A 53,986-nucleotide genomic window follows, 5' to 3' on the forward strand; every position below is an offset into this window, starting at 1 on the left:
CAGTTTTTATGAAAGTGGCAATGCAGACATTGTGGCCTTATGCGATGTGGATCCGGAAAGGGCTTCCAGAAGCATAGAAGCCTATCCCAAGGCAAATTTTTACAATGATTTCAGGGTCATGCTGGAAAAAGAAGGCGATTCCATTGATGCGGTATCTGTTTCGACTCCAGATCATAACCATGCCGTTCAGGCACTTGCCGCGATGAAAATGGGCAAGCACGTGTACGTTCAAAAACCACTTACCCATACGATCCAAGAGGCGCGGATGCTGACCGAAGCTGCAGAGGAGTACAAACTGGTTACTCAAATGGGAAATCAGGGTGCTTCCGGAGATGGTGTCAGGCAAATGAGAGAATGGTACGCTGCAGGATTAATTGGAGAGGCGACGAAGGTACATGTTTGGACCAACCGGCCGGTTTGGCCTCAGGGAGTTCCCTGGCCTGGCGAATCCGGAAAAAAAGCCCCTAAGAACCTGGAATGGGATCTGTGGCTGGGAACTGCTGAGAAGAAAGGGTATGTAGAAAACCTGCATCCTTTTAACTGGAGAGGATGGTGGGAATTTGGAACAGGAGCCTTAGGTGATATGGCCTGTCACCTCATGGAACCAGCATTCCGGACGCTGGATCTGGGCTACCCGACGGAAGCAGAATGTAGCGTAGGGTCGGTATACACCGGCGAATTTACGCGAGGGTATTTCCCAAAAAGTTGCCCTCCTTCTTCTCATATCACCTTGAGGTTTAAAATGCCTACTGGAAAAGACCTCGAATTCCATTGGATGGATGGAGGTATTCAACCGAGCCGACCGGAGGAACTTGGCGCTAACGAACAATTGGGAGATAATGGAAACGGAGTAATCATAGAAGGTACCCGTGGAAAGATGGTTTGCTCCACCTATGGAATTGATCCAAAATTATTGCCGACCTCTATTAATGAAAGCATAAACGTTGCGCCTACGCTGCCCCGGGTAGAAGGGGGTATTGGTGGCCATTACGCCCAGTGGGTTAATGCTTGTATTGCCGGACATGGCAGTAAGGAATACAGGGAACTAAGTTCTCCCTTTTCCATCGCCGGACCTTTAACAGAATCCGTTCTGATGGGAAATCTGGCCATTCGAAGCTACGACTACCGGGAACCACAAGCCGAAGGTGATGGATACAACTATCCAGGAAGAGGAATTAAGTTGCTTTGGGACGGAAAAAACATGAAAGTAACCAATTTCGAGCCTGCCAATCAATTTGTCAGCAAATATTATCGGGAAGGCTTCGAGCTACCGCAAGTATAAATTCGGATCCTATCTCTACCTATACCAAACCCTGGAGCAAGCCTTCAGGGTTTTTTTCATGTCCTTTTCGATATCGCTAGGTACCTATTGACAAAATCAACGCCATCATTGGTAAGTATATAAGTCGAAATCAGGTTATTATGCATTAACCTGCACTTTTGGGAATGGTAAAATAAAAGATGGATCCAACCCCCACCTGGGATTCTACTCCTACCCTTCCTCCCCATCTTTCGATGGTTTTTTTTACAGTAGCCAGTCCGATCCCCGTTCCTTCGTATTCCTCTTTACGCTGAACCCTGATAAAAATATCAAATATTCGATCAAAATTTTCGGGACCGATACCAATTCCATTATCCTTTATGGAAATTTTCCAAAATGCTCCTTCTTCCGCTGCTGTTAATTGAATTTCCGGTCTTCTGCCTTTGGAATGGTATTTCAATGCATTGCCCACGAGATTTTGAAAAACCTGAATCAACGGAAGATAATATCCCTGTACTACTGGTAACGTCGATACCTGGACCGATGCATCCAGGTTCTTAATTCGGTTTCCAAAAACTAACCTAACCTCCTCCACCACCTTGTTAAGATCCACGTTCTCCCGTGTTCCTTCATTTTTTCCAACCCGGCTGAATTCTAAAAGTCCCAAAATGATTTGCCGCATTCGGTGGGAGCCATCAACAGCGTAATAAATGTATTTTCGTGCCCTGTCATCCAGTTTCGGAGCATATCTTTTTTCAAGTAAGGTAAGAAAGCTACTGATCATGCGTAAGGGTTCCTGCAAATCATGAGAAGCGATATAGGCAAACTGTTCGAGTTCCTGGTTGGACCTGCTTAACTCCTTTGCACGATTTTCCAATTTATGATTCAGCACCTCAAGATCCTTCGTTTTATCCGATACCAACCGCTTAAGTTTGATGGGTTCCGCCGTTTTTTGGTAAACAAATCCCCCCAAAAGGCCAGAAAAAATCAGTCCAAAAATAAAAAACAGTCCCGCTTCCTGTAAATGTTTCGGTCTATTCAGGCTGACGTAAAGATTCCAATCACCTTCCTCAATATAGGTTTTTTGAAAAAGACCATTTGTCGGGATTTCGTTACCAGAAAAAGAAAAATACGTTTCAGATCCGTCATCATTGATTTTAGCCAGTTGAATACTGTATAACTCCCTGGAACTATCCTGAACCAGTTGCAAATTTTCAATCCAATTTTCCAATTGGATTACCACCGCTGAAAAACCCCAAAACTTACCCTGCCTATAAACCGGTAGTCTACCAACCAACCCCATACCTCCCTGCTTCAGCGCAAAAGGTCCTTCAAAAAACAGGCTGTTTCTGGCTTTTGCTTTTTCGGCAGCCCTTCGATGATGCAGCTCATCCATCAAGTTCAACCCAATAGCGGCCTCGTTACCTGCCAGCGGAAAGGTTTTTACAATCACTCCCCCCTCTACCAACTGCAACGCATCTATTGAGTGGTTCTCTGCCAAAATTTGCCCTGCCAACGATTCGAAATCGGATGCCACCAAATCTTTTTCCACTAAAAATGCTAGTAATCTCGTAGAACTAACACTGTATTTTAGAGAGTTTTGGATTTTTTCCTTTATGGTTATAGCCTGTTCTCTGACCAAAAATAGTTCACTACGCTTTCCGACAACATAGACGCGGTAACTAATAATAAAGGTCACTAGCAACGTGCCGATAAAGGCAATGATACCACTCAACATCGGTCGGCTAAAACTTCTCCACCTCATCTCTCCTTCTCGTTTTCCAGCCTATTTCCGTCCAATGAACTTACGGTCCGGGGTATGGTAAAATAAAAGGTGCTCCCGCTCCCAATAGTGGAATTCACCCCTATCGTACCCCCCAAATTTTCAATGATTTTCTTCACAATCGCCAGCCCCATTCCCGTGCCTGCAAATTCTTTGTCGGTATGAAGCCGATTGAAAATAATAAAGATTTTTTCGTGATAGACGGGATCAATTCCGATCCCGTTGTCCTCGACGGAGAATTTCCAGAAATCTCCTTCCGCCTCGGCATGAATGGCTATTCGGGGAGGAGTATCGGCCCGGGTGTATTTTAGAGCGTTTCCAATCAGGTTTTGAAACACTTGCATGAGTGGTGCCCGATAGGAAACCACTGAGGGAAGCTCTCCGTAAAATACCTGCGCCTTGGCTTCCCTAATCATTCTTTTTTGCAAAACACAAACCTCATCCACCAATTGCTTGGTAGAAATCAGCTTCAAACTGTCCTCATGTTTTCCAATTCTTGAAAACTCCAACAGGTCCAAAATAATCTGACGCATTCGTTTCGCTCCATCAATGGCAAAACGAATGTATTGATGGGCCTTTTCGTCCAGTTCGGGCCCGTATTTACGTTCCAAAAGCCCCATAAAACTACTGACCATCCGCAACGGTTCCTGTAGGTCATGGGAGGCCACATAGGCAAATTGTTCCAGTTCCAGGTTGGACCGTTCCAGGTCTTTCGCATGGACGGCCATCTGTTGGTTGAGGGCTTCCAATGACTCTTCGTATTCCTTTCTGTAAGTAATGTCCGTCATGGCACCGACCACGCGGGTAACCTGACCTTCCTGATTTCGGATAAATACGGCCCTGTCCATTACAAAAGCATAAAATCCGTCTTTTTGCAAAAATCGGTACTCCTCAAACCAGCTCGTAAGCGTTTCACTTTTAAAAAATTGCCGAATTTTGCCGGCCACCTTTTCCCGATCATCCGGGTGAATGAATTCCACCAAAAGATCCAAGGTAGGTGTAAGGGAATCCAGATCATAGCCAAATAAGGTACTGAAGCCTTTACCCCAAAATAACCGATTATTTTCGACATCGAAATCCCAAATGGCGTCGTTGGTCGCTTCGGCAATTTTTTCAAATCGCTCGTTCGATTGGCGGACATTTTCAGAAGCTATTTTCTCTTTCGTAATATCTTTGACAAATACACTCAAGCCACCATCTGAGGGATAGGCATTTACCTCCAGCCAGCTATTCAAAGGTTCAAAATACTCTTCAATATGAAGCGGAGACTGCGTGGCCAGGGCATCAAGGTATTGCCTTTTAAATTTATATTTCTTTATGTCCGGAAATACTTCGAACAACACCAGTCCCAAAAGACTGGATCGGTTTAAGCCCATAAGCTGCTCTGCCCGATGGTTCCAATAGCGGATTTTCCAATCTTTATCCAACGCAAAAAAAGCTTCCCCAATACTCTCTAAAATGGCATTTTTTTCTTCAAAGGATTGCTGTAGTGCCAGTTGGCTGTTTCTTCGCTGGATGGCCGAGGAAAGATTGGAGGCAATGGTTTGCAAAAAGGACCATTCATTTTCAGACCAGCTCCGTTCTTTGGCGCAATCGTCAAATCCCAACAATCCATTTAACTCATTATCTATTGTGACTGGCATGCCCAATGTAGAGACAATCCCCTGGGACTCCAGTATGTCTTTTAGTTTACCAGCTGGCAAATCCCTCCGGGTACTTGCGAAAGGTTCTCCGTTTTGGAGCCGTTGATATATTTCAGGGTAATCCTCCAGCGTCATGTTTTGGAGATCCGGATTATGAAGTTGCGAAGGTATTCCTTTCCTGGACCATTCAGCTGTTTGACTGATTACCGGCTTCCCATGAATGGGGTGCAGGTGACGTTGAAAAAAATACACCCGATCAACACTGATGGCCTTTCCCGTTAGTTCCAAGACCTCATTCAATACCTGGCTCCAATCTTCCACCAATAAGAACTTGCCAATCACCCTGGAAATCACTTCCAATAAGCGGTTATTTTTGGTAAGTTGAATTTCATTGGTTTTTTGCTTGTGAATATCCTGAAAGGATCCAAACAATCGCCTACATTTGCCGTCTTCATACTCCGCTTTTCCTATACTTCTTACCCATTTTTCGTTCCCCGTGTAGGTAATTAGAGGAAGTTGGACATCCCATGGATTACCGGTTTGAATGGTTTCATTGATGGTCTCTGTTAAAAATTCCCGGACATCCGGACGATAAAAATGGATCGCTTCTTCGACGGTGGGAAATTGATCCTCCGGCAGTTCGTAAATTTCCCTGGAAGTCGATGAGAGAAACAATTTATTATTATTCAAATCGATCTCCCAACTTCCTACCCGGGAAAGTTGGGTAGCATTGTCCAGCAATTCCTGCAATTCCACCATCTCGGTAATATCGTGGCCATAGGAAAAAACCAATCCTTCTTCGCCAAAAACTTCGGAAGAATTCCAGGAGATCCATCGAACAGCTCCTGAATAGGTACGGTAGCGGTTTACAAAATTCCGGGATTTTCGTTCGCTCGAAAAAATTTCCGGTATCTCACTTTTCGTTTTTACCAGGTCTTCGGGATGAACAAAATCAGTAAAAGGCCTGGAAACCAATTCTTCGGAGGAATAGCCCAACAGCTCGCAAAAAGCAGGATTAACCTTGACGAAATACCCATCGGGATCTGTGATGGCCAGAATTTCCGGTGCGCTTTCGAATAACAACTTCATTTCTTCTTCCTGCTGTTTCCGCCGGATCTCCGCTCCCAAAAATGCTCCCAGGGGATGAAACACCTGGCTATCGGTCAAAACGTCCTCACTTTGTTTCTCTCCAAAGAGCAACACCACACCTACCACTTCATCTTTTTGAAAGAGCGGAATGCCAGCAGCTTCCTTCAAATTTCCCGAAGTGAGCAGCTTTTGACGGCTAAAGGATGAAACGTTTGATAAATTTTCGAAAACCTGAAGGATACCATCTTGCCATATCTTACCAGGAAGTCCGCTTCCATAAGAGAAAGAACCGGTATTCCCAGCTAGTTGAGCCAGTTTATCATTTTGCCAATAGCTCTGAACCAAATTAATCTGTTTGCCCCTGATCCCCACCATCCAGATTTCTCCACCCGCATACCCACCGTAGCGGGATAAATAGGCCAAAACGCCGAAAAGAGTTTCATTTAGGCTGACTTCACTTTTGAAGAAACTGGAAACTTCATATTCCATTTCCCGTAGAAGCGACGCTTTTTTTACTTCCGAAACATCCCGCAATACACCAATCATTCGAACGGGTCTTCCTGATTCATCCCGAATCAGATGCCCGATCTCCTCTGTATACAAGTAGCCACCGCGTTTATGACGAAAGCGAAACTCTTTATGCCAACGGTTTTGATCCGGATCAGCTAAAAAATAATCCCAATCTTCCTTGTTGCTTTCGGCATCTATGGGATGCATAAATGTCGGCCAGTCGGAGATTTTTCCAATTTGCTCTCCCTTTTCAAAACCAAAAATTCGGTAAAAACCCTCTCCCCATTGAAATTCATCGGCCACTATATCCCATTCGTAAATATCATCTTTGGTGACTCTGTTTACATACTCGTACCGCTCATTATTCTTCTTGAGCTCTCTTTCGAATTCGATCCGCTCGCTGATATCAATGCCCATGCATTGGATTTCCTGAGGATTCCCCTGCCCGTCCACCATACCTATAAAATCCCATAGGGTAGTGACCGTACCTCCCCCCTGCTTAGGCTTATCGATCTCAATTTTAAAAATTTTTTCCGGAAGGGCCAGGCATTTTTCCACGATATCAATCACCCTTTGCTGGTCATATTCACAGATGGAAGGCATGCAACTTTTTCCGATAATGTTCCCATCCGGATAAATCCATCCAAAATCCGCTATAAATTTTTTATTTACATAGGTATAGTTCCCTTCCAGGTCGGTCCTGATGACAAAATTGGTCTGGGATTCATAAAATCCCCGGTACCTTGCCTCGCTTTTCTGCAGTCGCTCCTGTGCCTCAATCAATTCCGTAATTTCCACACTATTCACCACGATTCCTCCCACTACCGGATCATCGGAAAGATCCGTTGCCACACTTTGCAACCAGCACCAGGAGCCATCCTTCCGTTTATACCGGTAAGGACTGCATTTTATCCGCTTTTTTTGGTCCAAATCCCTAAATTCAGCAATGACCCTCTCCCGATCATCCGGGTGAAATTTATCGCTGGCTTTGGTTCCTAGAATTTCCTTTTCTTCGTAACCTACATGTTGCTCGTAATTGGGACTTACGTACAGGTACTCCGAATCATAGGCTAAAATAGCGGTTAAATCGGATCCCTCTTGTACCAGGGCTTTAAATCGTTTCTCACTCTTCTCAAGTGCCTCTTCAGCCGATTTCCGCTCAGTAATGTCCACCATAAGACCCCTGAGATACGTTCCCTTTCCATTAATTTTTTCTACCTGAACCAGATCATTTAACCATACCCACTTTCCATCTTTAGCTTGCATCCGGTATTCAAGGGTGTAATCCTCACCTGCCTGAATCTTTTCGAAGGCTATAGCGAAAATCTCCTCCCTATCGTCCTCATGGATATGTTCCTCCCAGAAATCTTTCGATTCCATCCATTCCTCCACCGTATAGCCCAGAATATCTATTACCTGAGGACTAATAAACTCCATGGAATTAGCTTGAAAATCTGCTTCCCAAAATATGCCGTTAATATTCCGAACCAGGGTATTCACCCTGTCATTGGAAGCCTTTATCGATTCTTCTGCGATTAATTGATCGATGGCCGCCCCCAAATGGGCAACCAGTGTATCCAATAGCCGGACTTCCTCCTTTAAAAAAGAATCCTTTTCAGTTGTCTGAAAACCAATTGGATACCCCACCTTCAGGGAAAGCTTTTTCCCCTTGATAGTTGTGTATGATGCATTCAGCGACATCGAAAAAGAGGTAAACCCGGAACTAGAAAAATGCCTCTCTCCATAATGAATGGTCGCCATGGCATGTTCGGGATACTGCCAACCAGTCGGAAGTATCTCCACCGCCTGTTCCAGTAGTGACTGCCACTCCGATAGGGAATTACTTAACCGGGTTATTCGATATAAGCACTCCTGTTCTTTAATCCGCTCCCGAAGCGAATCGAATGTTTTTTCAAGATTTATTTCTGCTTCCTTTCGTTTGGTAATATCCAGGATCACTGCATCCCAGACAATACTGCCGTCTTTCAATTTGCTTGGGTTTCCCGTACCTTTATGCCAGCGGATACTCCCATCTGGGTGATGGTAGCGCCACTCGTGGGTCCAAAAACTCAGCTTTTTTGCAGATTCCGCGATCGTTTCCAAATGGGATTTCAAATCCTCCCGGTGATAGCGATCCCAAATTACCTGGTTATTTTTCATTGCCCGTTCCCGAGTAACACCCCACAGGCGCGAAGCCCCGTTGCTGACCAATTCCAGCGCATCCTCGCCATCAGGATACCTGCGGTACCGGTATACAACCCCAGGTATATTGTCAGAAATGGATTGAAATTGAATTTCCCTGTTTTTCCTATCGGTGATATCGGTATGGGTACCGGACATCATCAGTGGCTTACCTTCAGCAGACCATTTGGTCACCTTCCCCCTGTCATTGATCCAGATCAAATGGCCTTCCTTGTGAATCAAACGGCATTCTGTGTTGTAAAAATCCCGCTTTTTTTCAAAGCACTCTTCTAAAATTTTATCCGACACATTGCGATCTTCCGGATGAACAAGGGAATACCATGTTTCCATGGAAAATGGCGTTAATTCTTCTTTGGTATATCCCGCCATTTCTGCATACCGTTCATTAATCGCCACCTTATCGGTCACCATATCCCACTCCCAGGTGCCCACCCGTGTGGCCTCTAATATATTCGAAAGGCGGCGGGTTTCATTTTGAAGCCGGTCACTGGATTTCTCTAGTTCCTGATGACTTTTCCGCAGTTCCAGTATGCGCTTAACCTGAGTCCCGAGTGCTTTCAACGCAGCTAGTTTTTCCGGCGATACTTTTCGTGGCTTATGGTCAATGACGCAAAGCGCTCCTATGGGATGGCCTTCGGGGGTAAAAATCGGAACCCCGGCGTAAAAAACAATTTTTGGATCGCCGGTGACCAACGGATTATCACTAAATCGAGGGTCCATCCTGGCATCCGCTACTACCATCACCTCATCCGGCGTTTGCACTGAGAACCTGCAAAAAGAATCTACAATCGCTGTTTCCGTACGTTCAATTCCTATTCGAGACTTGAAATATTGCTTTTTTTCCGTTAAAACGGTAAGAAGGGATATGGGGGCATCGAATAAAACACTGGCTAATTGAGAGATGGCATCAAAATCCTCCTCAGGCTTATGGTTTAATAGTCCATAAGCTGCTAAAACCCCCTCTACATGTTGCTGTTCCTTTGACCCCATAAAAACTAAAAAAACGGTTACCCATTTATCAGATCACCAGGCGATAAATGTACACTATAAAAGACGATTTTACTTTAACTTCACCAATTTGTTCTCAGCAGACGAGCGGTAAATCCCCAAAATTAATTCCAGCGATCGCCGGGCATCCTCACCGGTTACCATGGGAGGACGGTCTTTCCGTATGGCCTCCACCATGTCTTTTATTTGCCCCTGATGCAATTTATAGTCAATCGCCATGGGGTCGGAAGCCCCGCTACCTCCCATATCGGTTTGGGAAGCATTATCGGATGATTCCCCCTTGATCGCGTACACCACTATTTTTCCACCTTCCAGAATGATGGTTCCCTTCTCTCCATAAATTTCAAGGCGCTCCGGGTTGCCCGGATACAAGGAAGTGCCCCCCGTAATGGTTCCAAGGGCACCGCTTTTGAAATTCACAATCGCTGTTCCGGTATCTTCCCCCTCAATCGCATGCACCATGGTCCGCACCTGACCAAATACAGCATCGGCATCTCCCATAATGTCCAACAACAAATCAATGGTATGCACCCCTTGATTAATCAACGCAGCTCCTCCATCGCCCTCTTTGGTTCCCTTCCAGGAACTACTACTGTAATACGAAGGCTCTCGATACCAATTTATGGCCGCCGTGCCCATCAATAACTTACCTAATTTCCCCGATTGAACGGCCTCTTTTAATTTCAGGTAACCCGGCTTAAGCCGGTTCTGAAAGATAACCCCCAATGTAACCCCTGCGTCCTTGCAGGCTTTTATCAGGGCATCGGCCCGCTCCAGATTTACTTCTATGGGCTTTTCAAGCAAAACATGCTTACCTGCCCGGGCGGCCTCCAGGGCAGGCTCCAAGTGATTGCCGCTGTGGGTGCAAATACAAACCACATCCACCTCTTTTCGGGAAAGAAAAGCCTTGCGATCCGCATCGGCTGGTACGTTAAATTTCGCAGCTGCCTTTTGGGCACGTTCCGGACTGGAACTGCATACCGCTATCAAGTTACTATCTTCACAGGCATTGATGGCTTCCGCATGCATTCCGGCAATCGCTCCCGTTCCGATAATTCCAAATCCTAAAGGTCTGTTTTGAGTCATCTTGTTCTTATTTTTTATAATAATTCTTCGTCATTTCTTCCATCACCCAATTGGTTCGTGCAGCGGTCTCTCCCGTACTTGGGCTGGCATTTTCCTTGCCCAATAGTTCTTCTACAATCGATTGAATCAGAAAATACTGAATATTTTCAGGCATGTCAAACGTAAATTCCTGCGCTTCTTTACCGTCTTTACGTAGGGTAACCGACGTTCCCCAAAAACAGGGAAAACGGATTTCTCCAGCCGTACCAATAACCTTGATTTCGTCCTTTTTGGATGATTTTCCCGTGGTAAAACACCAGTTTCCACTGCCCAACACCCCACTTTCAAACTTAAAATTAGCCAATACGATGTCTTCTGCCGGGTATTCGCCCGCCTGATTGCTAGCAATTCCACTGACTTCGGCTATAGGGCCAAACAAAAAATCAAGGTAATCCAGTTGATGAGAACCCAAATCGTAAAAGTAACCGCCTCCGGCTACTTCGGGATCAATGCGCCAGTTGGCTGCCGTGTCCTCCTTCATGTCTGGATGCCGGGGTTGGTTGATGGTAATGTTTACATAGCGGACTTCTCCGATTTCTCCAGCCTCCACCAATTCTTTTACCTTCAGAAAATTAGGCAAGGTTCGCCGGTAATAGGCAACAAATAGCGGCACTTCAGCCGCCTGACACACCCGGATCATTTCGTTGCATTCCTGGTAATTCCGGGCCATGGGCTTTTCAACATAAACCGGCTTCCCCGCTGCTGCCGCCTGTTTAGTCAATTCCAGATGGGCATAAGGTGGGGTGGCGATGTAGATCGCATTGACATCCGGATCGTTGATCAGTTTTTGGGCATCATCATACCATTTGGAGACCCCATGTCTTCGAGCATAATCCGCTGCCTTTTCCCCATCCCGACGCATGACCGCCACTAAGCGGGAACCTTTTACCTTTTGCATGGCGGGTGCACTTTTCTTCTCACAGACATCCCCCACACCAAGTACGCCCCATTTGACTTCTTTACCTTCAATCTTCTTCATGGGGCTAAACTTAGGAAAAAGTTTTTAAATGTGGGCACCGATAATCCCAGTAGATTTTTTTTTACGGCTAAATCTAACCCAACATCGATTTTTAAGGAACCATTACCTCCCAAAAACGGGTTTTCCTATCCTTTCCCGCTGCACCCGATACTTCCAGCGAAACATTGTAATGCACTCCGGATTCAGGATATTGGTAAATAGGATGTTGCTCCCTGGAATAATCACCGTTTCCAAAATCCCAATACCATGCATCAATTTCACCTACCGAGGCATCTTTAAAAGCAACCGTTCTTACTCTATTTTTCACCAACTCAAAGGTCCAGTCCGCTTTGATGTCCGGCAATTGATCCTTTTCCAGGGGCATCAACCGAAAGGCGCACAAATAGGACGCATCCGATACCATTCGGGTGTCGTGGGATAAATTGTAATGTCCCTCTCTGCCTTCCCCATCAAAATCCAAAACGGACCAGGACAAACCGATTACCTTGTCTTCATAAAATTTCGATTCCACTGCCAGCTCCGGTCCCTCATAGGGGGCAAGGTCATATGGCGTAATCCAAAATTCCAGGGTTAACTTTCCGGATTCCCCCTGTTTGAAATCAAAACCATAGGCCTGGTGGGCATGGGGAAAAGCTCCAATCCAGGGCTGGGAACCCCAAATCAGCACCCAGCTTCCGTTGACCGGAGGTGTGAAAATATGGTAATTTTGGGCGTGATAGCCACTGAATTCCAGGTGATTTTGGATATGAGCTGGATGATTCCCCCACTTTCTGGCTTCCGGCAGCAGTGGATTATAAATAAAAGGCCCGCCTGAAAAATCACCGTCTACCACAATTTCAAAAATGTCATTGAGGTATCCTTTCGGATTAAAACGTTCAAAATCCCAAAAATCGTCATAGGCCTCGTATAAAAAATAAAGCCGGTTCATGCCTTTGACCCATCCTACCTTTACTCGAACATCGATGTCGGTAGTGTCAATCTTAGTCCCATGCCCATCTTCGGTATCCTTTAGTAATGAGGTGCCATAGGTGTAGGAATCGGGAACCCTTTCCCAATCACCCGCTTTACCGTCTATATGCGGCATGGTTTCAGGTGAAAACTGATAAATCTTAAATACCCTGCCCTCCCTGGCGGTCGCATAGGATCCTTCGCTGGCTTCCTGAGACCAGACCAATGGAGCACTGAATAACAGCATGCTCCACATCAAACCAAAACGCCATCGGTTTCTCGAATCCATCCTTAGTCATATGTTTTATCTACAACCGGAATCTCATTCCCATGCCAGGGGAAGGCATAGCTGGGTGGATTTCTAAAGCGGGACATTTCTATTTCCAGCTTTACCACCGATCCGGGTCCAAGCTCCGCCTGGAAAAATGCATGGTCCACGGTATCAAATTGATAAGGATAAATTTCAATCTGATTCACCCTTTGGATATGGTGTTCCCCAAACATGCCTCCCTGCACGATGACCTTTTTGGTTTCGGTAGGGTGAAGATTGACCAGGGTGAGGGAAACTCCCGCTTCCGTAATTTGTTCCACCAGGGCAGCCATATCCGCAGGTATTCCCGACCGCTGATTCTCCGGATCAAAGTACCGGACAGAGGTATGGAGTAGCCCACCATGGTAAATGTGATTGGGAGCTCCGAGCATGGTTTGCACGATGCCTTCCAGAATTACCGGATTGAGATTCAGCCAATGATGAACGTCCTGTTGATCCGGAGTAGAGGTATCCTTTCTGATCTTTTCCAATCGGTTTTGCATTTCCTGATAGGTGGCCTTTAGGATATCAACCGGATAGTTGGGCACCTCTCCTTCCAAATACCCCAACCAGGTCGCCGTATTCCGTTCCTCCCCTTTTCCTTTCACGTAATTTAGCTGCAACATTTCATCCGGATCCAACAATTCTTTTACCCTTGCCCAGTCCTTTTCTTTTCTGGACATGTACCAAATATGGGTGGGGTACATGGCTTGCAAGGGTCTGTAATCGTACCAGCCTCTTTGATCGTACCGATGGGGCAAAAGCTTTTTACCATCCTCCTCTCTGGCTTCCCGGCTGATGGCTTCAATGACAGAATTGGGCAATTCCAGGTAACGGTCATCGCCTGATACCAGGTACGCATTGGAAGCTCCAATGGTGGTAGCCTCCAGTTTATTCCGGACCCCATGAGGCCACTTCCAACCATAATAACCTCCCCACCAATTGCCATCCATGTGTTCGCCAATCTGGCCGGACAATCCCACATTATCCGGAATGATGCCCCCGTTTTTTTCTACCCGATCCATCCAGGCTTGTACATACTCCAGCACCCATTTTTTGTATTTTTCATCCCCTGTATACATGAAGGCGTTTAACATCAAGCTGGTAGCCGCCAGGTTCAGCGGTACATCGCCTTTCATCATTCTTTCGTTTAACGCTTCCAGGATATAAGCGAATTTTTCGTCGTTGTTCCAGTCTTTTCCTGTGGTGACATGGGGAATATCATCGTAAGGAAGGGGGTAATTGGAAAGGATAGGCCTATGGGTAACCCAATCTTCAGCGGTATTGACCATCCTGGGACCCCGGCTTCCATTTAATGGGGAGCGGATGATTTTCAACTCACTGTCAAAATTGGAGTTTTCAGTCCCATCATCAAAGTATAAAGCTGCAAACTTCAATGCCCTTTCCCTCATTTTTCTATCCGTGGGATCTGCCAAACCAAAAAAGTAAAAGTTGGTATAGGCCTCTCCATGATGCATCCAGTCGTAGCCGGCATCAAATTCATTAACGATCTGACCATATTCGGTAAATTGCCGGGTTACACCCTCCCATAATTTTCTGGAAAGCTTGTCCATTTCCACCGGACCTCCCAGGGCATAATACAAGGGAAAATTGTAAAAACTTTCATAGCCATCATCCGATCCATCCATTCCCGGCCATTCATCCCGCCATATCAAGCTGCCATCCGGATACGTATATTTTTCTACAAATTCCATGGCTGCCGGATAGAGCGCATCCATTAATTGCCTTTGTAATAGGGCCCATTCCGGTGGAGGTGCCGGAGTATGATAGGGGACGGTTTTAAGAAAAGTAGTGTCCGATTGGGGAAAAGCATCAGGTGACACGAGCAATAAAATAATCCACAAGCCAGCGCTTAGAAAACGATTCATCATATAGGTTATTTGGGATTGGAATATAATAAAATATGCATTTAAAATAAAATGATATTACGCAAAAATCCCTACTGCCCTCCGACGCGGCGGAGGGCTTTTGTACGCGTCCGGCTTTACGGAATTTAATAACCTTACCGTCATTCAGCCCAATTGCATTTTTCAACTTCCGCAGCAACTGTCCGTTTCAGCAAATCCCCCTTAAAGGGGCTGGGGGATTTAAGGACGGAAATCACATTGAATTGCACCGCAAAAACAGGTCAAATACGAAAACATTTGCCTTCCTACCCTTGTCAAGATGAATTTGGCATGTTTTGGATTACTGCAATAAACCTTGACTCATCCTAAATCCTGAACGGTGATTGCTGCCAAGTCGGTCTCGATCTTTCAATGGTTCCAACAGGATTCAAAAACACAACGTAATGGTAGAAATGGACCTGAAAGTTCAATACGAACCGGTTATATGGTTTTATGGATTGCCAATGAACCCGAGATTTGGATGAATGCTTATACCTAATTGCTTCCAAAAGTAATCATACCAGCAAATCGTACGGTTTTATAATCAAACTCAGGCCTATATCCCACAGGTGCCGAGGCTTAAAACATTTTACTTGTTGTCATTGATCAAGATAACGATCAACCAATAAAGATATTCGTTGGAAAATCGCCCTGTTGTTTCTACCTTTTCCCTGTTGAAAAAGATTACCTTGAATCAAACTATCCGTTTCATCAAACCAATTATTACTATGAAAAACCACCATAACCGACTTGGATTTTGTTCAGGCAGTCTAAAAAATAATGTTGTTTTGGTACTGGCACTATCCTTTTTTGCTTTAGAGGGGTTTTCCCAAAACTACCCCTCCCTAACCGACCCGTTCAGACTGAGCCAGTTGCAACCTCCGCAGGGTAAGGTTCAGGTGGTGATAGATACAGATACGTATAATGAGATTGACGATCAGTTTGCGGTGGTTTATGGGTTGCTTTCACCGGATCAAATGGAGGTACAGGCCATCTATGCGGCACCTTACCTCAATAACCGTTCTGAAAGTCCCAAGGACGGCATGGAAAAAAGCTTTGAGGAAATTGAGCGGCTGTTGGATAAATTGGCCATGAAGCGGGAAAATTTTGTTTACCGGGGTTCGGATGCCTTCCTTGAAAGCCTGGATAACCCGATTGAAAGCCCGGCTGCCCAGGATTTAATTAGCAAAGCAATGAATTCGGATGGTCCTTTGTATGTGCTTACATTGGGAGCTCCGACCAACATAGCCTCCGCCATCCTTTTAGAACCGGAGATCATCCATAAAATAGTAGTGGTTTGGTTGGGTGGAAAAGGACTGAATTGGAAAACGGCCACCGAATTTAACCTGATGCAGGACCCCATAGCTTCCCAGGTTCTTTTTGATTCCGGGGTCCCCCTTATCCAACTACCAACCCAGCCCGTTACCTCCCACCTTCTGACGACGGTGGCTGAAATAGAAACATACCTGCAGGGAAAAGGTGAAATCGGCGACTATTTGGTCGAGATTTTCAAAGATTACCATAAAGGCAATCCATTTGGGTGGTCCAAGGTGATTTGGGACATCTCCGCCATAGCTTATGTGATCAACCCCGGTTGGTTTAATACCGAAATCAGAAGTACTCCCCTACTCACCGATGAGTTGACCTACAGCGTTGACCATACCCGGCACCTTTACCGGGTAGCCACCTATTTGAATCGGGACAGGATATTTGGAGATATGTTCAAAAAAGTCGGTGAATATACCATGGAATGAGCGGGGTGCACTAATTAGGAAGTACCGGGAATGGTTTCATTTACAATTGGTTCCCTCCGTCTTCCCTTCGAATGTTGATTTTATCCCAGGAAATATGCTATGGCCCAATAATTGAAGCACTTAAGAAAGCGCCTGACTTCAGGGAGGCTAACAGTAAACGGCATTCGAAATAGAAGCATCACATCCATGAATAAGATCAAAAATAGTAAGGCTGTAGTAGGGTTCGTTTTAATTGTTTTGGGTTTTTCAGCTATGGGGTTGATTGAAAACCCTGTTCTGGAAAAAATCCAGACCAATCTATCGGTTTGGAGAATCAATTATGCTCCTGAAAAGGTATACCTTCACCATGACAAACCGTACTACATGACGGGAGAAGTCATATGGCTTAACGCATACCTGGTCCATGCTTCCGATTTAACCCCAAGTGATAAAAGTAAAATCCTATACGTAGACTTGATCAATGATAAAAATGAGCTGGTAAAAAAACTCACACTTGAAACGGAGGAGGGAAGAACCAATGGAGATTTGTCCCTTCCAGGCGATCTTCAGGAAGGAACATATACTCTGGTTGCCTACACGAATTGGATGAAAAATTTTGGTGAGGAGCAATTTTTCAAAAAACCCATCTACATCTGGTCTCCGGAATCAAATGATAAAACCCCGAATACCCCGGTCGGATCCGACCCGGATTTTCAGTTTTTCCCGGAAGGAGGTGAAATGGTAACAGGTATCACCGGAAAAGTGGCATTCAAGGCAACCGGGCCTGGTGGTCAGGGGATTGAAGTAACAGGAGATCTATACGATGACACCGGTTTGAAATTGACGGACATCGCTTCAACCCATGCGGGAATGGGTAGCTTTCGTATTACTCCGGACAATGCCCGATCCTATTTGGCGAAAGTTACTTTTGAAAATGGTTCCACGAGGGAATATCCCTTGCCAAAGGCTTCCCCATTAGGGTATGGGATGAACTTTGAAACCCAGGGGGAGCGGATCGAAATTACTACCGTCACCAACCATCCAGCGGGTGAAAACGTATTGCTTACAGGCATTGTGGGAGACCAATTACGATACAGCCAGGAATTTCGTATGATCCCCAATGAGGAAAATCGATTGGAAATTCCCAAATCAGCATTTCCTACCGGCATCGTAAGGTTCACCCTGGCAACCTCCACAGGTGAGCCCCTTGCCGAGCGGTTGGTTTTTGTAGACCATTCAGATCAATTAGAACTGACCATCAGCTCCAATCAGCAACAATTCTTAAGCAGGGAGCAGGTCATGCTTGAAATGGAAGCCAAAGACCGGCAAGGTAATCCGGTAGCTACTTCCTTTTCACTGGCAGTCACCGACGATCAGTTGGCCAGCCGGGAAAGCGATGGCATGAAAATCCAGTCTTACCTGCTATTGACCTCTGATTTAAAAGGGTATATTGAAGCACCGGGATATTATTTCAACCCTGAAAACGAAGACCGCCATGCCGCCTTGGACCTGCTGATGATGACCCAGGGATGGAGGAGATTTGCCTGGAAAGATATCCTTGCAGGTAATTTTCCAGCAATAGACCATTCGCCAGAATTTGACATCCGCATCAGCGGGAACCTACAAAAGGACAATGGGGACCCCATCCAGAACGGAGAAGCCATTTTGTTTTTAAAGGATAAATACCAAACATTTATTGCCTCCGAAACCAATGAAAATGGAAATTTCGTTTTTGAAGGCTTTCATTTCAACGATTCCATTGATGTGTTGATCCAGGGTACCGATGCCCGCGGAAGAACACGCAATGTAAATGTAAACATTGATGACGAGGTGTATTTTCCGCAAGGACAAGCGACCGGAAATTGGTCCACCGAATCGGCTGCGGCTAGGATAAACCGGGACTACTTTTCTCCGAGCCTGCCTTTGTTTCAGGGAATTGAAACCGATATTAGCAGTTTGGAGTTGGGAGAACTATTACTGGAAGAGGTAGTTGTGGAAGGCAGGGCAGAAATCTCCCGGCCCTTTACCTTGCACCGGAATGCAGACATGACTATTGAGGCCGATCAACTTCCTACAGCCCCTTCCGGGAATATCCTGGAGGTATTACAGGGAAGGGTTGCCGGTCTCCAGGTCGTTCGATCCGGTCCAAACCAATTCAGTGCGGTAATCAGGGGACAAGGTACACCACTGTATTTGCTGGATGGGGTACCTGTGGATGAAAGCATGCTGCAAAGCATTAATCAATATGATATCAGCAGAATTGAAATTCTAAAGAGCCCCGGTAATACGGCGATTTATGGCGGCAGAGGCAGTGGTGGCGTAATTGCGCTATTTACCCAAAGAGGGCCAACCGAAATAGATGAACCAGAAACCGGAGATCACATAATCGTCCAACGAATAGGAGGCTTCAGCAAAACCAGGCAGTTTTATTCACCAAAATACGGAGAAAATACAAGTTCGGAAATCCCTGATTTCAGAAGCACCATCTATTGGAACCCAAATGTCCGTACCAATGAAAAGGGCATTGCTAAGGTCACCTTTTTCACCGCTGATAGAAGCTCCTTATACCGGGTAAATGCAGAAGGCATTTCCGAAAAAGGAAAAGTCGGCCAGGCAGAATTGCTGTTGGAGGTGTATTAGGAGCCGAAGGAAAACGGAGACAAACTAACTGCGGGAAATGATTCGATGGGATGATGTGAGGATGTTGCCGTCACTGCGAGAATTAACATTTTAAAAAACGCAGAAATCGGGATGACGATGTGGATTTTTAATATATTGATTTTCAGCGATTTGATAAATACGTCATCGGTAGGGTGCAGATGGTGTCTAATCGGATGGTCGTAATCTCTCGGGCACCCGCAGCAGTCTGTCGGAATACGTGCACGTCCATCGTATTTAACTGCCCTTTTCTTGAACTCCCTGCATAAACGCTCCGGTTCAGATTGCTTCGCGGAGCTCGCAATGACGGGTTCTCGTTACTAAGTGGGTGCAAATGGATTCCAATCGGATGGTCGTAATCTCTCGGGCACCCGCAGCAGTCTGTCGGAATACGTGCACGTCCATCGTATTTAACTGCCCTTTTCTTGAACTCCCTGCATAAACGCTCCGGTTCAGATTGCTTCGCGGAGCTCGCAATGACGGGTTCTCGTTACTAAGTGGGTGCAAATGGATTCCAATCGGATGGTCGTAATCTCTCGGGCACCCGCAGCAGTCTGTCGGAATACGTGCACGTCCATCGTATTTAACTGCCCTTTTCTTGAACTCCTTGCATCAACGCTCCGGTTCAGATTGCTTCGCGGAGCTCGCAATGACGGGTTCTCGTCACTGCGTGGGTGCATATGGATTCTAATCGAATGGTCATAACCGCTCGGGCACCTGCGGCAGTCTGTCGGAATACGTTTGCGCTACTCGTTTTCTAATGGCATTCTACAAAGGAATTGCGGTTTCGCTTCGAATCAGATTGCTTCGCGGCGCTCGCAATGACGGTTATTGATGACATGGTGATGTTGCGATTCCTTTTCATTTTCCACAAAACTTCCTGAATTTCAAGACGCCAAAATCTGCAAGGAAGTAGCGGTTTCTAGCAATTTTCGTTTCTACTTCTTAATTTGGGGAATTGGTTAGACAATAAACCCCATCCTAATAATGAAAATAAAAATTGCCTCGCTGTTATTTTTATTGCTTTCTTATTCCAGTTCACTAGTATCCCAGACCCACTCGCCGGAACCTCCGCTGGTTTTTCCCCAGCAATTTGTCCATCCGGGCATGCTTCAAAGCCAGGCCGATTTGGAGTACATGAAGGCCAAAATACAATCCGGAGACCAAAACTGGGTGGCTGCCTACCAACGTTTGCTGGAAGAAGCCTCTCTGGATTTTGAACCCCAATCAATTACCCATGTGGTAAGAGGTTCTTACGGTAGACAGGGGCAGGGCCATCGCGAATTATCTGCCAGTGCCATGGAAGCCTACCGGCATGCATTGCTCTGGTATATTACCGAAAAGAAAGCACATGCAGAAAAAGCCATTTCCATCCTTGCTGCCTGGTCGGAAAAATTATGGGATTTCGATGATAATGATGCCAAATTGATCGCCGCTTTGACGGGACAGCATTTTCTCAACGCAGCAGAAATACTGAGATATACCTATGAAGGCTGGGAAGGGGATGATATCAAGGCCTTTGAACGAATGATGTTAACGGTGTACTATCCGTATATCCGTGATTTTTTTACCGAAGCCAATGGCAATTGGGATGCAGCCATGATTCACACCATGCTTTGCATCGGGGTTTTCACCGATAGACCGGATATATTTCAACAGGCAGCCGAACGATTTTACTGGGGGCCCAACAACGGAGGCATTACCAAATACATTTATCCCAACGGACAAATCCAGGAATCCACCCGAGATTGGCCCCATGTGCAGCTGGGTCTGGGTGAATTGGCCAAAGCTGCACAGGTGGCCTGGACGCAGGGTATGGATTTTTATGCGGTAGCGGACAAAAGACTGGCGCTGGGATATGAATATACTGCAAGGTACATGTTGGGGGAAGATGTCCCGGCCTATGGAACCATTTCTCCCAGAGGAAGAGGTGAATTCAGGGATATTTACGAGTCCGTATACCACCATTATACCCAAGTGAAGCACCTCGGGATGCCTAATACGGAAAAAGCCATCCAGCAAACCCGTCCTTCATCTTCCTGGTATTTCCTGATATCGCAAAGGGCTCCTGCCCTATCGGAAACACCTCTTTCAGTCGACCCTCCACTAGCAAGTGCAAGGCAGCAGACCGGAGCGAAGCAAAATACAAGCCAGGGCATACATGAAGAAGACCTGATCGTGCCCCCTGGGGCTTCCATTCAGGAAGCCTTGGATAAGGCTGCCGGTACGGGTAAAAAAGTAATGTTGGAGAAGGGAATTTACCAACTGGACCGTCCCCTGCTCATCCCTGCTGAAACCCATTTGGAAGGCCAGGGAGCAGGCAGCATATTGATGTTGGAAGCTGGAAAGGCAGGGGTCACCATTCGCAACAAAGATCCGGATATTCAGTATGTGGTGATCCGCCATTTGCTGATTGAGGGCGCAGCCTCTGTGGATCCCGGTAGCGATCCCAACCAGGGACGAAGGAAACGGGCACGACAATCAGCTTTGCGGCGGGAAGGGCTGGTTTTTTCAGCCGAAAAAGAAGGACAAATCCAACACATTACCCTGGAAAATGTCACGGTACGGAACTTCACTAAGCATGGCGTTTCCATCCGGGGAGCCGAAAATGTACAGATTATTGGTTGTGATTTCAGTGATAATGGATCCAATGTGGTCCCCGGAAAGGGCCTCCACCATAACCTTCACCTCCTGAGGGTAACAGATGTAAAAGTAACGGATGGAAGGTTTAGTAACTCGCCTTGGGGAAGCGGCATACACCTGTCATTTGGGGAAAACATTCTTCTGGCTGGAAATGAATCATCCAGAAACAAACTTCATGGAATACATATTACGGAGAGTAAAACCGGTTTGCTGGAAAGGAATCTGCTGGAAGGAAACGACCGACATGGACTGTTTTTAGATAACTGGATGGAGGGAGTTCATGATTTTGAGGTAAAAAGCGCTGTTTTAAGAAATAATAGCGGGAAAGGAAGCAGGAGTTTCGAAGGAAATCAAGTAACCATGGGATATAATTTGTCGGTGGACAATAAAGAAGACATTGTCCACGGCAAGACGACGGATGCTTTCCACCAAAAATACCGAGGACTGCTTAGCTTGATGGATTTTAAAGCGGGCTTTTCAGCCAAATCAATCCAAAATGTTGAAAATCCGTTGGTAGCCGCACGGGGCATGTTAGAGCACTACCGAGCAAGAAGCGATGTAAAGCACCCTGTCGACCGGCAGGAATTAATGCAGCTGGAAAATCCGGCCAGCGAAAAAGACATGGAAATGGCCAATAATGCCCTGGCCCATATTATGGTCGGACAACCCGCCTATCCGCCATTTTACGTAGGGGAAGACATTGATTGGGGCAGCAGACCCGTAAGTGATAACGAATGGGTATGGCAATTGAACCGCATGACTTTCTGGGATGCCATGGCAAAAGCCTACTGGCAGACGGGGGAGGAAAAATACGCCAGTGCCTGGGTTCGGCAAATGATGGATTGGGTAGAAAAAAATCCACGGGATGAAGCGCATCATTACGCCTGGAGGTCTATCGAAGCTGGAATCAGGGGCCACCGATGGACCAACTTATTTCAGTATTTTCTAGACTCCCCTTCCTTTAGCCCTGAGGCTTTGGTAAGCTTTTTGGCTGCGGTGCACGAGCATGCCGATTTTCTGATGACCAAGTACAGCAAAGGTAGTAATTGGGCCTTGATGGAAGCGGAAGGGCTGGCCTTCATTGCCATGACCTTTCCGGAATTTAAGGAATCAAAGGCATGGATGGAGGAAGCTATTTCAAGGTTTAGCAACGAGATCACCCATCAGGTTTACCCCGACGGCCATCAGCGGGAACTCGCCTTTGGCTATCACATGGGCAGTATCCGCTGGTTTCTGCGGACTTATGAACTGGCAGAAATGAATGGAAAAGGTAACCTTTTCCCTGATTCATACCTACAAATGATCGAAAAAATGGCAGAGGTGCCCATGAAACTTGCTTTTCCGAACGGTACCAGTCCACAGTTTGGTGATGCCTGGACCGGCAATCCCGGTCAGTATTACGATCGGTTGCTGGAATGGGCAGCATTATTTGACCGGCCAGATTTTACCTATGTGGCTACGCAAGGCCAAAAAGGAGAGAAACCGGCCGCTACCGCCTTTGCCTATCCTCACAGCGGGCTTTATTCCATGCGTAGCAGTTGGCACCCGGAAGCCATTTGCCTGGTGCTAAAATGTGGGCCCAGTGGGGGCGGTCACAGCCAACCGGATAACGGAACATTTGAATTGTACGCTGGCGGAAGAAACCTCACGCCCGACTCGGGAAGTTTTATCTACAGTGGTGATCCGGAAGGCAGGGCCTGGTTTCGGCAAAGCAAGGTGCATCAAACCCTTACCCTCAATGGTGAAAACATCGCCTATGAACCCCGGCAACTACTGTGGCAACCTGGAGAAAATCACGATCTTTTGGTGGTAGAAAACCAAAACTACGAAGGCCTCGCCCACAGGAGGGCAGTGATCTTTTTTGATCATTCCTTTTTTATACTTATTGATGAGGCAATTGGTGATTTTAGCGGTATTCTGGACCTGAATTTCCAATTGGCCCCAGGTCCGGTCAAACTGGATAAAGGAAACCTGAAGGCAGCTACTCAATTCCCGGATGGCTATAACCTCTCCCTTCAAACCCAGGCGCAGGAGGGGCTTACCCTGGAAGAAGCGGAAGGTCAGGTATCCTTTGTCTACACCAAAAAAGAACCGCGACCGGCATTTTCTTTTAGAAAAAATTTGACCAAGGGATCCGATGGAGAGCGTTTGGTCACGCTGCTTATTCCCTATCAGAAGGAAGTACCCGCGGTAGACGTTGCCCTTCTGGAGAACCCTCCCATCGGTTCACCGACAATTAGTATTCAAGTAAGCTATCAGGGAAAAGAAGAAATCATTACGTACGAATTATCAGAATAACCCAAAAAACCATGATTATAGCATCGCTCCGTTTTCCTATTCTCCATCGAATTTGGCTCATTTTAATTGGTTTCCTAAGTTTTCAGGTGCCAAACCAGGGTCTTGCACAAGAACCCCAGCACCTTCCTTTTCAACTAACAGCTCCTGGATGGGAAGAAAGTCAACTGGATAAAACAGAAATGCTGGAAGTTATCGCAGCGACCTGCCAGGTCATGGCCCGTCAGCAAAATGAAGTGGGAGCCATTATTGATCCTTACCTGGACCGGGAGCATCAGTACGCTACCCCCTATTTTGCTTTTGCCGTAGGTATTTTGCTGGAGGCCGGAGTGGGATTGGAGCTAAAAGAAGCTGGAATACAAGCCATGGAGCACAGCACCCTGAACTTTTCAAAAGGCACGAAATCCATCCCGGATGAGCACGGGGAATTTTTCATCAGTCCGCTTACTCATGGATTAGACCTCTACAAGAATCATATTCCGGAGGAACAGTATGAGGAATGGAAAAGGAGAATGGAAACTCCTCTGGCAGCGGTCATGCAGAATTTCGACGGCCGTATCAACAATTGGCGCACCTATGCCATGAAAGGCGAATGGAGTCGGGCGATGAAGGGTTTGAGCGAAAAAAAGTATGCCACCGAATTTATTGAAACCGCCTGGAATCAGTACAGCCAGCGGATTCGTATCGTAAATGACCGTTGGAACCTATACCAGGATTGGAGTAGCGATCCACAGTCCCTGGCGGTGGAAGCCGTGGGAAGGGGAAACCTGATTGGCCTGGCCATGGAAGCATACGATGGTCCCTCCTCAGGAGAGATGCTTTCAGCAGTACGGAGAGGTACCCGTACCAGCCTATTTATGCAGGCTCCGGATGGGCAGGCCCCTCCCAATGGCAGGACAGATAACCACATTTTTAATGATGTACTCTATCAACTTGCTTTTGAAGCAATGGCCGAAGATGCCTGGAAGCAAGGAAATGAACGGCTGGCGGGGCAATACAGGCGGGCGGCTAGCCTGGCCTTTAAAAGCATATTGAGATGGCAGCGAACAGATACGCCCTGGATAGGTTCGTTTTTCATTACAAAAAATCATTTTGAACCCGGCGAGCGTATTGGGTACCAACCGGCCAGCCAATGGGGAAATTATACCGGTGCGATCGTGCAACACCTGGCGGAAGCCTACCTTACCCGACAGTCCCAAATACCGGAGGTACCCGCCCCCACAGAAACAGGTGGGTATGCCTTTGAAACGGACGATCGATTTGGAGCCTTTTTTGCGAATGCCGGGGGCTTTCAGGTGATGGTCAATTTACGCGGGGCCAGTGTACCCAAATATGGCTTAAGCTGGACCCCCTTAGGTACGGTTCGGATGATCAAAGAAGGCTGGGATGGCCGCCTTGGCCCTGCTGACGGAGAGCACGATTTAGAAAGGGGGCAAACCGTTGATTTAGTAACTGGAAGTGGGGACAAGGTTGATAAGTACCGGCCTCAATCGGGAATTTCCTTTGGGCCAGAATGGATGGAAAAAGGCCATTGGGTACGCATAGCGGATCTGCCTGCCAACTACCAGGGGGAAGCTGAAATTCATTTTGTCCATCCCTTATTGGTAAAATTCACCATCCATTACAGCTATGTTACCGGAAGAGGGGGACCATTTTTTAGCCAGGAATTTGTACTGACACCGGATTTATTGGTAACCCGGCTGAAAAGTGCTCAAGAGCTACCCTTTGGCCTGACCGTTCCTTTGTTGGAAAATGACGGCAGGTCGCTGCAAACCAACATTTCGGCTGACCGGGCGCATACCGGATACAGTACGCTGGGAGACCGACAGTACTTTATCAGTCTTAATGAGACCGTGGAACTGGATACCACTGCTGCCTCCATTCAAAGTACCTACGGATGGCTCAAACCTGTCCGATTTGAAACGCCCGAAGCAACTGTTGATCTGCTGGTTTATCCAAAAAGAGCAGGAGAAATGGAGGCGGAGCGGTTAAAAGAGGGATTCCGATGGACCAGCGGGGGATTTGAAACTCCCTTTGCAAGGGTTGGGGAAAATTTTTATATCGGAAAGGAAATCGCCGGAGGCGAAGGAAAATCAATGGATTTGGATGGAGACGGTGAGGCAGAGGTCTCCTTTAATCAAAGTTGCTTCTTCGTATTTCAATTGGAAAACGGAGCCATCAAACGGGCAGAATCGGACCGGGCCGTGGAAATGAATTACAACGGCAAAACCTATTCACTCAGCCCCCACCAGCCCATTGCTGTGAAGTAAAAATAGAAAATGGGAATTAGTACCCGAATCCCGGGGCAAAATCAAACATTCGCGGTAAATTTGGGTTTCAAAAAACGATCGTCCCCACTCCTGTACATGAAACAAAAATTTCTCAACGTCCTTTTTTCTATCTTTTTATTGTTTTCCCTGCTTTCCTGTACCGGAAAACTAGACACCGGCACCATGAATATGTCGAATTGGAAACAGGACCGGAATGGCTGCCTTGGGCTGCGCATCCAGGATGTGGAAGAATTGCGTTCGATTAAAAACAGTTTTTTAGCCAGTTACAACCAGGAAATTATTAAGACCTTTGGCAGGCCGGACCGGGTAGAACTGATTGATAAAAGCCAGAGCTTCTTCATTTACTTTCTGGAACCTTCCGATAACTGCGAGGGAAAACAAGAAAAAGAACCGCTAAAGGTTCTTTTTCGATTGAATGCGATCAGTAAGGTCAGTGAAGTAACCATTACGCGTCTTAATCCATAAAACACAGGGCAGCAGCACCCAGGGTACCTGCATCGTTTTCCAACGTGGCCCGTTGCATCTTAATATCAGATAGGTAATAGGGACTTAGGTATTGATGGATCGTTTTATCCATGGAGGGCATGATGTAGGACAAAGCGGCAGAAATACCCCCTCCAAAGTAAATTTCGTTCACATCCAGGATGCGTATGGTCGATACAATGGCTTCCCCTAGAATTTCTCCTACTTCGGCAAAGGTTTTTAGGGCAATTGGATTTCCTTCCGACGCAGCGCTCACCAATACGTGCATGCCCAGTTCCTGTGTTGCCAGGTCACCTGATTCCTCCGGAAATTTTTCCAGAAATCTAGCGGCGATTTTCAGAATACCGTTTCGACCTATCAGGGGTTCGAGGCGGCTATTTCCCCTGGATAGCATGTGTCCCATTTCCATGGCGTTCCCTCTGACGCCTTTAAAAACGGCTCCATCCAGAATCAATGCACTTCCGATACCTGTTCCAAGCGTAATAAAAAGATAGTTTTGAGGCGTATTCCCCGTGCCGAAATGCAATTCGCCCACTGCCGCCGCACTGGCATCATTTTCCAGGTGAAAAATAATATCCGGGTATTTATCAAGCAGCGCATTTTTCAAATCAAACCCATTCAACTCAGAGATGGCGGGGATTTCCAGCGTGGTGGTCCGATCTTTACTTACCAATCCAGGCAGGCCAATACCTACATGCCGGACCTCCGGAAATTGACGAAGGTAGTTCCCCACCACGTCTACAAAGGCAAGATTAAAGCCCAATTCATGACTCCGTAGCGAAGCCGTTGGTTCCTTGGCAAACTGAAGGATTTTGCCTTTGGTATTGACCAGGCCAATTTTAACATGGGTACCTCCCACATCTATACCTAAAAAGTTTTCGGTTTTCTTATCCATAGTATGTGTTACTCAAATGAACGTAAATTTTGAATCCTTTACAAGGAACCTATACTTTCCTGCTGATCTACCAAGATCGGTTATCACAGACAAGGAGTAAAAATAACGGATTTTCTGTGAAAATAGGTGAATCAACGGAAGGATTGCCTAAAAATAGCTACCTGCTCCTCTCAGGGTAAGTGAATTCCATCTTCCCTGATAACAATTTTCTTCTTTTTGTAGAGCTGCCCGATGCACTGCTTAAACTGTTTTTTACTCATTCCCAGATGCTCCCGAATGCGATCGGGCTCGGATTTATCCGAAAGCGGCAAAAAACCAGTTTCTTTAACTTTGGCAAGAATGAAATCGGCTCCTTCTTCATACTTCTGCCGGCCAATGGGGGTCAATTGCACATCCATTTTGTTATCTTCCCGGATCTTCTTAATGAAGGCCGTGACGGTTTGTCCTATTTCCAGGTGCTGAAAGACTTCATTTTCATACATCAGCCCTTCGTAAAAACCAGCTATCAATACCTTAAACCCCAGGTCCGTCCGGTCAAACACCAACGCCTGTACCTCCTGGCCCTCCTGAAATAAGCTGGTGTCTGACAATATAAAATCTTCGTATTTAGTAACTCCTATCAGCCGGTTGGTTCGGTGATCCAGGCAAACGATGGTCAACACCTTATCTCCTTTGTCAACCTTTTGGCGCATTTCAGAATTAGGAAGAAAGAGATCCTTTTCCAATCCCCAATCTAAAAAAGCTCCGATGGCTGTTACATCTTTAACCTCCATCATGGCAAACTCGTCCAGTAAAGCTACGGGTCGATCAGTTACGGCTACGGGTCGATCTTCGCTATCGGTATAGACAAAAACCTCCAGCAAATCGCCTTCTTTTTCATCCCCTTTCAAATAGCGCTTGGGAATCAACACTTCTCCCGTATCACTTAGCTGCAAATAAGCACCATTATCAGTAAACCGGTTTATGCTCAGGGTACTGATCAATCCTAATTCTTTCATGGGGTATTCGGTTTCTTTTGGCTCTCAACGTCCTTTTCGGCACAAATGTAATGAATTTACGGAATACCATCCCTGCCCTATTTGTAAGTGCCCGAATGAAGAGTAAAAATCCATCGTATTTCGGGTCGTCCATTTCAATGTATTTCCTACCTCAGCAAGAACCTGGATTTAAATCGTACACTTTTTTAACCAAAATAAGATTTTTCGGGTAAAATCAGATAATTTTTAATGTCAAAATCAAATGTAAACATATTTTGGCTTTCTTTGTGGTCAGTACACCAATCGACCGAAGCCAACCTTTTCTATTCTATGGAATCTATTATTTACGCCATCAATGATATTATTTGGAGTAATGCCCTAATTGTCCTTTGTTTAGGTGCGGGGATTTATTTTTCCATCGTCACCAAATTTCTCCAAATACGATACTTCCGTGAAATGATCAGGCTTCTCTTCGGTGGAGAATCCTCCGATAAAGGAGTTACCTCATTTCAGGCGTTTGCCATTGCGATCTCCGGGCGCGTGGGCACCGGAAATATTGCGGGTGTGGCTACCGCCATTGCGATGGGTGGGCCGGGAGCAATCTTCTGGATGTGGATCATTGCCTTTCTGGGCAGTGCATCCGCTTTTATTGAAGCCACGCTTGGACAAATGTTTAAGGAAATCAAAGGGGGCCAATACCGGGGTGGCCCTGCCTTCTACATACAAAAAGGACTGGGGATCAGGTGGTATGCAGTATTGTTCGCCTTTGCTACCATCCTTAGCACCGCTTTTTTCTTACCCGGCGTGCAAAGCAATAGCATCGCCCTCAGCGTGGAAAATGCGTTTCAGGTACCCACCTGGATTACCGGTTTGGTGATTTGTTTTTTTCTGGCATTGATCATCTTTGGCGGCGTAAAAAGAATCGGTAAGGTGGCTCAGATTGTGGTGCCTTTTATGGCGGCCGCCTATATTCTTATGGCCGTTATCATTATGATATTAAATATCAGCGAGATTCCCGGGGTTATCAAATTAATTATTAGTTCTGCTTTCAATATGGACGCTACCTTTGGAGGAATTTTCGGAATGGCGATTTCCTGGGGAATCAAAAGAGGAATCTACAGCAATGAGGCAGGTCAGGGAACCGCTCCACATGCCGCTGCTGCTGCAGAAGTGAGTCACCCCGTCAAGCAGGGTTTGGTACAGGCTTTTTCGGTGTATGTGGATACCTTATTTATCTGTACGGCCACTGCATTTATGATTCTTTTTACCGGCCAGTATAATGTTATCAACCCCGAAGGTGGTTTTATCATCGAAAACTTACCCGGTGTACCCATCGGCCCGGAATTCACGCAGTTTGCGATCAGCGAACATTTTCCCAATATGGGCCCCGGATTTATTGCTATTTCCCTGATGTTTTTTGCCTTTACCACCATCATGGCATACTACTACATTGCGGAGACCAACTTGAGTTTCCTTCAGGGGGACGAAAACCGTAAATGGCCCTTGTTTTTATTGAGGGCATTGATTTTGATTGCCACCTTCTACGGTACCATCCGAACGGCCGCGCTGGCCTGGACCCTGGGAGATATCGGGGTAGGGATGATGGCCTGGTTAAACATCATCGCCATTTTTCTATTGCGGAAACCGGCCATGGATGCCTTGCGGGATTACGTGGAGCAACGGAAAAAAGGATTGGATCCTACCTTCAATTCGGATACCCTGAATATTGATAACACAGAAGAGTGGGATAAAATAGACTAAGGAGCCACTACCGCTTTGAAATCATTCCCTTCTTCTAAGAAAATTCAAGTTTCATGGGCAAGCAAGCGTAGGTTGGAATATTTTTCTTATCTTTTTAATTGTTAAGAGAAAACCAAATTTATCGCCATGCAGCAAGCCCCGAAACAACCGACACCAGGAGGACTGGTTTTATTACCTATCCTTTACCTGGTATGGTCGGAAACCCTGATCCAGGATCAGGAAAACCAGGCATTTATAACGTTTTTAAATCAGGCTGACTGGCTCAGCGAAGAAGATAAAAAATTCCTCCGGGAAAAACTCAGTCCGGAATCGCCTCCACAACGCCGGGAAATGGATTTTTGGTGGGAGACCATCACTTCTGCCGTAGATGAAAGCAAAACCTATCCCAACCTGACCTCTCTGGGGATCGAATTATTGAAAAAAGAGGCACCGGAAGTTGCCTACACCTTCCCCATAGAGCAGGCAGAAAAAGAACTGTCTGACCTGGAAAAACAGTTGGGCATCATCGGTAAATCTGCTGCCCTCAGTTTCAAGTCCTCTCACAGCAACATATCCACTCGCTACGAAACCCAGGTAGATTTTGATGTCAATGCCCTTACGACCATCCTGGATGGGCAGAGAAAGCCCTTGATCGATGAACTTAAGACCTTCTTGGCTACCGATAATTTTGACTATATACAACCCGATAACCTGGAAACCTACCGCAACCAGGTGCTCTCCTGGTGCCGTCTCCTGGCGGATAAAGGCTATGGAGCCATTGGATTCCCAGCGGAGCATGGAGGTAGAGACGACATGGAGGCTTATTTCACCGTCTTTGAAACCCTGAGCTACCGGGATCTGAGCATGGTGATCAAATTTGGCGTGCAATTTGGCCTTTGGGGCATGAGTATCCTGTCATTGGGCACCAAAAAGCATCATGACAAGTACCTGAAAGCCATCGGAACGCTGGAACTTCCCGGTTGCTTTGCCATGACTGAAACCAATCACGGGTCCAATGTAAAAGGGATTGAGACCACTGCCAATTATGATCACCAAAACCACACCTTTACCATTCACACCCCCCATCAGGATGCCCGAAAAGAATACATCGGAAACGCCGCCATGCATGGTAAAATGGCCACCGTTTTTGCCAAGCTGCTGATTGATGGAAAAGATTATGGGGTCAGCACCTTTGTGGTTCCTTTGAGGGACGAGGAAGGAAATACCTTACCAGGAATTCAAATTACCGACTGCGGCAGAAAGATGGGACTGAATGGCGTAGACAATGGATTGATTGCTTTTGACAACGTGGTCATTCCAAAAGAAAACATGTTGGATCGCTTTTCGTCCGTGGATGAAGACGGCCAATTTCAAAGCCCGATTGCCAGCGATAACAAGCGCTTTTTTACCATGTTGGGAACCCTGGTGGGCGGAAGAATAGGCATTCCGAGATCTGCTCTTGCCGCTTCCAAATCCGGCCTGAGCATCGCCATCCGCTACGGAGACCGCCGACGGCAATTTGGCCCGGAAGGCGGGGAAGAGATCCCCATATTGAACTACCGCATGCACCAGCGGAGGCTGATCCCCTTGCTGGCAAAAACCTATGCCTGCCATTTCGCTATGGAATACGTTACCGATCGCTTTCTTCACCGGAAGGAGGAGGAAATGCAGGAAATAGAGGCCCTGGCGGCTGGAATGAAATCCTATGTAACCTGGCAAAATACGGCCACTTTACAAGAATGCAGGGAAGCCTGTGGGGGTAAGGGCTACTTATCCGAAAACCGGATCGATGCCTTAAAAAACGATACCGATGTCTATACCACCTTTGAAGGGGATAATACGGTACTCATGCAATTGGTAGCCAAAAGCCGCTTGAGCGCCTATAAGGAGCAATTTGAAAACATGAACCTGTTTACCATTATCAATTACGTAGCCTCCAAAACGAAGACATCCATTACAGAAAAGAACCCGCTGATTATCCGAAATACAGACGAAGATCACCTGTTGGATTCGGACTTTCATTTGAGTGCTTTTGAATACCGGGAAAACAGCATTCTGGATTCCGGAGCAAAGCGCTTGAAGCGGCTGATGGATGAAGGGATGGATCCCTTTGATGCGGTAAACGTATCCCAGCATCACCTGGTCAATATGGGGCAAGCCTACATCGAACGGGTAATTTTGGAGAAATTTATAGCAAAAACCGCTCATACCCCAGACCCAAAAATCAAGACTGTGCTGAAGAAATTATGTGATTTGTTTGCTTTGTACCAGTTGGAAACCCACAAAGGCTGGTACCTGGAACAGGGATATATGGAAGGCGTAAAAACCAAAGCGATCCGAAAAATGGTCAATCAATTGTGCTGGGAAATACGGAAGGATGCGGTTCCGCTGGTAAACGCATTTAACATTCCCAATGCCTGTTTAGCAGCCCCCATTGCCATGTAAACATATTTTATGAATGAAATTATTGTATTTGCCGTACTTGGTCTTTCCCTAATCTTTTTTGTTTGGGGCAAGATCAGGTATGACCTGGTGGCATTATTTGCCCTGCTTATTCTGGCCATTCTTGGCTTAATCCCTTATGAGAAGGTTTTTTTAGGCTTTGGACATCCCGCTGTCATTACGGTAGCGGCAGTTCTGATTGTCAGCAAGAGCCTGGAAAGTTCCGGACTCGTAAACCTGATCGTCCGGATAATGGACCGGGTTGGAAGCAATCTGACCTTACAGGTCGCTTCTATGTCGGGCATCGTCGCCCTTTTATCCGGTTTTATGAACAATGTGGGTGCTTTGGCGATTTTTATTCCCGTCGCCATTCAAATCGCCAGAAAAAACGATTATCCACCTTCCCTGGTGCTAATGCCCATTGCCTTTTCCTCCCTGCTCGGCGGAATGACTACGCTCATTGGAACCCCTCCAAACATTATTATTGCCGCTTTCAGGACTACCAATGAAGTCCCTGCATTCGATATGTTTGACTTCGCGCCTGTAGGTGCAGGCCTGGCGATTGCCGGACTGATTTTTATTTCCCTGGTAGGCTGGCGACTGCTCCCTACCCGGAGGGCCAAACAATCCGGGGAAGATTTATTCCAGATAAAAAATTATATCACCGAAGTGAGGGTCACTGCTGATTCTGATTTAATCAGTAAAAACATACAGCAACTTACCAACAATAAGGACATTGATGTCAAGGTGCTGGGAATTCTCCGAAATAAGGAAAGAATACATGCTCCCGGACCCTACCACATGTTTAAAGAAGATGATATCCTTATCCTGGAATCCGGCACCGAAGATCTAAAAGAATTGGTCAGTAATTTTGAGTTGGAAATGGTAGGACATGAAGATTTCATTGAATCTGCGAAAGATAAATCCAAAATCATTATCACGGAAGGAATCATTCAGGCCAATTCCCCGCTGGTAGGTCAGACGGCGGCAAACCTACACATGCGATCCAGATTTGATGTGAATTTGCTGGCATTATCCCGGGGGGACCGGACCATCATCAAAAGAATCGACCATGAGGTATTCCGCTCCGGGGATGTCCTGATGCTTCAAATGCGGGATGAGCAACTTTCGGAAACCCTTGACGAAATGAAATGCCTGCCATTGGCCAGCAGGAGCCTGGACATAGGAAAACCAAAACAAACCCTGTTGGCTATTGGCATTTTTGTTACGGCCATCATTTCTGCTGTTGCCGGTTGGCTTCCGGTAGAAATTGCCTTCACATTAGCCGCCATGGCCATGGTCCTTTTCAGGATTTTACCCCTAAAGGACTTTTATACCAGTATTGACTGGCCGGTTATCGTCCTTTTAGCCGCTATGATACCCGTAGGTGAGGCATTTGAAACCAGCGGAGCTGCAGCAACGGTCACCAAGTTGATGTTGGTGTACTCAGATATTTTTCCTGCCTGGTCCATGCTATTGGTTATCATGCTGACCACCATGTTGCTTTCCGCCTTGATCAACAATGCCGCTACGGTGGTATTAATGGCTCCTATTGGGCTGCAGATCGCTTATAGTATGGAGCTTTCCGCCGATCCTTTTCTGATGAGTATTGCCGTAGGAGCATCTTCCTCCTTTCTGACACCCATTGGTCACCAATCCAATACCCTGGTAATGGGTCCTGGAGGATACCGTTTTTCAGATTACATGAAACCCGGTTTACCCTTAACCCTGCTGGTACTGGCCCTGGGCGTGCCGCTGATTCTGTGGATTTGGCCGCTGTAGCACAGAACAAAAACGACCTCCGCTTAGGGCAAAATGACCCAGGCAAATCCAATAATAGCCTATTTATGGCCCGTTTTATCTGTCATGAATATCAGGTCAATTATTCCAGCCGGAGAAACCTAGATTCCTTATTACTCAGCTTCGATCTCCGATGCATACAATTTGAAAACCGGGTTGGGTCTGTGGCTGTGCTCCATCAATTCCTTCAATTCCGCCACCCTTTCGGGGTGCTGATCGGCCAGGTTGTTTTGTTCTCCGGGATCTTCTGCCAGATTGTACAATTCAATGGGGGGATTTGGATCCTTGTTCAGATTGAGCCGAATGGCTTTCCAATCGTCTTTTCGAACCGCTTGTTTACCACCCTGTTCGATAAACTCCCAATAAAGGTACTCGTGTTTGGCTTGCTCCTCCGATTTCCCCAGGAGCATGGGTGCAAAAGAAATTCCATCCGTATTTCCGGGCAGTTCCGAACCAGTCAGTTCTGCCAGCGTGGCATACACATCCCAAAAAGCAGATGCATGATCCGTGCGACCCGACTGAATTTTCCCGGGCCAATTGGCAATCATGGGTACCCGAATGCCGCCTTCGTATAAGTCACGCTTGTGGCCCCGGAAAGGGCCGTTGCTATTGAAAAAGTCCGGATCCGCTCCTCCTTCCAGGTGAGGGCCATTGTCGGAGGTGAATATCACCAGGGTATTTTCTCTTAAGCCTAACTGTTCCAGCTTTTCCAGGATTTCCCCCACCTGCTTGTCCAGCAGTTCGACCATGGCCACAAAAGCAGCCCTGGGGTTTTCCTGTGACATATACCCTCCGATTTTATAATTGGGACCATCATCTACCCCATCATACGGAGTCTCTTCAAACCGCCCGAGGTGTTCGGCCATTTGCTCCTCCGGAGCGATCAGTTCCGCATGGGGAATGATGCTGGGTACATAGAGAAAAAAGGGATTGTTTTGGTTGTCATCTATAAATTTTAAGGTCTGTTCGTGTATCAGGTTGGGCGCATAAAGCCCCAGTTCCTTACCGGCATTTTCTTCCAACACCACCGAGTCCTGATTGTGCCAAAGGTGGTAGGGATAGTAATTATGCCCCATTCGCTGGCAATTGTATCCATAAAAAACATCCACCCCTTGATTGTTGGGGTCTCCTTCGGAGCCAGGATAGCCCAGCCCCCATTTACCAAAGGCACCTGTGGTGTAGCCGCTGGCTTTCAGGGATTCGAAAACGGTAAAAACGGAGTCCGGTAAGGGATACTGCCCTTCCGGTTGGATTTCGTAATTGCCCCGGACTGGCGCGTGACCGGTATGCAGGCCGGAAACCAGCGTGCTTCTTGAAGGTGCACACACAGTAGAACCGGAATAATGAGCAGTAAAGAACATTCCTTCCGCAGCTAGTTGGTCGATATTAGGGGTGTTTATATATTCTTGTCCCGTAAATCCCAAATCTCCATAGCCCAGGTCATCCGCCAGGATGTAGACGATATTGGGTTTAGGATCCTCGGCTCGAACTGTTTGATCGGTAGTACCTGAGGAACAGGCATAAAAAGCCAGGGCAGAAAGGCAGCAACAAATGGTACGATGCATGGATGGTTATTTTAGAGAATAATATGGCAGACAAATTACCAATAATTGACTCAAAAGAAAATTGCTGGGCGGATTCATTGATTTTAAAAGAGATTGAATTCGATTAAACAAGCGTGAGCGAGAATGAATCGGATTAAGGTATTTACCTTTATAAACCTGCGGACCAAATAAAATCGAGCTGAGCAAGTAGGAATGACGCAAGCGATTCTCAGTAGAATGATTATCGTAGCGAGATTCTAACGAATCATATAATCAAGAATTGGTGAAGCTGGATAGAAACAGGTCTGTTGGTAAATCGATAAAAAATAGGGTTGAAATTTACTGAAAACCAAAAATATATGGTAACTTCTCCCTATGGAAATTAAAATAAAACAAAGGAATAATATAAATATACTAGGAAAGGGAAATCAACCGATGGTTTTTGCCCATGGCTACGGTTGTGACCAGCACATGTGGCGATACATTACGCCTGCGTTTGAAGAAGATTACCAAATTATTTTGTTTGATCATGTGGGTTCTGGAAAATCAGATCAAAGTGCCTATGATTTTGAAAAATACGATTCCCTTCAAGGTTATGCTGATGACCTAATAGAAATTTGCGATGAATTGCAACTCGAACAAGTGATTTTCGTAGGGCACTCTGTAAGTAGCATCATCGGAGCACTGGCTTCCATAAAAAGACCAGATCTTTTTGAAAAATTGGTATTGATAGGGCCTTCCCCTTGTTACATCAATAAAAACGGTTATTCTGGAGGCTTTACAAGACAGGATATCGATGAATTGGTAGAAACGTTAGAAAGTAACTACCTGGGTTGGTCAAGTTACATCACGCCCGTAATTATCGGGAATCCGGAAATGCCGGAATATTCCGAAGAACTTAGGAACAGTTTTTGCAGTATGAATCCTGAAATTGCCAGGCACTTTGCAAAAGTGACTTTTCTGGGTGACAATAGGGAAGATCTATCCAAGGTTTTGACCTCCTCATTGATCATCCAATGTCATCCGGATGTAATCGCCCCTGTAAAAGTTGGAGAATTTGTTCACCAACAAATACCTAATAGTACGTATGAACTCTTGGATGCTTCTGGTCACTGTCCACATCTTACTGCACCGGACAAAGTCATATCCCATATGCAAACCTTTCTAACTACACCGGATTGAATTTTCAGCCATTCATAGAGGACGCAGAAGACTTGTACCAAAACGCACCGTTTGGGTACATGACCATGCGTGAAGACGGATTAATCGTCAATATAAATGCCACCTTGCTAGAATGGTTGGACTATCCACGGGATGAAATCGTCCTTCAAAAATCATTTCAAGATTTATTGGGCATGGGAGAAAAAATTTATTTTGAAACACATATGATGCCCCTGCTTCAAATGCAAGGGGAGGTTTCCGAAATAAACCTATCCCTTAAAGCCAAAGGCTTGACCAGGCTGCCAACGCTGATCAATGCCAGGCGTATTCTTAACCAATCGGATTTTCAGCCTGTTTATCGTTTTTCCGTGTTGGATATCACCCAGCGAAAACAATATGAGCTGGAACTAAAAAAAGCCAGAGAAAAGGCCGATCAAACTGTTTTACGGTTAAAACAGATCAACCAAGATCTTGAACAATTCGCCTACACGGCTTCCCATGATTTACAGGCTCCTCTAAATACCATATCCGGGTTGATTAGCTTGTTGGAAGAAAAGGGACAGGTATCTCCCGGAAATGACGAGAAAAAATACTTTTCACTGATCAAAAGTAATACCCAACGGATGAGACTAATGATCAAAGACCTGCTTGAATATTCCAAAATTGATGAGAATGAACTTGAATTTGAGTCCGTTTCTTTAAATGAAGTCAGTGAATTTGCGCTGGAGATGATTAGGGATCAGGTAAATAAGGAAAATGCTACCTTTATTATTCCGGAATTGCCAACAATTTACGGGCATAAAATCCAGTTGGTGAGGCTTTTTCAGAACCTTTTTAGCAATGCCATTAAATACCGATCCAATGAGGACCCGATAATAAAAGTAGCCTATGAAGACAAAGGAGATATAATCAAGGTTTTGGTCAATGACAATGGAATGGGTTTTGAAATGAAGTATGCGGATCAAATATTTGGATTTATGAAAAGGCTACACTCACATGACAGCATTTCTGGAACAGGGATCGGACTTTCAGCCTGCAAACGGATACTTGAAATCCATGGTGGAACAATCGGTGCACAATCAGTCCACGGTAAAGGCAGCACCTTTTTCTTCACGTTGCCAAAATTTCCCAATAAACAGGGTTTCAAAGACAAGTAATCCGGCTGAAAAAACCTTTTACAATTTAAACCAGATTGATATTCCGACCGTCAGCAGGCTTGGTTATTACCCCTCTGGCTTCACTGATATACATCGGATTCATTTTGCTCCGCATTTTTTTAGCATCTGCTGGGAAACTAACTACATTGATTAGACGCTAAGAAGCCGTCCTTCGATACAACTATCAGCCCTAAACATTGAAACGCTCACTACACTACCCTGTTAAACGCTTTTACTCACTCAGGTGTCTGATGTTTGAAAATCAAAATTAACGGTAATTCTTAGCCGGAGCTATTTCCCCTTTAGGTGTAAGATACAATAAATACAGGGTTCTGCTCCAACCTGAGCGTAAGGTGGAATCGCCAGAATAGGGTTCAAGGGTTTTTCAACCGCCTGCTCTTCTGGTTACACTTGGCTACCGAGATCCTTTTCTGACTGTGGCTTTTTTTAAATTTGTCGTGCAATTAAATCCGCTATCCAATCTACTGCATTTTCAACGACCATTTTGTACGCCTTATCATCCTTTGTTTGAATGCAAATACCGGGTTTCGCCCGAAAAATAGTCCATTGCCCAAATCCTCATCAAATGAGCAGCACTGTCTTGACCAGTGGTAAGCTTCTTGGTGAAGTTCTTTAAGGAGGTTTTCCAGTTGCCGTCTTTTCATTCTTATCCATTAGTGCCTAAAAGTTAGTTTTATATGACAGGGGATACCCGTTTTTTAAAAAGTTTTTTAAATGGTTTTTAGCCGTGATGGCTACCAGTTTAAAAAATCATTTTTTCTAAATTTGCATACTAACCATTGTAAACGCCTAATCGATAAAAACAAAACTAGCCCCAAAGGATACAATGGCTGCCTTTAAACCCGTATTGCGCGCATAATTACTATAATCGATCGTTAATCCCTTCAAACCAAATCTCCACAGATGAGCCGATGTAAAAATGTCTGTGTATTTCATTCCGAACCCAATCTGATTGGCATGGTAGGTGGAAAGGTCAAAATCAGAGGTATAGTAAACACTGCTGGAAACTAGTTCTTCATAAGGTGCAAAGTAAGTAGCTGCTGTCTGATTATAAAACCGATAACTCGGGTAGAAGGTGAAGTATTGCCCGAGTTTTATGGCTAATTCTATATTAACGGTGTGCGACTGAATACCCCAATCATCCACGTAATAGCGGTAATAGCTTCGCAATACCAGGTATTCCGTCACATACTGATTGAGCCTCACTCCTATTGGTAGTTTAATTCGACTGCCAGGAAGCCGCTCGATATCATCCGCCAGTTGGAAAACATCTTTGTTTTTAGGCTCGGTATAAAACGGAATACTCTCGGCGTTTCCGATATAAAAATTATCCTTGTCCGCAAAATAGACGCGTTGCATTGGATTGGAAAACCAGCCGGTTTGGTAGGTGATATCCGAAAAAACCGAAAGCTGGGTAGTCTTACTCAGGATTTGTGAAAACCCTAAGGAAAAACTATAGGTATTTCGTTTATCATTGTCTACCAAAGTGGTATTAAAAGGCCTCCATGCATCAGCGGCATTTTTATTTATTGCTGTCCCATTCTGGCTTAAAATACTTACACCTTCAAAAAAATCAGCATTTAAGTCTCCCTTTTCCTTTACAAATGTTTTTATTTCCGTTGGATATTCTGGTCGCCAGGTATCTAAATAAACAGCGGTATTCAGGCTTAGTTCGGTGTTTTTTTGGTTGAATAGCCGAACAAGTCCTATTCCTGCACCAAGTGAGGTGTAATCGTATTCATTGGCAAAATTCAAATTGGCTGAATAAATAGAATTTCTGTCTTTCGATGAATGAGTGTAACTGGCATTAACTGCTGCCCAGGTGTCTTTTCTTGAAGCACCCGATGAAGCCGCCCAGGGGGTACCTGTGTTTTCACCGCTATTGTTTCCATTATCTTCATAATCATCGTCGTCATGATCATCGTCATCGTCTTCACCTCTGGAAGCCCCTGAAAACGGATTCAGGTTACTGGACGATGCCGAGGTGTAGGCAGAAACGGTAGCGTTTATTCGCAACACATCATCATCATTTAGGGGTATAGAAATAAAAATATCCGAAGCAAGGTCACTGAGCTCTTCCGTACCGATGCCTCCGGTCACTGCCGCATTTTTCCCATTTTGCTCGTAATAGCTGGCAAGAATATCGATTTCTACATTTTCCAGGACGCGTTTCTTAAAAACAGAAGTGCTGTCTTTATCATTTTGTGCCAAAACCAAAAATGGAAGAGACCAAAGAAGAAGGAAACTAACTATTTTCATGATATGAAGTCGTTCAATTACAACCACAGCCACCTCCCGATTTTCCTCCATTGGCACCCGCTGCGCCCTCCCGATAGACCTGAAAACTGGTTTCAAATTTTTTCGATTTTCGATCAACCAGCTCCATGTCCGGATCATTGATATTCACTTTTTCATATGATTTTACTGCTACACAGGCATTCATGCCAAGCAATATCACTGCGACAACAAGAATTTTATTCTTCATTGATTCTGATTCGTTCCGATTTGTGAATATTCCCCCGATCGTCTATGATGATACAGGCTACATTAGGCAACTGATTAATTCGGTCAAGTCCGACTTCTTTTCCCATAACAAAAACGGACGTGGCCAGTGCATCTGCCAATTCGGCACTAGGTGCAAAAACCGTCACACTGATAATACCAATGGCCGGATATCCGGTTTGGGGATTGATGATATGAGCGTACCGCACCTGCTCAAACTCAACAAACTTTTCGTAATCGCCGCTAGTGACCACCGCCCCTTGCTTGAGGGGCAATTCAGCAAAAGCCTTGTTTTTGTTCATGGGGTTGGTTATGGCGACCATCCAATCACGACCATCCGGCTGCTTGCCCCAGGTATTCATATCTCCGGAGGCATTAATGATACCCGCAATCGCTCCTTCGGCCATCAACAGTCGCTTGGCTTTGTCTGCCGCATACCCTTTGCCAATAGCACCAAAGCCTATTTTCATACCTTTTTGACTGAGAAAGACCGTTTGTTTTTCGGGATCCAGGATAATTTTTTCATACCCAACCCTTTCTACCGATTTTTTCACCTCTTCGGCGGTGGGCATTTGCGTCATACTTCCATCAAACTTCCAAACCCGATCCATTGAGGCGTAACTGATGTCAAAAGCCCCATCGGTGAGTTCCGACAAAGCGATGGATCGGGCTGTCAAATCGAATAACTCTTTATCTACTTTTATTGGTTTTATTCCCGCATTCGCATTGATCGCCGAAGTTTGGGAGTTAGGATCCCAGGAGGATATTAACCGTTCAATCCGGGTGATTTCAACAATAGCAGTGTCCAGGAAGACTTCAGCTTCTTGCTCATTAGCTGCTACTACCGTTAAGTCAAAGCGACTTCCCATTAAAAGGGTAGTGCGATGAAAAACCTGCTGGGCGTTGGTGACCTGAACACCAAACACCACCATGATGATAAAACCTAACCGACCCATAGCTCAGGGATTAAAACTGTTTAAATGGCTGATATACTCTTGTGGACTGATTTTTTTATATCCCGTTTCCCCCAATACCTCAGCCTTATCATCCAAGACCACCACCAGGGGGAAGTAGCCATTGGGATTGTACTTTTCGGCTAATTTTCCATTTTTGCTTGCTTGAGCATCTGATAATTGATTGGCCTTTTTTCGGGGAAAATCCGCACGCAACATGACATAATTTTCCTTGGCATAGGCCTGAAATTCGGCTGACTGCCAAATTTCCTTTTCCAACTTGATGCAGGGTGCACACCAGTCCGATCCGGAAAAAACCAAAACGATCCTCCGGTCAGTTTCTTGGGCGATCTTTTGTGCTTGACTCAGGTCTAATTGCCACTCCTGGGCGCTCACTATCGATACCCTGGCTATTAGTAGCAAAAGGACAACTAAATAATTTTCTATTTTCATAGTCATTCACTTAAGTGAAAATGTGCTTTATTAATGGTTATTCTTTAATTAGGTTAAATGTTCCGTCAATTAAGAATTCTGTGGTTTCATCCAGCCCCGACCCGCCCAAGATTTCAATATGGTCATTATTTGATAGGCCTGTTTTGACTACACGTTTCACAAACGTGTAGCCCGTTTCCGAACTGTTTTGAAGTGTTAAAACATAAAAATTTCCTTCCATTTCAACCAGCGCATCATTGGGTAAGGCCCATTTTTCTTCTGACGCGGTATAAATACTTGCTTCGACATACATGCCCGGATTAAATCTTTGAGTAAGTTTTTCATCCACTAAATGACCGTGAATGCCCACCGTTCTTTCTTCCGGGTCAATGGTTTTACTGATTAAATAAATGGCCGCTTCGTATTCTTTACTACTATCTTCCTGAATCCTGAAGCGGATGGGTTGTCCAATACGTATTTTCGCCAAATCTTTCTCAAAGACGTTCAATTCCAAGTGAACATGGTCGGTATTAACGATGGAAACGGCCATTTGTGATGGCGTTAGGAAAGCACCTTGTGAAATGGCCACTTCCGTTACATACCCACTGATGGGAGATCGTAACGCTATACTGGTTCGAATGTTTTCTAGGGTAAACGTATTGGGATCAATGTTCATCAGCGCCAACTTCTTACCTAAGGATGCTACCCTGGCGCTCGTGACCGTATAGTCCGATTCTGCTTTAAGAAATTTCTTTTGAGAACTGATACTGTCCTGAACCAGGTTTTTCTGTCGCTCATAGTCCGATTGGAGATAGGCCAATTGCCCCTTTGCTTCCAGGAAATCCTGTTGGATTTGAACGTAATCCGGATTCTCGAGAACGAATAGCACCTGCCCCTTTTTCACGCTTTGGCCCGGCAATAAACTGATTTCCTTCACCGCTCCGCCAAAGTAACTGCTTACGGCAGCTCGATTTTCGGGCGGGACATCAATCATGCCTTTGGCCTTAACCACTTCATGAAAGGGCACCATTTGCATGGTTCCCAAGGCCATGTGGGAAGACTCAAATTGCATTTTCGTCACTTCATAGGTTTCCACCCCTGATGATTCCTGAGCAATATCCGTGATGATTTCCGGATCCGAACTGGAGGAACAAGAATACAGCCCAATCATAGCGGCAATGATCCATAATCCTAAGGCGTGACTTATTGCGGGGTGATTACTTCTGCTTTTTAAGTATACGGAGTTCATATTAGTTCATTATGTAGTTCGCCTCCAGTACGGTCATGTTGTACTGAAAAAGGGTGCTGAGATAGTTTGTTTCGATGGTTGTCGCATTTTCCAGCAATTGGATGTACTGAAGAAAGTCAATTTCACCGTTTTGAAAGGCCTTTGTGGCATGGATAAGGGTTTCTTCCGAAAGCTTTTTTCCTGACATGTGGTAATAGTCGATCCCCTCTTCGTACTTTTTTAAGTCCGACCGCAGCGAATGGTATTGGGATGTCAGCTGTATTTTATAGTTTTCGGATTGAGATGTTAGAATGGAAGCCCCGGTTTTAGCCGCATTTATTTTTGACTTTTGCGCTCCGAACCACAGCGGAATCCCAAGACCTAACTGAAAGCCGGAATAGCTTTGAATACCGGTTCCATTATTGCTGCCTCGAAATACAGAAGCTTTCAAATCCGGCAGCAGTTGCTGTTTTTCCAGGTTGATTCTTCTTTCGGCAAGTGTTAAAGCATCCGAATAGTATTGAAGTGCAGGATGGTTTTGTGTATCTATCGGTTTTATTTCCAACCGGGTAAGTGATTGACTGTTGGCCGTGTATTCCGAGCTTGATTGAAGCCATTTGTTCAACCTCATGCGGGCTTTTTGGCGGCTCTCCTGAATCTGCCGGCGCTGAATAGAAATTTCCTCACTTTTAGTCTCTGCGGTTAATTTCTCCAGATAATTAGACTCGCCTTGCTCAAATTTCCTATTTGCAGCATGTTCAAATGTACTGTACAGACTATCCAGGTAGTTGAAATTAGTGAGCATTTCCTGCCAGTAAACAATTTCATAGTAGGCTTTCAACACCTCCCTGGTAACCAGATACCTATCCATAGCATATTGGTCAGTAGCTAATTGGATTTCGCCTTTCATCACGTTCCGTTGGGAACCGTATACAGTAGGGAATTTTAGGGATTGACTAATTCCCCAAACGTTAAGCGCCAAATCATTGGGGGCAATGTTGTTCTCATCTTTATTATAATAAATCTCCGTTTTACCAATGTCAATGGCACTTCCCAACAGTTGCTTGCTTTGGTCCACTTGCTGAGAAGAGGCCTTTAGGCCCCTATTATTTTCCAAAGCGATTTCCACGGCCTGATTAGCGGAGATTTTTTGATCTTGACCGTAGCCTAATACTGGAAGGGAAATTAAAAGCAATAGCACAAGCCCCTTTACCGATGACTTAATTTTAGGAAAATGCCCCTTTCTATCAAACAAGGCGTAAAGAACGGGTAGTACCACTAGGGTAAGTGCGGTTGCGGATATTAGTCCTCCTACCACTACGGTAGCCAAGGGCCTTTGCACCTCTGCTCCGGCGGAAGTGGAAATGGCCATGGGCAAAAATCCCAATGCTGCGGCCGATGCCGTGAGTAGTACAGGTCGTAACCGGTTCCTGGTACCCGTCAAAATCCGCCTGTTGATGTCCTGGATGCCCTGCGCTTTTAGGTCTTTAAACTCTTCAATCAGGACGATTCCGTTCAGCACAGCAATACCAAAGAGTGCGATAAAGCCAACCCCGGCAGAAATACTAAATGGCATATCCCGAATGTACAACAGGATGACCCCTCCCACGGCTGACATGGGAATGGCACTGTAAATTATGAGGGCTTCTTTCACCGAATTAAAGGCAAAATAGAGAAGGATAAAAATTAAAATGAGGGCCAAGGGTACCGCAATCATTAAGCGATCTCTGGCAGTTCTCAGGTTTTCAAACTGACCACCATATTCGACCGTGTAACCAGGAGGTAAATCAATTGCGTCATTAATAACCTGCTGCACGTCTTTCACCACCGATTCCAAATCCCGGCCCCGTACGTTTACGCCAACCACAATTCTTCGTTTGGTATCGTCTCTCGAAATTTTAGCTGGTCCTGTGGTATAGCTGACAGTTGCAAATTCACTGAGAGGAACCTGGTTTCCATTTGGAAGTTGGATGGTCGCCATTTCGATATCGTCCAAATCCTGGTGATGTTCCCGATCAAACCGAACCACTAAATCAAATTGCTTTTCACCTTCAAATACGGTTCCGGCAGCTTTCCCGGCAAAGCCCATGGTGATGATGCTGTTGAGTTCATCCACATTCATCCCATATTTTGCAATCATTTGCCGGTTATAATTCACCGACATTTGAGGGAGGCCCGCCACTTTCTCAACGATGATATCGGCTGCTCCTTCAATAAGTTGAATCGCTTTTTCAACCTCCAGGGCTTTGCTGTAAAGAATGTCCAGGTCTTCGCCAAAAATCTTAATGGCCAAATCGGCCCGCACACCCGTGATCAATTCATTAAAGCGCATTTCAATAGGTTGGGTAAATTCAAAGTCCACACCGGGGATTTCTGCTGTAAGTGCCTCTTTGAATTTATCTGCTAACTGGTCCTTACTTTCTGCAGTTACCCAATCTCCTTTTGGAATCAGTTTGATAATGACATCACTTTCTTCCATGGACATGGGATCGGTGGGAACTTCAGCAGCTCCAATCCTACTCACCACCTGATCCACTTCAGGAAACTGAATCAGTATCTTTTCCATTCGTGTCGTGGCTTTTATGGTATTGCTCAAGGAAGTGCCTGTCTTCAATACCGGCTGGATTACAAAATCACCTTCATCCAGTGTGGGGACAAATTCACCCCCCATGCTGCTAAAGAGAAAGCCTACCCCGATAAGTAGGGCCGCAGATAAACTTAGAACGATTTTTTTCCGTCTCAGCGCCCAGGCCATGGTAGGTCTGTATTTGTCTTCCAGAAAGGTGATGAGACGAGAGGAAATGGTTTTTTTGGTAGGATCAGAAGGCTTTATAAACAAAGAAGCCATTACGGGAACGTAGGTAAAACACATAATCATCGCTCCAATCAATGCAAAAGAAAAAACCAGGGCCATGGGCCGGAACATTTTTCCTTCTACTCCCACCAAAGAGAGTATGGGAATGAATACAATGATGATAATGAGCTGACCGAACACAGCCGAGTGCATCATCTTACTGGCACCATGATGGGTGATTTTATCTATGAAGCGCTGTCTTTCTGCTTTAGGCAATGCCAGTAATGTGGATCGCTCTGCCGTTATTTTAAAGGCAATAAATTCTACAATTATCACCGCTCCGTCGATGATAATCCCAAAATCAATGGCCCCCAGACTCATCAGGTTGGCATCCACTCCGAAGATGTACATGAGGGATAGGGCAAAAAGCAAACACATGGGGATGACCGATGCTACCACTAGTCCGGATCGGATATTGCCAAGCAGAAGCACAACGACAAAAATCACGATAAGACATCCCAAAATCAGGTTTTCGGCGATGGTAAAGGTGGTTTTGGCGATGAGTTCACTTCTTTCCAAAAAAGGATTGATATGAATCCCCGGAGGGAGGGTGGTGGATATCTGGGCAACCCTTTCTTTAACAGATTCTATGGTCGCTTTGGAATTGGCTCCCTTAAGCATCATCACTTGCCCCAATACTTTTTCGCCCTCTCCGTTGCCGGTGATGGCACCGAATCGCGTCGCATGCCCGAAACCAACACTGGCTACATCTTTAATAAAGATGGGCGTCCCTTTCCTGTTTTCAATGACAATATTTTCGATGTCTTCCAAAGAACCAACCAAACCTTCGCCTCTGATGAAAAAAGCTTGGTTGGTTTTTTCAATGTAGCCTCCTCCGGCCACACTATTGTTTTTCTCCAATGCCGAAAAAGCTTCAGCGACAGAAATATTCAGGCTACGGAGTTTTTCAGGGTTGAGTGCCACCTCGTATTGTTTGAGGTAACCGCCCCAGGTATTTACTTCTACCACCCCCGGAATGCCGGAGAGTTGTCGCCGGACCACCCAATCCTGTATGGTGCGCATATCGGATAATGTATACTCATCCCGATGAAGGGAATCTACCTCAATTACATACTGATAGATTTCACCCAGGCCAGTGGTAATGGGGCCCATAAATGGTTTTCCAAAGCCAGAAGGGATTTTTTCCTCTGCAGCCTTTATTTTTTCTGCTATAAGTTGTCGGGGAAGATAGGTGCCAATCTTATCATCAAAAACCACGGTTACTACAGACAGCCCGAACTTAGAAATGGATCTGATTTCTTTCACATTGGGCAGGTTGGCCATTTCCAATTCTACCGGATAGGTAAGGAATTTCTCTACATCTTCAGTAGCTAAGTTTCTAGAAGTGGTGATGATTTGTACCTGATTGTTGGTAACATCCGGAACCGCCCCTATGGGAATCTCAGTAAGGGAATAAATTCCAAAGGCGATCACTCCTACTGAAAACAGAAGCACGATCAACTTGTGGTGAATACTGTACTGAATGATCTTTGCTAGCATTGATGAGCTTCATTTTGAATTACTCACCGAATGTAGCCGGACGGTCCTAAAGGCTTTCTCAAGGCTTTCTTAAGATTAGCTTAAGATTGGTAGTTCTTCTAGTCCTACACGCAGGAAGTAGCCAGTCAGAGCTGATATTCCCATTTCAATCCTGCCAATAAAATAATTCTAACAATTAATAACTTTTGTGATAGTGGAAACGCCCGTCTTTTCAGCAAATACGTCTAGTAGCATTATAAAAAGTTTTGCAAAAGCCATATAAATAATATTCTATATGGTCCCGTCATAGGTAAGCTGCAATTATTCTTTTTGGTCTCGCATGGGTTTCCGCTTTCGGAAGGCTGTGATGCGTTCAAAAAGTAATCATCACATTGGTACCCTGACCGTAGGTACTGCTAACCTTTAATTCAGCCTGAATGGCATTGGCACATTTTTTTGCTATGGCCAGTCCCAATCCATTTCCTGGAATTTGCTTGTGATCCAAGGCATCTGATCGATAAAAACTATCGTAAATATTGACTAAATCCTCTTCCTTAATTCCGATTCCTTCATCCCTGACATTACAGGTAATTCGGCCTTCTACAATATCTACAGCGATACGTATCGTTCCTCCATAATGTGAATATTTAATGGCATTATTTAGGATGTTGTCAATAATGATATTGCTGTAGAAATGAGGTATAAGGGCCTTCTCCGATTGATTGATATTCAGCCTAATTTTCAGTTTTTTCTCAGTAATCAGGGGTTTAAACCGGGAGATGGATTCATCAATGAGCACGGAAAGAGGTATAAAAGAATCCATTTTGCTTCCTACGGACGTTTCTAATCGGGCCAACATCAACAGTTGTTCTAAGGTAGCCGTCATTCGGTCGATTTCTTCCAGGCTATAAAGGATCTTTGCTTCGTACTCCTGTTGAGATCGTGGCTTCCTGATCAGCACCTCCAAGGTGCCACGCAGTGTGGCAAGAGGGGTCCGGAGTTCATGAGACGCATCCGACGTAAATTGTTTTTCCTTTTCAATTGCCTTTTCAATTCGCTTCAGCAAGTCATTGAAACTGGAAGAAAGAAGAAAAATTTCATCTTGATTTTTGGGCAAAGTAACTCTTTCATTCAGATTATTTTGGGTGATATGAGTTATGGTACGAGTCATTTCCTGAATGGGGATCATGCTTCTTCCTGCCAAAAACCGGGAGATGAAGTATAAGCCTACCAGTAGCACGAAATAAGAAATGATCAAGACCTCTCTCAACCGGGAGATCACAGAAAATGCAGATTCTGAGGATATGGCTGCAACGATGTATCCTTTAATCCGATCATTTTCCATAATAGGTAGTTGAACTTGCCTGATGGGGATATCCGTCAGTTCGGCATTGTAATGCCCGCCATCCGTCTTTCCTTTGAAGGTAAGAAAATCCTGCTTCAGGTTCGGGGATCGATCCATTACCGAACCCTGTTTGTCATTCAATTGAATAAAAACAGGGTTTACCTGGGTCTCTGTGTGTTCACGCTCTTGCCATTCTTCCTTATTGATAAATTGAATACTGTCTTTTACGAATTCAATCTCGTTTAAATGCTTTTCTGCTTCGTACGATAAATCATTATCCAGGTTTTGTATCACCGTACGCTCGACAATCAAAAAGATGGTGCCAAAAACAACCGCCATGATGATGGCTGTCGCCACCATATAATGCAGGGCTATTCTATTTTTGAAGCTTAGGTTCATATTTCTTTTGCGATGTAACCTACACCACGAACGGTCTGAATGTAATTTTCTTCATCGGATAAGGAAAGCTTCTTTCGCAATGCGTTGATGTACACATCGATAACACCGGTATTGTATTCGAAGTGGATATCCCATACACTTTCAATGATCCGGGTTCTCCTACATACCTTACCTTTGTTGCGAATAAGGTATTCCAGTAACGCAAATTCCTTTTGGGTGAGATTAACCTCTTCCTTTCCTTTAAATACCTGATGGGTCTCCGTATTCAGCGTAATGATTCCCAAGGTAAATAGGGAGTGCTCACCCATCTTTGGTCTCAGTTGCACTTTGATTCGCTCCAGAATTTCCTCGAAATGAAAGGGCTTCTTAATATAATCATTTGCGCCAGACTGCAAACCAAACAGCGTTTCGTCAAGCGTGTCCTTGGCGGTTAGAAAAATGACAGGGGTGGTTGGGAATTCTTTTCGGAACTGCCTGCAAATTTCGATTCCACTTAATCCCGGAAGCATCCAGTCAAGTAATAGTATATCGTACTCTCCTGACAAAGCCAAGCGCAGACCCAATTTGCCTTCATCGGCCACATCCACAGCAAACGACTCTTCCTCTAATCCCTGTTTAAGGAAAGCCGCAATTCCCTGTTCGTCTTCAACTATCAAAATCCTCATCTACCAAATATGCATATAACTCGCTTAAGAATCCATTAATTGAATCTTAAGAAACGCTTAAAATTCAGGAAATCCGCTTTTTTTATCGGGTTATTCTTTCATTTAGTTCCGTTATCCACACCTCTGGCTCATTAACGACCATTTTGAATTCCTTACCATTCCTTGTTTGAATGCAAATACCGGGATACCTCCTTTTTCCCGCCTCTCTTTTTTCAACCCCGGAAATCGTTTCATAGTCAATATCCGTTTGCCCTTTCTGTATGTTCAGTGCGTGGGACTTGAAAATGAGCTTTTTGTTGGTTAAAAACAGTTTGCCTCCTACTCCTTCCATGCCTTTGAAAAGGGTGGCGGGTGCCGCTCGCTGGATTTCTTCCCCCGGCTCCAGTGCCGGATGGATGGCTTCACCGATTTTGCTAAATACCATTCCCCCCAGCCGGTTAAAGAGGTAGGGGAATATTAGTGCGAACGAGAGACCAAAAAACAGGCCCTGAAACAGTAAGCTTTCCGGCGAATACCGGGTTTCGCCCGAAAAATAGTCCATTGCCCAAATTGCAAGGGTGTATAGCACTCCCATTTGAAAAGCAAGCACCAGGCGATATTTCCAATCTGTTCTCAATTCCTTTTGTCATTTACAATCGTTCACATGCGCCATCATCAAGCCCCTGGGTGGTGTTTTGGCCAAGCTTGCTTTCAGGTAGCCTTTTTAGATGGAACGGGCTCCAGTTTGCTTCCATCCAGCCATCAGGATCCTTTAGGCCTTTTGCATGGCTTGCTCAAAGGTGATTTCAATAAATTCAGCAGGTCGGCTCACAGCGACCAATGCCCTTACCCGCATGGTACCATTCAGGACATCCTCAGCCGTCATCGTTTCCCCTACCCCAACGCGTACTGAGAAAGCCTCAGCTGGGCTCGCTCCGGCCAAAGCTCCCATTTTCCACTGCTGTGTCAGGTAATTTTCCAGCATGGATTTGACAGTGATCCAGGTAGCAGGCTGATTGGGTTCAAAGGTGTAGGCTTTGACTGCTAACCGCATCGATTGTTCGAGTACCATCGCGGTCCGTCGCACAGGAATGTATCGCCAGTCGGAACTGTTTCCATCCAACGTGCGCGCCCCCCATACGAGCACGCCTTCTCCCACAAAGGAGCGGATGGCATTGACCGCTTTTCCATCCAAGGGGGTATTCAGATACTCTTGCTCTTCTGAGGAAATGGGTACCGATGGAGCAATAACGGAATTCAGGGAAAGATTGGCAGGGGCTTTCCAAACCCCGCTCGTGGAATCCACCAAGGAATACAACCCGGCCATTGCAGCCGCAGGTGGCAGTTGATTCAGGTACTTTTGCAGAAATCCCATTAATGCTTTATAGGCCTGACTCATCGCCAAAAGCGTGCGGTGCAAGTCAGCGGGAGAAAGTTTGCCGGAAGTATCGGGGTTATCGTCCCAACTATTCACGGCAACTGATGTATAATTGGGAAGTTGTTTTACCAGGGATAAAATCCGCTCCTTTCGTAGCGCTTCGCTTTTTGATTCATTTTCGGGATGATCGATAAGCGAAAGTTCTCCACTGATCATTTCAACCAGCCGTGCCAGGCTATCGTCGGTCAGATTTTGAAAGGACAGATCCGATTCGTTTACGATCGTTGTTTCCAGCCAGGGATAATAGGCGGCGGCGTAGCTGAGTGATTCGCTGCCGATCTCTTCCCGGAACCGGTCCACAACGGATTTCCCGCCCTCAGGATTTTGCAAGGCTTTGTAGCCCTGGTACACATCCAAAATGGCCATCCGGTTGCCCATCTGCCCGCAATGGGCGATTACCTTGCGGCACAGGCTATAAAATGCCTCGGCAGTATCCAGAGAAACGGCATCGGGAACAAGTACCAGGGTGGGTTCCGGTGCCTGCTCCAGAGCTTGCAAACCGGCCATAAGACTGGCCGCTTGGATCGGTTCCCCTTCACCATATCCACCTACCGAAACGATATAGCAGGTACCTCCCCCATTTTGGTAAAACAACTTCATGGCCGCATAAAGCCGGTTTGCCGGACCTACGATACTCAGGCTATAGCCATTGATTTCACCGATCGCTTCATTTGCTACTGTTTCCTTAGCTGCCGGAACCTGCTCCTCATCGCCTCGCCCCTGAAGCCGAAACAGGTAGGGAGCCGGGCCTCCAAAATGCTGATTGAATTCCGAAAAGGAAGTAATTCGTTTTGCTTGGTTAGTTGGCCGTTTGGCCGTATACCCGATAAATGCGGGAACTGCACTTGGTACTTGCACTACCGAAGAGGGGAAGGCATTTTTTTCTTCGATGTATACTCCTGGATTTTTAAATGTTCCCATTAGTTTCTGGTTAAGTGCTAAACAAGTTACGCAATTTAGCCATAAAGCAGGTAACTAACAGTGGTTGAAATTTGCTTGATTTTCCTTAGCTAGGCTCACTTTTAAATACTCTTTTAAGGTAAAGCAATTGACCGGTATGGTAGGAATGGTGATTGGCCATGATGATGATCTCCCGAAAAATCGTGTAATCCGGGGCATGCGCAATGGGGGCAAACAGGTCGAGAGAATCATCTTCAATCATCTGAATCAGTTGCTTTCGGTCGGCAAAAAAACCTTCCACAGATTGTTTCCAGGTATTGGTGTCCGCTTCGGCTGTTGGCCAATAGTCCTCCGGCCAGTTCATTTCCCGATAGTTGGGGTTTTTTATAAATTCGATGATATCTCGCTGCGCCCGTCGCATATGTTCTACCAGGAACCAGGGAGAATGGGGAATGCCCGGCACTTTATTGTTGATGGCCTCTAAGGGGAAATCGGCTACTACCCGATCAAAGGTAATGTGTGCTTTTTCACCACTTAGCGATTCGATCAGGTGTTTGCGTAAAATTTGACGTTCAGTTTGGTTTAAGGGCATCGTAGGAATGGGGTTGGTTCGACTTACTAGAAATGTAGACGTACATGCCGCCGCACTTAACAACTAAGCTTGGAAGCCTGTATTGACCAGAGTCAAGAGGCTATTTTTTCGAAACTGTACAGAAATACAGTGTTTTATAGCTGATTAGATTACAGTTAAAACCGAAAAGTATTGATTGAGAAGCAAATGGCTTGGAGGTAACGGTTTTTCTAAGAACGGTAGCATGGCATCAGGATCCGGCTGTGAGGCTAGCCCCCGAAGGGAAGCCAGACAGAGTTGAGCTAACACTCCCTTATTTTAATAATCCATTAACTGAGAGATCTTCATCAAGGCCTTCCCAGTGAATTCCAATTCCTCCTCCAATTAACCTCCAATTATTTAAATGTTCTCTTGAAGCTTGCCGAAGTTTGGGAAACCATTCAATTGGAGTACCGATTTCTCTTCCATCTTCCAATAGGACATAAAGCCTTTCTTCCGTAAACCAGACTTTTTTGGCTCTATTGATTTTTATATCTGTTAAAGTACTCATGCCAGTTCTCTAATATTAACTCTTTGTGTTCCTCCTATGTTGAAAAGCAAACAAAACAGCTAAAATTCCACATACTTTTCCATTCT

Annotated in this window: 32 protein-coding genes (1 of these 32 only partly in view); 11 read left to right on the forward strand and 21 right to left on the reverse strand. The window is 45.5% G+C overall.

The genetic code is table 11. The annotated features are described in order from the left end of the window. A protein-coding gene (locus GJS45_RS20440) for a Gfo/Idh/MocA family protein (RefSeq protein WP_162343726.1) crosses the window boundary here: on the forward strand, positions 1 to 1,282 show its 3' portion. The gene continues 188 nt to the left of window position 1, outside the view; only the last 1,282 of its 1,470 coding nucleotides appear in the window; its start codon lies off the left edge, out of view; the stop codon is at positions 1,280 to 1,282. A gap of 145 nt (positions 1,283 to 1,427) precedes the next feature. On the opposite strand, the gene GJS45_RS20445 is transcribed toward GJS45_RS20440, so the two are convergent. From GJS45_RS20445 to GJS45_RS20470, 6 genes are all read right to left on the reverse strand, one after another. Then, positions 1,428 to 3,026 (reverse strand): ATP-binding protein, encoded by a 1,599-nt coding sequence (locus GJS45_RS20445; protein WP_162343727.1) that lies wholly within the window; start codon positions 3,024 to 3,026, stop codon positions 1,428 to 1,430. Further along, positions 3,023 to 9,478, reverse strand: a complete 6,456-nt coding sequence (locus tag GJS45_RS20450) for a PAS domain S-box protein (RefSeq protein ID WP_162343728.1) — start codon at positions 9,476 to 9,478, stop codon at positions 3,023 to 3,025. The genes GJS45_RS20445 and GJS45_RS20450 overlap by 4 nt, the downstream gene beginning before the upstream one ends. A 69-nt stretch (positions 9,479 to 9,547) precedes the next feature. Next, positions 9,548 to 10,582, reverse strand: a complete 1,035-nt coding sequence (locus GJS45_RS20455) for a Gfo/Idh/MocA family protein (RefSeq protein WP_162343729.1) — start codon at positions 10,580 to 10,582, stop codon at positions 9,548 to 9,550. 7 nt (positions 10,583 to 10,589) lie between these two features. Further along, positions 10,590 to 11,600 (reverse strand): Gfo/Idh/MocA family protein, encoded by a 1,011-nt coding sequence (locus GJS45_RS20460; protein WP_162343730.1) that lies wholly within the window; start codon positions 11,598 to 11,600, stop codon positions 10,590 to 10,592. Between the two features lie 91 nt (positions 11,601 to 11,691). Further along, positions 11,692 to 12,837 (reverse strand): PKD domain-containing protein, encoded by a 1,146-nt coding sequence (locus tag GJS45_RS20465; protein ID WP_235954896.1) that lies wholly within the window; start codon positions 12,835 to 12,837, stop codon positions 11,692 to 11,694. Positions 12,838 to 12,839: 2 nt separating this feature from the next. Next, entirely contained in the window at positions 12,840 to 14,750 is a 1,911-nt protein-coding gene (locus GJS45_RS20470; RefSeq protein ID WP_162343731.1) for a hypothetical protein, read from the reverse strand. A gap of 743 nt (positions 14,751 to 15,493) precedes the next feature. On the opposite strand from GJS45_RS20470, the gene GJS45_RS20475 reads away from it, so the two are divergent. The 5 genes from GJS45_RS20475 to GJS45_RS20495 all read left to right on the forward strand — a co-directional run bounded on the left by GJS45_RS20475 (position 15,494) and on the right by GJS45_RS20495 (position 26,850). Further along, complete coding sequence (locus tag GJS45_RS20475) at positions 15,494 to 16,519, forward strand: nucleoside hydrolase (protein ID WP_162343732.1); 1,026 nt, start codon at positions 15,494 to 15,496, stop codon at positions 16,517 to 16,519. Between the two features lie 186 nt (positions 16,520 to 16,705). After that, entirely contained in the window at positions 16,706 to 19,138 is a 2,433-nt protein-coding gene (locus tag GJS45_RS20480; protein WP_162343733.1) for a TonB-dependent receptor plug domain-containing protein, read from the forward strand. A 1,005-nt stretch (positions 19,139 to 20,143) separates the two neighbouring features. Then, complete coding sequence (locus GJS45_RS20485; protein ID WP_162343734.1) at positions 20,144 to 24,097, forward strand: heparinase II/III family protein; 3,954 nt, start codon at positions 20,144 to 20,146, stop codon at positions 24,095 to 24,097. Positions 24,098 to 24,108: 11 nt separating this feature from the next. Next, a complete protein-coding gene (locus GJS45_RS20490; RefSeq protein ID WP_162343735.1) occupies positions 24,109 to 26,364 on the forward strand; it encodes a hypothetical protein in 2,256 nt (751 codons plus the stop codon). A 96-nt stretch (positions 26,365 to 26,460) separates the two neighbouring features. Next, positions 26,461 to 26,850 carry a hypothetical protein gene (locus GJS45_RS20495; RefSeq protein WP_162343736.1) on the forward strand — a complete coding sequence of 130 codons (390 nt, stop codon included), beginning with the start codon at positions 26,461 to 26,463 and terminating at the stop codon, positions 26,848 to 26,850. Here the strand turns inward: GJS45_RS20495 and GJS45_RS20500 are convergent. Both GJS45_RS20500 and GJS45_RS20505 read right to left on the reverse strand, forming a co-directional pair. Next, a complete protein-coding gene (locus tag GJS45_RS20500) occupies positions 26,840 to 27,763 on the reverse strand; it encodes an ROK family protein (protein ID WP_162343737.1) in 924 nt (307 codons plus the stop codon). The two genes, GJS45_RS20495 and GJS45_RS20500, sit on opposite strands and share 11 nt — an antisense overlap. 170 nt (positions 27,764 to 27,933) lie before the next feature. Next, positions 27,934 to 28,761 carry a CvfB family protein gene (locus GJS45_RS20505; RefSeq protein ID WP_162343738.1) on the reverse strand — a complete coding sequence of 276 codons (828 nt, stop codon included), beginning with the start codon at positions 28,759 to 28,761 and terminating at the stop codon, positions 27,934 to 27,936. Between the two features lie 309 nt (positions 28,762 to 29,070). On the opposite strand from GJS45_RS20505, the gene GJS45_RS20510 reads away from it, so the two are divergent. From GJS45_RS20510 to GJS45_RS20520, 3 genes are all read left to right on the forward strand, one after another. Continuing rightward, complete coding sequence (locus tag GJS45_RS20510) at positions 29,071 to 30,501, forward strand: alanine/glycine:cation symporter family protein (RefSeq protein ID WP_162343739.1); 1,431 nt, start codon at positions 29,071 to 29,073, stop codon at positions 30,499 to 30,501. A 126-nt stretch (positions 30,502 to 30,627) separates the two neighbouring features. Then, positions 30,628 to 32,925, forward strand: coding sequence for an acyl-CoA dehydrogenase family protein (locus tag GJS45_RS20515; protein WP_162343740.1), 2,298 nt, complete (start codon positions 30,628 to 30,630; stop codon positions 32,923 to 32,925). 9 nt (positions 32,926 to 32,934) lie between these two features. Then, positions 32,935 to 34,704, forward strand: a complete 1,770-nt coding sequence (locus GJS45_RS20520) for an SLC13 family permease (protein ID WP_162343741.1) — start codon at positions 32,935 to 32,937, stop codon at positions 34,702 to 34,704. Between the two features lie 131 nt (positions 34,705 to 34,835). On the opposite strand, the gene GJS45_RS20525 is transcribed toward GJS45_RS20520, so the two are convergent. Next, positions 34,836 to 36,287: an arylsulfatase gene (locus tag GJS45_RS20525; protein WP_162343742.1), complete on the reverse strand. Its 1,452-nt coding sequence runs from the start codon at positions 36,285 to 36,287 to the stop codon at positions 34,836 to 34,838. A 354-nt stretch (positions 36,288 to 36,641) separates the two neighbouring features. On the opposite strand from GJS45_RS20525, the gene GJS45_RS20530 reads away from it, so the two are divergent. Then, on the forward strand, positions 36,642 to 37,448 hold the full coding sequence (locus tag GJS45_RS20530; RefSeq protein ID WP_162343743.1) for an alpha/beta fold hydrolase: 807 nt from the start codon (positions 36,642 to 36,644) through the stop codon (positions 37,446 to 37,448). After that, the gene (locus GJS45_RS20535) at positions 37,445 to 38,584 is read left to right on the forward strand and encodes a sensor histidine kinase (RefSeq protein ID WP_162343744.1); all 1,140 of its coding nucleotides are present in this window, start codon (positions 37,445 to 37,447) and stop codon (positions 38,582 to 38,584) included. The genes GJS45_RS20530 and GJS45_RS20535 overlap by 4 nt, the downstream gene beginning before the upstream one ends. 810 nt (positions 38,585 to 39,394) lie before the next feature. Here the strand turns inward: GJS45_RS20535 and GJS45_RS20540 are convergent. From GJS45_RS20540 to GJS45_RS20595, 12 genes are all read right to left on the reverse strand, one after another. Then, complete coding sequence (locus tag GJS45_RS20540; protein ID WP_162343745.1) at positions 39,395 to 40,864, reverse strand: DUF3570 domain-containing protein; 1,470 nt, start codon at positions 40,862 to 40,864, stop codon at positions 39,395 to 39,397. A 13-nt stretch (positions 40,865 to 40,877) separates the two neighbouring features. Beyond that, entirely contained in the window at positions 40,878 to 41,090 is a 213-nt protein-coding gene (locus tag GJS45_RS20545) for a DUF4266 domain-containing protein (protein WP_162343746.1), read from the reverse strand. Further along, positions 41,080 to 42,063: an FAD:protein FMN transferase gene (locus GJS45_RS20550; protein WP_162343747.1), complete on the reverse strand. Its 984-nt coding sequence runs from the start codon at positions 42,061 to 42,063 to the stop codon at positions 41,080 to 41,082. Before GJS45_RS20550 ends, GJS45_RS20545 begins: the two co-directional genes overlap by 11 nt. Positions 42,064 to 42,066: 3 nt before the next feature. Next, complete coding sequence (locus tag GJS45_RS20555; RefSeq protein WP_162343748.1) at positions 42,067 to 42,513, reverse strand: thioredoxin family protein; 447 nt, start codon at positions 42,511 to 42,513, stop codon at positions 42,067 to 42,069. 37 nt (positions 42,514 to 42,550) lie between these two features. Next, positions 42,551 to 43,741 carry an efflux RND transporter periplasmic adaptor subunit gene (locus GJS45_RS20560; RefSeq protein WP_162343749.1) on the reverse strand — a complete coding sequence of 397 codons (1,191 nt, stop codon included), beginning with the start codon at positions 43,739 to 43,741 and terminating at the stop codon, positions 42,551 to 42,553. A gap of 1 nt (position 43,742) precedes the next feature. Next, a complete protein-coding gene (locus tag GJS45_RS20565; protein ID WP_162343750.1) occupies positions 43,743 to 48,074 on the reverse strand; it encodes a CusA/CzcA family heavy metal efflux RND transporter in 4,332 nt (1,443 codons plus the stop codon). Positions 48,075 to 48,426: 352 nt separating this feature from the next. Beyond that, a complete protein-coding gene (locus GJS45_RS20570; RefSeq protein ID WP_162343751.1) occupies positions 48,427 to 49,797 on the reverse strand; it encodes a sensor histidine kinase in 1,371 nt (456 codons plus the stop codon). Continuing rightward, positions 49,794 to 50,462, reverse strand: a complete 669-nt coding sequence (locus tag GJS45_RS20575; protein ID WP_162343752.1) for a response regulator transcription factor — start codon at positions 50,460 to 50,462, stop codon at positions 49,794 to 49,796. The genes GJS45_RS20570 and GJS45_RS20575 overlap by 4 nt, the downstream gene beginning before the upstream one ends. Positions 50,463 to 50,544: 82 nt before the next feature. Then, positions 50,545 to 51,078, reverse strand: a complete 534-nt coding sequence (locus GJS45_RS20580; RefSeq protein ID WP_162343753.1) for a GRAM domain-containing protein — start codon at positions 51,076 to 51,078, stop codon at positions 50,545 to 50,547. Positions 51,079 to 51,213: 135 nt separating this feature from the next. Further along, positions 51,214 to 52,800, reverse strand: a complete 1,587-nt coding sequence (locus tag GJS45_RS20585) for a phage tail sheath family protein (protein ID WP_162343754.1) — start codon at positions 52,798 to 52,800, stop codon at positions 51,214 to 51,216. Between the two features lie 85 nt (positions 52,801 to 52,885). Continuing rightward, entirely contained in the window at positions 52,886 to 53,371 is a 486-nt protein-coding gene (locus tag GJS45_RS20590; RefSeq protein ID WP_162343755.1) for a DinB family protein, read from the reverse strand. A 292-nt stretch (positions 53,372 to 53,663) separates the two neighbouring features. Next, positions 53,664 to 53,900 (reverse strand): DUF2442 domain-containing protein, encoded by a 237-nt coding sequence (locus GJS45_RS20595; RefSeq protein WP_162343756.1) that lies wholly within the window; start codon positions 53,898 to 53,900, stop codon positions 53,664 to 53,666. Positions 53,901 to 53,986 lie beyond the last annotated feature (86 nt).

The organism is Cyclobacterium salsum (genome assembly GCF_010119245.1).
Classification (GTDB): Bacteria; Bacteroidota; Bacteroidia; order Cytophagales; family Cyclobacteriaceae; genus Cyclobacterium; species Cyclobacterium salsum.

What these genes read in the sequence shown, in the direction of transcription:
- GJS45_RS20445 (WP_162343727.1), bottom strand. Translation starts at nt 3,026, where the DNA reads ATGAGGTGGAGAAGTTTTAGCCGACCGATGTTGAGTGGTATCATTGCC.
- GJS45_RS20450 (WP_162343728.1), bottom strand. Translation starts at nt 9,478, where the DNA reads ATGGGGTCAAAGGAACAGCAACATGTAGAGGGGGTTTTAGCAGCTTAT.
- GJS45_RS20455 (WP_162343729.1), bottom strand. Translation starts at nt 10,582, where the DNA reads ATGACTCAAAACAGACCTTTAGGATTTGGAATTATCGGAACGGGAGCG.
- GJS45_RS20460 (WP_162343730.1), bottom strand. Translation starts at nt 11,600, where the DNA reads ATGAAGAAGATTGAAGGTAAAGAAGTCAAATGGGGCGTACTTGGTGTG.
- GJS45_RS20465 (WP_235954896.1), bottom strand. Translation starts at nt 12,837, where the DNA reads ATGGATTCGAGAAACCGATGGCGTTTTGGTTTGATGTGGAGCATGCTG.
- GJS45_RS20470 (WP_162343731.1), bottom strand. Translation starts at nt 14,750, where the DNA reads ATGATGAATCGTTTTCTAAGCGCTGGCTTGTGGATTATTTTATTGCTC.
- GJS45_RS20475 (WP_162343732.1), top strand. Translation starts at nt 15,494, where the DNA reads ATGAAAAACCACCATAACCGACTTGGATTTTGTTCAGGCAGTCTAAAA.
- GJS45_RS20480 (WP_162343733.1), top strand. Translation starts at nt 16,706, where the DNA reads ATGAATAAGATCAAAAATAGTAAGGCTGTAGTAGGGTTCGTTTTAATT.
- GJS45_RS20485 (WP_162343734.1), top strand. Translation starts at nt 20,144, where the DNA reads ATGAAAATAAAAATTGCCTCGCTGTTATTTTTATTGCTTTCTTATTCC.
- GJS45_RS20490 (WP_162343735.1), top strand. Translation starts at nt 24,109, where the DNA reads ATGATTATAGCATCGCTCCGTTTTCCTATTCTCCATCGAATTTGGCTC.
- GJS45_RS20495 (WP_162343736.1), top strand. Translation starts at nt 26,461, where the DNA reads ATGAAACAAAAATTTCTCAACGTCCTTTTTTCTATCTTTTTATTGTTT.
- GJS45_RS20500 (WP_162343737.1), bottom strand. Translation starts at nt 27,763, where the DNA reads ATGGATAAGAAAACCGAAAACTTTTTAGGTATAGATGTGGGAGGTACC.
- GJS45_RS20505 (WP_162343738.1), bottom strand. Translation starts at nt 28,761, where the DNA reads ATGAAAGAATTAGGATTGATCAGTACCCTGAGCATAAACCGGTTTACT.
- GJS45_RS20510 (WP_162343739.1), top strand. Translation starts at nt 29,071, where the DNA reads ATGGAATCTATTATTTACGCCATCAATGATATTATTTGGAGTAATGCC.
- GJS45_RS20515 (WP_162343740.1), top strand. Translation starts at nt 30,628, where the DNA reads ATGCAGCAAGCCCCGAAACAACCGACACCAGGAGGACTGGTTTTATTA.
- GJS45_RS20520 (WP_162343741.1), top strand. Translation starts at nt 32,935, where the DNA reads ATGAATGAAATTATTGTATTTGCCGTACTTGGTCTTTCCCTAATCTTT.
- GJS45_RS20525 (WP_162343742.1), bottom strand. Translation starts at nt 36,287, where the DNA reads ATGCATCGTACCATTTGTTGCTGCCTTTCTGCCCTGGCTTTTTATGCC.
- GJS45_RS20530 (WP_162343743.1), top strand. Translation starts at nt 36,642, where the DNA reads ATGGAAATTAAAATAAAACAAAGGAATAATATAAATATACTAGGAAAG.
- GJS45_RS20540 (WP_162343745.1), bottom strand. Translation starts at nt 40,864, where the DNA reads ATGAAAATAGTTAGTTTCCTTCTTCTTTGGTCTCTTCCATTTTTGGTT.
- GJS45_RS20545 (WP_162343746.1), bottom strand. Translation starts at nt 41,090, where the DNA reads ATGAAGAATAAAATTCTTGTTGTCGCAGTGATATTGCTTGGCATGAAT.
- GJS45_RS20550 (WP_162343747.1), bottom strand. Translation starts at nt 42,063, where the DNA reads ATGGGTCGGTTAGGTTTTATCATCATGGTGGTGTTTGGTGTTCAGGTC.
- GJS45_RS20555 (WP_162343748.1), bottom strand. Translation starts at nt 42,513, where the DNA reads ATGAAAATAGAAAATTATTTAGTTGTCCTTTTGCTACTAATAGCCAGG.
- GJS45_RS20560 (WP_162343749.1), bottom strand. Translation starts at nt 43,741, where the DNA reads ATGAACTCCGTATACTTAAAAAGCAGAAGTAATCACCCCGCAATAAGT.
- GJS45_RS20565 (WP_162343750.1), bottom strand. Translation starts at nt 48,074, where the DNA reads ATGCTAGCAAAGATCATTCAGTACAGTATTCACCACAAGTTGATCGTG.
- GJS45_RS20570 (WP_162343751.1), bottom strand. Translation starts at nt 49,797, where the DNA reads ATGAACCTAAGCTTCAAAAATAGAATAGCCCTGCATTATATGGTGGCG.
- GJS45_RS20575 (WP_162343752.1), bottom strand. Translation starts at nt 50,462, where the DNA reads ATGAGGATTTTGATAGTTGAAGACGAACAGGGAATTGCGGCTTTCCTT.
- GJS45_RS20585 (WP_162343754.1), bottom strand. Translation starts at nt 52,800, where the DNA reads ATGGGAACATTTAAAAATCCAGGAGTATACATCGAAGAAAAAAATGCC.
- GJS45_RS20590 (WP_162343755.1), bottom strand. Translation starts at nt 53,371, where the DNA reads ATGCCCTTAAACCAAACTGAACGTCAAATTTTACGCAAACACCTGATC.
- GJS45_RS20595 (WP_162343756.1), bottom strand. Translation starts at nt 53,900, where the DNA reads ATGAGTACTTTAACAGATATAAAAATCAATAGAGCCAAAAAAGTCTGG.